Source organism: Microvirga lupini, assembly GCF_014191055.1.
In the GTDB taxonomy this organism is placed as follows: Bacteria; Pseudomonadota; Alphaproteobacteria; order Rhizobiales; family Beijerinckiaceae; genus Microvirga; species Microvirga lupini_A.
The window spans coordinates 284012-341682 of the sequence record NZ_JACHWB010000001.1; the positions used below are offsets into that span (position 1 = coordinate 284012).

Consider the following 57671-nt stretch of genomic DNA (forward strand, 5'->3'; position numbering starts at 1 on the left):
GGGAAGGGATCCACTTGCACGCTCAACGCTATGAATTCCCTTCCCCTCCGCTGCGCTCCGGACGGGAATGCCACTCTTACCTCTCAGCGTCTTGCCGTGGGTATGACTCTTCACGAATCCGACACGGCGGCCGCGATCCTCGGCGCCAATGCGCTGTTGAGAATGTCGGCCGGTCGACCTGAAGCAACGACCCTGCCGTCCGCGACGAACGCCATTTGATCCGCCACGTCGGCTGCATCCTCAGGGGTGTGGATCGTCATGAGGATGGTGACGGAACGCTTCCGTCGCATCTCGTCGACGAGGAGGATCATGTCACGCCGCAGGGTCGGGTCGAGGCTGCTGAAGGGCTCGTCGAGCAGGATCAGCGGGCGGCCCGAAACGAGAGCGCGTGCCAGCGCCACGCGCTGGCGCTGACCGCCCGACATCTCGCCGGGCCTGCGGGAGCCGAAGCCTTCAAGGCCCACGGCTTCCAGGGTTTCCTCGATGAGCCGCTTTTCATCATCGGTTAGGCGCAGCGAAGGCCGCAAGCCCAGCCCGACATTCTGTGCCACGTTCAAGTGTGGAAACAGGTTGTGATCCTGGAACACGATGGCGACGGGCCGCTTGGCCGGGGCGAGCGGCAGAAGATCCTGGCCTTGGAACGTCAGCGCGCCGCTCTGCGGCGTCTCGAACCCGGCGATCATGTGCAGCAGGGTGGTCTTGCCGCCCCCGGACGGACCGATGACGGCGCACAGGTTCCCCGCTTTCACCGACAGCGAGTAATCGGCCACGAAATCGGGCCAGGTCAGGCGGCAATTCTCAATGACCAGCATGGGACAGGCGACCTGAAGCATGAGCGAGAAGAAAGGCCACGAGAACGATGACGAGGCCGATGGCCGATGCCTCGTCCAGCCGGTAGGCGCCAAGACGCTCGTAGAGGAGATAGGGCAGCGTCACCAGTTCCGTGCCGCCGAACAGCGCGATGATGCCGAAATCGCCGAACGACAGGGCCATGGCCAGCGCAAAGCCTGCTGCAAGCGGGCGCCTGAGCACGGGCCAATCCATGATCGCCAGCTTCGCCCATCCGGTAACGCCCAGAGAGGCCGCCACCCGGCCATAGCGTTCCTCGACGGTGAGCAGATGCGGCGCGACGAACCGATAGGCGAACGGCACGGCAGCCAGCCCGTTGATGAGCGGCAGGAGGATGAGACCGGCGGACGATGGATCCCCGAAGCGTTGGATCAGCAGGAACAGGCCCGCCGTGAGGGCAAAGGGAGGAACAGCCAGGAGCGTATCCGGTAGAAAGTCATAGAAGGCTGCCATGCGCGGCGAACGCAGGACGAGACGCCTGCGCCGTGCCGCGGAGGCGAGCGCAAGAGCGAGCAGGCAGGCGATCACGGCCGCTGCGGCGGCGATGGTCAAGCTCGTGAGGAGGGCCTGGAGAAGGTCCGCTTCCAGAATATCGGGAATGTTGCGAAGGCCCGTCAGAACGCTGACTGCGAGCGGCGCGATGAACAGGGCCGCGATAGCGAGCACAAGGGCATCCAAGGATTTCAGGCGGCGATTGTCCGCATCGGGCCGGCGGACGAGGCTGCGAATGGTGTGCCCGACAGGCGGACGCGTGAAGGCCCAATGCAGGAGCGCCGTCATCGAGAGGCAGATCACGAGCTGAATCAACGCCAGCCAGGCGACACGGCCGAAATCGAGATCGATCTTGAGCGCCTCATAGATCGCCACTTCGAGCGTGGACCGGCTCGGTCCGCCGCCCAGCGCCAACACGATCGCAAAGCTCTTGAAGCACATGAGAAAGATCAGGCCCGCGATGCCGGGCAGCTCAGTGCGCAGCACGGGCCAGTCGAGGTGGCGGAAAATCTGTGCCGGCGTGAAACCGAAGGCGGTGGCGAGACGCCAGTGCTCGGCGGGGATCTGATTCAAGCCGTCCAGCGTAATGCGCGCCACGAACGGAGCATTCAGGAAGACGTGGGCGATGAGAATACCCGGGTAACCGAAGATGCTGAAGCCGTCATTCCAGCCGAGGAAAGCGAGCCCTTCGGCAAGCCATCCGCTCCGTCCATACACGGCAAAGACGGCGAAGACCGCCACAATGGTCGGCATCACCATCGTGGTGCTCAGGGCCGCCAGAACGATGCTTCGGCCCAGGAACGAGCGGCGCACAAGGGCCAGCGCCAGACCGATCCCGAGGGCGAGGGACAGAACGGTCGAGAGTGTAGCCTGGATGATCGAAAAGGCGAGCACGCGACCGAGATAGGGGCCGATGGAGAAAAGTGTCGGCGTTCCTCCATCGAAGGTGGCAAGCGCGATGAAGCCGCCCGCAACCAAAGCCAGAATGGCAAAGGCCACCAGGGTTCCGGGATGGGGCAGCCTCAAGGTCAGCATGAGCGATCAGCGCGCCGTGGCGTTGAGCCAGGCATCCGTGAAGGCACGGCGGTTCTGCTGCACCTCCTCCGGCGTGAAGAGGAGCGCTTGGCTCGGCTCGATCATGCCTTTGAGGGCTGCCGGGGTGCCGGAGGGCGGGTTCTTCGCCGGATACATCCAGTTGGTCTCCGGGATCGTCGTCTGAAACGGCTCGCTGAGCACGAAGGCCATGAACTGCTTGGCGAGTTCCGGCTGCTTCGTCGTGCGGGTCATGCCGGCGAGCTCCACGTGAAGGTAATGCCCCTCCGTGAAGGCGGCGGCCTTGTAGTTGTCCTTCTTCTCCGCGACGATGTGATAGGCAGGCGATGTGGTGTAGGACATCACCATGTCGGCTTCGCCCTTCATGAAAAGACCGTAGGCTTCCGACCAGCCCTTGGTGAAGGTGACGATGCGGGGCTTGAGCTTGCCCCAGGCCTCGCCGGCCTTCTCGCCGTAGACCTTCTGCATCCAGAGCAGGAGGCCGAGGCCCGGCGCGCTGGTGCGGGGATCCTGCAGCACCACCTTGGGGCCGTTGGGATTGTCGACCAGTTCCTTCAGGCTCTTCGGCGGGTTGGGCAGCTTGTTGGCGTCATACACGAACGCGTAGTAGCCCCAGTCGAAAGGAATGAAAGTGTCATCCTTCCATTCGATCGGGAGCGACAGATCCTTCACATCGGTGCCGTGTGGAGCGAAGAGGTTGAGAGTTTTCGCTTCCGCCATAAGGTTCATGTCAAGGCCTACGACGGCATCCGCCTTGGTGTTCTGGCCTTCGAGGCGCAACCGCCCGAGCAGGCTGCCAGCATCTTCGGCGGTGACCCAGGTGAGGTCGCAGTTGCATGTCGCCTCGAAGCGCTCCTCGATGGTCTTGGCCGGGCCGTATTTCCCAGCGAACGAGTTGTAGGTGTAGACGGTGAGCGTCGGCTTGGTCTGAGCCTGGGCGAGGCCCGTAGCGAGACCGAGCGAGGCGAGGGTGAGAAGCAGTCGGCGTAACATCTTAAGGGCGCTCCCATGCATGAGGCAGGCCGGACTGGCGGCGCAAATTGCACGGGGCATAGCTTTTCTGGCGATGTCGCATGCTCATTCCCTCCGCCGGCATGACCCGGATCAGGTTCGACGGGTCGGTGGCCTGGCCACCTCTCAGCCCTGAATGGGCTCCCCGTGAGACGCTTTGCTTCTAGAACAGATCAGAGGCGGCTACAAGTCGCCCCTGTTGACATCACTTCCGGCTGCCCTTGTCCTTGCCGCCGGCTATGGCCGCCCGGCGCAGGGCATCCGCCAGAGCGCCGCCCGAGGCGGGGGCCTGTGACGCGGGCTTCCTCTCGTTCTGCTGACGGTGCTTCTGGAAGGCCCCCCGGTTGTCGTCCTGCCGCCCCGGAGCCCGCTTCTCGGCCGGATCGCTCATCCGCATGGTGAGGGAGATGCGCTTGCGGGGAATGTCGACCTCGAGCACCTTCACCTTCACGATGTCGCCCGGCTTCACCACTGTGCGCGGATCCTTCACGAAGGTGTCGGCGAGCGCCGAGATGTGCACCAGCCCGTCCTGGTGCACGCCCACATCCACGAAGGCCCCGAAGGCCGCCACGTTGGTGACAACGCCTTCCAGCATCATGCCGGGTTTCAGGTCGCTGATCTTCTCCACACCTTCCATGAAGGTGGCGGTCTTGAACTCGGGGCGCGGATCGCGGCCGGGCTTTTCCAGCTCGCTCAGGATGTCCTTGACGGTCGGCACGCCGAACTTCTCGTCCGTGAAGTTCTGCGGGTTGAGCTTCTTCAGGACAGTGCCGTTGCCGATCACCACCTTGATATCGCTTTTTGTGGCTTCCAGGATGCGGCGCACTACCGGATAGGCTTCCGGATGAACGCCCGAGGCATCGAGCGGATCGTCCCCATTCGGGATGCGCAGGAAGCCCGCCGCCTGCTCGAAGGTCTTCGGACCAAGCCCCGAGACCTTGGTCAGCGCCTTGCGGGTCTTGAAAGGTCCGTTGGCATCGCGGTGAGAGACGATGTTCTGCGCCACCCAGTCGCCGAGGCCCGACACGCGGGCAAGCAGCGGGGCGGAGGCTGTGTTGAGATCGACACCGACGGCGTTCACGCAATCCTCCACCACCGCGTCGAGGGAGCGCGAGAGCTTGTACTCGGCGAGATCGTGCTGGTACTGGCCGACGCCGATGGATTTCGGGTCGATCTTGACGAGTTCGGCGAGCGGATCCTGCAGGCGGCGGGCGATGGAGACGGCGCCGCGCAGGGATACGTCGAGGTCCGGCAGCTCCTGGCTGGCAAAGGCCGAGGCGGAATAGACGGAGGCGCCTGCTTCCGAGACCATGATCTTGGTCAGCGTCAGATCCGGGTGCTTCGACACCAGTTCGGCCGCGAGCTTGTCGGTCTCCCGGGAGGCCGTGCCGTTACCGATGGCGATGAGCTCGACGCGGTGCACGCGGCAGAGCCGCGCCAGCGTTGCGACGGACTCATCCCATTGGCGCTTCGGCTCGTGCGGGTAGATGGTATCCGTTGCCACGACCTTGCCGGTTGAATCCACCACCGCGACCTTCACGCCGGTGCGATAGCCTGGATCGAGACCCAAGGTCGGACGCGCGCCGGCGGGGGCCGCGAGCAGCAGGTCGCGCAGGTTGCCGGCGAAGACCTTCACGGCCTCGTCCTCGGCGAGCTGCCAGAGCTTCATCTTCATGTCGAGCTCGATGGAGAAGCGCAGCTTCGTCCGCCAGGCCCAGCGCACCGTGTCGAGCAGCCACCTGTCGCCGGGGCGTCCCTGATCGGTGATGTTGAAGGCAAGCGCGACACGGCCCTCGTAGCGACTGACATAGCCCGGCTCGGCAGCGTCCTTATCCTCTTCCATGCGCAGGTCGAGGATCTCCTCCTTTTCGCCGCGGAAGAGCGCAAGGATGCGGTGGGAGGGCAGCTTGGGCAAAGGCTCGGCGAAGTCGAAATAATCGGAAAACTTCGCTCCGTCATTCTGCTTGCCGTCGCGCACCTTGGAGGTGAGGCTGCCGCGCTCCCAGTAGATGTCGCGCAGGGCACCCAGAAGTTCGGCGTTCTCGGCAAAGCGCTCGACCAGAATGGACCGCGCGCCTTCGAGCGCTGCCTCTGGAGTGGCAACCTCTTTTTCGGCATTCACGAAGTCGGCGGCAGCCTCCTTCGGATCGCGGGTCGGCTCGTTCAGGAGCAGGTCGGCCAGGGGCTCCAGGCCGGCTTCCTTGGCGATCTGAGCCTTGGTGCGGCGCTTCGGCTTGTAGGGAAGATAAAGATCTTCGAGCCGCGCCTTCGTGTCGGCGGTGTTGATCTGGAGCGCCAGCTCGTCGGTGAGCTTGCCCTGCTCGCGGATGCTGTCGAGGATCGTCTTGCGGCGGCTCTCCAGCTCGCGCAGGTAGCTCAGGCGCTCTTCCAGGGTGCGCAGCTGGGCATCATCCAGGGTGCCGGTGACTTCCTTGCGGTAGCGCGCGATGAAGGGCACGGTCGAACCGCCGTCGAGGAGATCGATGGCCGCCTTGACCTGCCATTCCTGAACATTCAGTTCGTCCGCAATGCGCTGACCGATGGATAGCATGAAAGTCTCCGAAAGGTTGAGGCGCGGCTTCTACGGTGCAGCCCCCCTCCGGGTCAACGGCCCGTCCCCAGCACCGGGGTCGCAGTGCCGGAAGGGAAAGCGCTTTTTCCGCAATTTTGCTTGGCTCCGAAAGCCTTGGCGTATAGACCGTCCGGCCCTCTCGCGCGCTCCCGAGGTCTCCATGCCCCCATCCCATGATTTTTCCATCGGCATCGATTTCGGCACCAGCAACACGGTCGTGGCCATCGCGGGGCCGGATGGGCAGGTGGAGGCGCTGACCTTCGAGCATGGGGGCGAGAGCCTCAAGGTCTTTGTGACGGCGCTCTGCTTCTGGGACGAGCGCCACGGCAACGGCCTGCGCACCGAGGTCGAGGGCGGCCCCTGGGCCATCGAGCAGTTCCTAGAGGGTCTCCATGCCCATCGTTTCATTCAGTCCTTCAAGACCTTCGCGGCGAGCGCCACCTTCAAGGAGACCCGCATCTTCCGGGAGCGCTACGGCTTCGAGGACCTGCTCAGCGCCTTCCTGCGCACGCTTGCGCGCCATGGCGGCTCCCGGCTGGATTGGGGCGCGCGCAATGTGATCATCGGTCGGCCAGTCCAGTTCGCCGGCTACAACCCGGATGACGATCTCGCCATGCAGCGCTACCGGGCTGCCTTCGGCCGGCTCGGGACGGAGCATGCCCGCTATGTCTATGAGCCCGTGGGAGCCGCCTTCTTCTATGCGAAGCAGCTTGACCACGATGCGACCGTGCTCGTGGCCGATTTCGGCGGTGGCACCAGCGACTTTTCCGTCATGCGGTTCTCTAGAAAAGGCGGGGTGCTGCGGGCCGAACCTCTGGGCCATGCGGGCATCGGGCTTGCGGGCGATGCCTTTGACTACCGGATCGTCGACCGGGTGGTCTCGCCTCGTCTCGGCAAGGGCGGGCTCTATCGCTCGATGGATAAAGTTCTCTCAATCCCGAACCACTACTATGCCAACTTCGCCCGCTGGAACCAGCTGGCGATGATGAAGGGCAGCGGGGATCTGAGGGAGCTGCGCGAACTGGCGAAGGTCGCACTCGAACCCGAGCCGCTCGAGAAGTTCATCGACATCGTCGAGTACGACCTGGGCTTTGCCCTTTATCGCGCCGTGTCCGCCGCGAAGGTGGATCTGTCGAACCGGGACGAGACGGAGTTCCGGTTTGAGGGCGAGGGCGTCGACATCCAGGCGCGGATCACCCGCGCCGAGTTCGAGGGCTGGATCGCCGAGGATGTCCAGCGAATCGCCGGCACGATCGATGAGGCGCTCGCCAAGGCCGGCGTGGAGCCGGAGCAGATCGAGCGCGTCTTCCTCACAGGCGGCACGTCCTTCGTGCCCGCCATCCGGCGCCTGTTCGTGGAGCGCTTCGGCGAGAGTCGCCTGACCTCCGCCGATCAGTTCGAATCAATTGCCTACGGCCTTGCCCTTATTGGCCAGACGGAGGAGCCAGGCCGCTGGGCTGTTGCCAATTAGAGCGGAACTTAAAATAGAATTACGCTTGCGGGCTTGAGATAAGAGTTTTATTTCGCAGTGCAGCAAGCGCGCTGAAGCGAGAGCCTCCCATGTCCCTGATCAATCCCGATGTCACGCCCGAGAAGGATTTCCCGCTTCGTGATGACATCCGCCTCCTGGGGCGCCTTTTGGGCGATACGATCCGGGAGCAGGAGGGGGAGGCGGCTTACGAGATCGTGGAGCGCATTCGTCAGACTTCGATCCGCTTTCATCGTGATGAGGACGACGCAGCTCGCCGTGAGCTTGAGACGATCCTGAACAGTCTGTCCCGCGGGCGTACGAATCAGATCATCCGCGCCTACAGCTACTTCTCGCATCTGGCGAATATCGCCGAGGACCAGCACCACGTCCGGCGCTCGCGCGCCCATGCCATGGCCGGTGCCCATGCCATGACGGCCCCGGCTCCGCGGGAGGGCACGCTGGCGCGGGCTCTCAAGCTCGTGCAGGAGACCGGCATCAGCCAGGCGGCCCTGCAGGCCTTCTTCTCATCGGCCCTGGTCTGTCCCGTTCTGACGGCCCATCCAACCGAGGTGCGCCGCAAGAGCACCATCGATCGGGAGATGGAGATCTCGCAGATCCTGGCGCAGAGAGATCGTCAGGATCTGACGCCGGAAGAGGAGGCCGTCTGCCAGGAGGCTTTACGTCGCGCAATCCTGACCCTGTGGCAGACGAGCATCCTGCGCCGCAACCGGCTGAAGGTGATCGATGAGGTCAATAACGGCCTGTCCTATTACGACTACACCTTCTTCAAGGAGTTGCCGCGGGTCTACGCCTCGTTGGAGGATCAGCTTGCGGCGATCGATCCTGTTTGGGAAACCACCGAACTTCCTTCTTTCCTGCGCATGGGCAGCTGGATCGGCGGTGACCGGGACGGCAATCCTTTTGTAACAGCGGATGCCCTGCGTCAGGCCCTGCTGCTTCAAAGCAAGCATGCGCTCGCCTTCTACCTGGAGGAACTGCATTGCCTCGGGGCCGAGCTGTCGCTGGACGGCCGCTACGTGAATGTGTCCGATGAGGTGCAGGAGCTCGCCAAGACATCACCGGATGCGTCGCCCCACCGTCAGGACGAGCCCTATCGCCGCGCGATTTCGGGCATGTATGCACGCCTTGCCGCCACGGCCGCCGCGCTCGGCCATGGCGACATCGCCCGTCATGCGGTTGGCGATGCACCGGCTTATTCAGGTGTCGCGGAATTTGCAGGGGACCTGTCGATTCTTCATCGCTCGCTGCTGTCGAACGGATCGGGATCCCTGTCGCGCGGGCGCCTGCGCAAATTGCGCCGGGCTGTCGACGTGTTCGGCTTTCATCTCGCAAGCCTCGACATGCGACAGAATTCCGACGTGCACCAGCGTGTCGTGGCAGAGCTGTTCGAAAAAGCGATGCCTGGCACGGGTTATGAAGCCCTGTCGGAGGAGAAGCGTGTCGCGTTGCTCCTGGAAGAGCTCAGGACGCCAAGGCCTTTGACCTCACCCTATCTCGACTATTCGGCCGAGACGTCATCGGAGCTTGCCATCGTTCATGAAGCCGCCGAGGCGCATCGCCGCTACGGTCGCGCGGCTGTGCCGAATTACGTGATCTCGAAGGCGAGCGATCCGTCCGATATCCTGGAGGTGGCCCTGCTCCTCAAGGAGGCAGGCCTGCTGCGCCCGCGCGAAGGCGAGATGCATGTCAACATCATTCCGCTTTTCGAGACGATTGGCGACCTGCGCCATTGCAGCCATGTCATGGACGCCCTCTTCGCGCTGCCCGAGTACATGCGATTGCTGCGCAGCCGCGGGCAGGCGCAAGAGGTGATGCTCGGCTATTCCGACAGCAATAAGGATGGCGGGTTTCTCACCTCCGGCTGGGAACTCTACAAGGCCGAGATCGAGCTGGTCGATGTCTTCAAGCGCCATGGCGTGGCCCTTCGCCTGTTCCATGGCCGCGGCGGATCGGTCGGCCGCGGCGGAGGCCCGAGCTATCAGGCGATCCTCGCGCAGCCTGGTGGGGCCGTGCAGGGCGCTATTCGCATCACGGAACAGGGCGAGGTGATCGCGGGCAAATACTCGAACCCCGACCTCGGGCGTCGCAATCTCGAGATTCTTGCGGCCGCAACCTTAGAGGCCTCCCTGCTGCATTCCGGCCAGCCTGCGCCGCGCGATGAATATATGAAGGCCATGGAGGAGCTCTCCAACAGCGCCTTCACGGCCTATCGCGCGCTCGTCTACGAGACTGAGGGGTTCGAGCGCTATTTCTGGGAATCCACCGTCATTGGAGAGATCGCCAATTTGAACATCGGCAGCCGGCCGGCCTCGCGCACGAATTCCCGGCGTATCGAGGATCTGCGGGCCATTCCCTGGGTGTTCGGCTGGGCGCAGTGCCGCCTGATGCTGCCGGGCTGGTACGGGTTCGGCTCGGCCGTGAATGCCTGGCTGGAGAAGAACCCTGATACCGGTCTCGCCCTGTTGCAGGAAATGTATCGCGAATGGCCTTTCTTCCAGGCGCTGCTCTCGAACATGGACATGGTGCTGGCCAAGAGCAACATCGCCATCGCGTCCCGTTATGCGAACCTTGTCGAGGACGAGGCCCTGCGCAACGCCATCTTCCCGCGCCTGCGGCACGAATGGGAGGATTCGATCAAACAATTGCTGGCCATCATGCAGCAGCAATCGCTGCTCGACAGCAACCCGCTGCTCGCGCGCTCTATCCGCAACCGCTTCCCCTATCTCGATCCGCTGAACCACCTGCAGATCGAACTCCTGAAGCGCCACCGTTCCGGTGATGCGGATGAGCAGGTGGTGCAGGGCATTCACCTGTCCATCAACGGCATCGCGGCAGGCCTGCGCAATAGCGGCTAAATGCCCGCAACAGAATTGCGGAACTTGACCTCTCCGGTTTGGTTGAACGTCAAGTGGATGCATCCCCATAGCATCCGTTTAGAAGGAGAGCACCATGTCGCGCGGTGACAAATCTGCCTATACGGACAAGCAAAAGCGCAAGGCCGAGCATATCGAGGAGGGCTACGAGAGCCGTGGCGTCTCTGAGAAGGAGGCAGAGCGGCGTGCCTGGGCCACTGTCAACAAGCAGGACGGCGGCGGCAAGAAAGGTGGGCACAAATAAAGATCGTGTGGCGGCCGCAGCTAAGGTAGTGCGCCGGGCAGCAAGCAGGTGTATGAGGGTCCCCTGACCTTTTGCCAAGCTCTGCCATGGAGGAAGCCTTGCTCACGAGTTCTGCCGCCGGCGTCTATGTCATCTGTCCCACGCCCTTCGAGGGCGATGGGCGAGTGGACGTTGCCTCGACCGACCGGATGGTCGAGGCCTATCTGAAGGCCGGGGCCACCGGGCTGACCATCCTCGGCATCATGGGCGAGGCCCCTAAGCTGGCGGCCGACGAAGCGCTGGCCTTCGCACGCCAAGTCATCAAGACGGTAGCGGGCCGGGTGCCCGTAGTCGTCGGCGTGTCCGCGGCAGGTTTTGCAGCCATGTCGGGCCTGTCCTCCAAGGTGATGGATGCGGGCGCCGCCGGCGTCATGATCGCCCCGCCTTCGACCCTCAAGACCGATGGCCAGATCGTGTCCTATTACGCTGATGCGGTGGAGGCCATCGGGGCGGATGTGCCTTGGGTGATTCAGGATTATCCGCTCACGACGAACGTAGTCATGACGCCGAAGGTGATCATGCGCATCATCGAGCAGAGTCCCTCCTGCGTGATGCTCAAGCACGAGGATTGGCCGGGTCTCGACAAGATCACCGCCCTGCGCCGCGCAAGCGATGCCGGGCAGACGCGCCGCGTGTCGATTCTGTGTGGCAATGGCGGAATGTTCCTGCCCTTCGAGATGGAGCGCGGCGCCGACGGCGCCATGACGGGTTATGCCTACCCCGAGATGCTGGTGGACGTGGTCAACCTCATCAACCAGGGCAAGCGGACGGAGGCGCACGATCTCTTCGACCGGCACCTGCCGCTGGTGCGCTACGAGACTCAGCCCGGCGTCGGTCTGGCCGTGCGCAAGTACGTGCTGAAGCGGCGCGGCATCATCGCGACCGACACGCTGCGCAAGCCCGGGCCGAAGCTGAGCCCGGAGACGATCGCCGAAATCGAGTGGCTGATGGAGCGCATCGAGCGCGCGTAAGAACAGGGGAATTTCAGATGAAAACGGGATTGGAAGGCAAGCGCGCGCTCGTTCTCGGCGCAAGCAAGGGGCTGGGCTTCGGCATCGCCCAGGGTCTGGCCGAGGAAGGCGCCCGCGTCGCCATCGCGAGCCGCACAATGGAGGGTTCGAAGGCCGCTGCCGACAAGATCGGCAAGGGCGTTCTGCCCTTCGTCTGTGACACCGGCAAGGTCGATCAGGTTGACGCTCTGGTCAAGGATGTGACGGAGGCCCTCGGTGGCATCGACATTCTCGTGCTCAACAGCGGCGGCCCGCCGCCCGGCAAGGCTCAAGGGGTGTCGTCCGATCAGTGGCGTCAATCGTTTGACGCCATGTTCGTCAACCTCGTGCGCATCGCCGATCAATTGCTGCCGGGCATGATCGAGCGCAAGTTCGGCCGCATCATTTCGGTGATCTCGTCCGGCGTGATCCAGCCGATCCCGAACCTTGCCATCTCCAACGCCATCCGTCCCGCGCTCGTGGGCTGGGGCAAGACACTGGCGAGCGAGGTCGCGTCCTCGGGTGTGACCGTGAATGCCATTGCGCCGGGCCGCATCGCGACGGACCGCCTGAAGCAGCTCGACGCCGCCAATGCCGAGCGTACCGGCCGCTCCGTGGAGGATGTGGCCGCAGCCGCTCGTGCCGGCATTCCGGCGGGGCGCTACGGCGAGATCGAGGAGTTCGCGGCAGCCGCCGTGTTCCTCGCGAGCGAGAAGGCCTCGTTCATGACGGGCTCGATCCTGCGCGTGGATGGCGGACAGATCTCGTCCGTGACCTGATCGAAAACGGGTGAGGCAGACATTGCCTCACCCCACTCTCACGTGATGAGGCCCGCTGCGTAGAGAACAATCCCCGCGGCCGACGTCGCGGCCAGGGTTGGTAGCATTCCGACGTGCAAGCGGAACATGGCGATGATGGCCGCCGCCGACAGCAGCAGCGCCCAGAAGTTCACGCTCCCCCACACGGGCGCGTCGAAGTTGAGGATTCCCCATTCCACAGGGTGAACATCCCTGAAGATCGTGTGGATGCCGAACCAGATGGCGAGGTTCAGGATCACGCCCACGACGGCAGCCGTGATCGCCTTCAATGCGTCGCTTAAAGAGCGATTGCCGCGCAAGACCTCGATGTAAGGCGCTCCCAGGAAGATCCAAAGGAAGCAGGGCGCGAAGGTCACCCATGTGGCGAGAAGGCCGCCCAGCGTACCGGCCAGAAGCGGATGAAGGGCGCCAGCATCCCGGAAGGCCGCCATGAAGCCCACGAATTGCAGCACCATGATGAGCGGACCCGGGGTTGTCTCGGCCATGCCGAGCCCGTCCAGCATCTCGCCGGGCTGCAGCCAGCCATAGGTATCGACCGCCTGCTGCGCCACATAGACTAGAGCCGCATAGGCGCCGCCGAACGTGACCATCGCCATCTTGGAGAAAAAGATCGCGATTTGAGTGAAAACATTGCCGTCGCCGAGAAGCAGCAGGAGGGCCACGACAGGCACGAGCCAGAGCGCCAGGCACACAGCGGCGATGCGCAGGCTTCGTCTTGTGTTGGGTCTTGCGTGATCCGGCAGATGCTCGCCGAGCAAGTTGTCAGCTTCGGCCTCGCTTTGGCTACCATGCCCGCCGACTTGAAACTCCGGCAGGTTTGCTCTTGCGCCAAGATAGCCGATCAGACCGGCGACAAGGATGATCAGCGGGAAGGGGGCGTCGAAAAAGAAGATCGCTACGAAGGCTGCTGCCGCAATTCCGACCAAAACCGGGTTCTTGAGTGCGCGCCTGCCGATCCGCACCACCGCCTCAAGCACAATGGCGAGCACGGCCGCCTTCAGGCCGAAGAAGAGCGCCGCCACAAAGCCGACTTTTCCGTAGAGGGCATAGATCCAGCTCAGCCCCATGATGGCGATGATGCCCGGCAGGATGAACAAGCCGCCGGCCATGAGGCCGCCGAGAGTGCGGTGCATGAGCCAGCCCACATAGGTGGCAAGCTGCTGCGCCTCCGGCCCCGGCAGGAGCATGCAGTAGTTGAGCGCATGGAGGAACCGGCTCTCCGAAATCCAGCGCTTTTCCTCGACCAGGATGCGATGCATCACGGCGATCTGGCCTGCGGGACCGCCGAAGCTCAAGGCCGCGACCCGCAGCCAGATGCGAAAGGCTTCACCGTAGGATACGCCGTGATAGGGCTGATCTTCGGGGCTGGCGCTCCTCGAATCTTGCATGAATCCGGTCATTGCAAAGCAAAGTCTCTGAAAAGTCGAGCGTCCAAAGGCGTCAGAAATCCTGCTCCGAGCCTCTCTCCAGAGTCTGCACCACGAGACCGTTCTCGATCAATGCGGTCCACACGTCTTCCGCCGTGTCGGCGAAGTTCACCAGTTCACGATCCTTCTCGCTCACCATGCCGTGTTCCAGGAGCGCATCGAACTTGATCACGGATTGCCAGTAGGCCTTGTCGAAGAGCACGATGGGCAAGGGCGGCGCCTTGCCGGTCTGCCGAAGGGTCAGGATTTCGAAGAGTTCGTCCAAGGTTCCGAAGCCTCCGGGAAACACCACCAGGGCATTGGCCCGCATCGCCAGATGCATCTTGCGCATGGCGAAGTAATGAAAGCGGAAGGTCAGGTCCGGGGTCGAAAAGGCATTGGGCTCCTGCTCGTGCGGCAGGGTGATGTTGAAGCCGATCGACGGCGCGCCCACGTCGGACGCTCCCCGATTGGCAGCCTCCATGATGCCCGGCCCGCCGCCCGTGGCGATGACGTTGTCCCGGGTCCCGCTGGTGACGGTCAGGGCACCGCCGCGTTGCGAAGCAATGGCGCCGAAGGATCGCGCCTCCTGGTACCAGAAGGCGTGACGCCCCGGCCCATCCTCTCGGATGCGGGCACTGCCGAACACCACAATGGTGGATCGCACGCCCCAGGTCCGCAGGCTCTCCTCGGCCTTCGCGTATTCCAGCAGGAACCGCACGCCCCGCGTGGAGTCGCCGAGCAAAAAGTCCTGGTCAAGCGCGGCCAGACGGTAGGAGGCCGAGGCCATATTGGCCGCGTTCGAACGCTTGCTGTCATCCATGGGGCGAGGCTCCTTCGATCCGGCCCTGCACAAAGCACAGATTCGGCGTGGGGTTAATTCCCCATCGGGCCGATGGGAAGCTCCTGAGGCCCTGAGGGAGGTATACCCACCGGTTCGGCCGGGCTTGGAGCCTCACTGGGCGTGACAGGGGGAACACCGACTGGCTCCTGGGAATCCGGAAGGCCTGCGGGACCCGGATCGGGGTGCACAGGCTGGGGCATCGGATTGGGAACAGCAGGCTTTGGATTGGGAGATGGTGTGTCGGACAATTCTCGCATCCTTCCTTGCTGATGCCGGCGGACTTTCACGGCGTCGCAATCCCGTAACTACGCTGCGAACGGAGCATGAACCGGGTTTGTTCCGAGCTTTCCCCGCAGAGCAAAGCTGCAATGAATTTTCCCTATAGCCGCATGCGTTGCGCTCGTTATATCAAAGGTCCACAAGGGAAGAGGGTGAAGCACAGCCCTCAAGGAAAGCGAGCGCCAGCTGATGGACCACCTGTCTTCAACCAACATTGCCCGTATTCTGCCCGTGGACGGGTTCCAGGGGACGCTCGTCGGGCGTGTCTGGCGTCCGGGCCTCGGACCCTCTGTCGTGGCCGTCAGGCAGGATGGTCTCTTCGATATCTCCTCCACATGCTCCACCGTGAGCGATCTTGCCGCCATGGATGACCCTGAGCGTCTTGTGAAGGCTGCACAGGGCGAGAGGATCGGTTCGCTGGAAGACATCGCCGCCAATACTGCGCCCGACCGCCGTGATTCATCCAAGCCCTGGCTCCTGGCGCCGATCGACCTTCAGGTCGTCAAGGCTGCCGGTGTTACATTCGCGGTCTCCATGCTGGAGCGTGTCATCGAGGAGCGCGCGCGGGGGGACGCCAGCGCGGCAGCGGCGATCCGCGCCGAGGTGCTTCGTCTCGTGGGCGATGATCTCAGCCGCCTCAAGCCGGGATCCGCCGAGGCCATGGCGCTGAAAGAGGTTCTCATGGCCCAGGGTGCCTGGAGCCAGTATCTCGAGGTCGGCATCGGACCGGACGCGGAGGTATTCACCAAGGCGCCAACTCTGTCCGCCGTCGGCGCCTTCATGGATGCGGGCCTGCATCCCAAATCCACCTGGAACAATCCTGAGCCGGAAGTGGTGGTGATCGTCACCGCTGATGGAAAGATCGTCGGCGCGACCCTCGGCAACGACGTGAACCTGCGCGACTTCGAAGGGCGCTCGGCTCTGCTGCTCTCGAAGGCGAAGGACAACAATGCGTCTTGCTCGGTCGGCCCCTTCGTCCGGTTCTTCGACGCGACCTTCTCCCTCGATGACGTACGCCAGACGACGGTGACGCTGACGGTCGAGGGGGAGGACGGGTTCAGGCTCGAAGGCTCGTCCTCGATCACGAAGATCAGCCGCGATCCCGAGGATCTGGTTGCCCAGACTGTCGGGCCGCACCATCAATATCCAGACGGTTTTGCGCTTTTCTTAGGAACGATGTTCGCTCCCACGCAGGACCGGGGAGAGCCCGGCATGGGCTTCACTCACAAGCATGGCGACATCGTCACCATCGCGGCTCCCAAGCTCGGAGCGCTCATCAACCGCATGAAGCCTAGCTCCGAATGTGAGCCCTGGACCTTTGGTATCCGGGCGCTCATGTCCAACTTGGCCCAGCGTGGCCTCATCAACACCAGACAGGCAGGTTAACGATGACGAAGAACTATATTGCGGGCGAGTGGCTTGCCGCGTCGGAGGCCTCGCCGAACATCAACCCGTCGAACACGCAGGATGTGGTGGGTGAATTCGCCCGTGCTTCGGCCGCGGAAGCCGAGCGCGCCATTGCGGCGGCGTATGACGCCTTCCCGGCTTGGTCACGTTCCTCGATCCAGCAGCGCCACGACATCCTGAAGGCTGTGGGCGACGAGATCCTGGCCCGCAAGGAGGAGCTCGGCCGCCTGCTCTCCCGCGAGGAGGGCAAGACCCTGCCCGAGGGCATCGGCGAGGTTACCCGCGCGGCTCAGATCTTCCACTTCTTCGCCGGCGAGTGCCTGCGGCTGGCGGGCGAGAAGCTACCTTCCGTGCGCCCGCTCATCGACGTTGAGATCACGCGCGAGCCTGTTGGCGTCATCGGCCTGATCACGCCTTGGAACTTCCCCATCGCCATTCCGGCCTGGAAGATCGCCCCGGCACTGGCCTACGGCAATACCGTGGTATTCAAGCCCGCCGAGCTCGTGCCCGGCTCCGCCCATGCGCTGTCCGAAATCATCATCCGGGCCGGCGTGCCGGCGGGCGTGTTCAACCTGGTCATGGGCAAGGGCTCGGTGGTCGGCGAGGCGATGCTGCAGAGCCCCAAGGTGGCGGCGATCTCGTTCACCGGTTCGGTGCCCACGGGCCGGCGCGTGGCCCAGACATGCATCACGGCTGACCCGATGAAGAAGCTGCAGCTCGAGATGGGCGGCAAGAACCCGATGGTCGTACTCGACGATGCCGACCTGAAGGTGGCGGTGGATTGCGCCGTCAACTCGGCCTTCTTCTCCACGGGCCAGCGCTGCACCGCCTCCTCGCGGCTGATCGTGACGGAAGGCATTCACGACCGGTTCGTGGCCGCCATGCAGGAACGCATGGCCGGTCTGGTGGTGGACGATGCCCTGAAGGCCGGCACTCATATCGGTCCGGTGGTAGACCAGGGCCAGCTCGACCAGGACCTGAAATACATCCGCATCGGCCAAGATGAGGGCGCGAAGCTGGTGGCGGGCGGCGAGCTGTTGAAGCGCGATGCACCGGGCTTCTATCTGCAGCCTGCCCTGTTCACTGAAGTGGACAACCGGATGCGGGTTGCGCGCGAGGAGATCTTCGGGCCTGTGGCCACGGTGATCCGGGCAAAGGACTATGACGAGGCGCTGGAGATTGCCAACGACACACCGTTTGGTCTCTCATCCGGTATCTGCACCACGAGCCTGAAATATGCCTCGCACTTCAAGCGCAATGCAGAGGCCGGCATGGTGATGGTGAACCTGCCGACAGCCGGCGTGGACTACCACGTGCCGTTCGGCGGCCGGAAGGGTTCGTCCTACGGTCCGCGCGAGCAGGGCCGTTACGCTGCCGAGTTCTACACCACGGTGAAAACCGCCTATACCTTCGACGGAAACTCACCCTACGTGCCGAAGACCACGGCAAGCGAGTAGAGGCTGCTTTTCCGAGGTGCAGACCATCTCAGCCCGGCATGAAAGTGCCGGGTTTTTAACTTATGTAATAGATGGATCATCTGTGGACTGAGCTGTCCGAGCTCGATAGGTGCCATTCTGCACGTGATGGGTCGAGCATGTTAACTTTATCGACAAAACTCGGGCAGCTTTTTGCCACATCCATTGAACTTTGCCACGCGAACGCCATCATAGGCTTCCAAGAGAATTCCGCTTGAACGCTCGAAGTTCCGCATATCAAACGTTGTTGCATGTCGAATCCAGGTGAATTGCCTTTGGAGCACGAAGTGTAACTTCGTTGTTTTGAGGCAGTATGCTGAGAATTCTTCGAGCTGATACGCGACACTCGGTTAATAGTAGAGAACTTAATATGGTTACTTCCCGGCGTTACCTCATTGCCTCTTCTCTTGCGCGACTCATCCGCAAGGAGCGGGGAGGCAATCGTGTCACGGAAGGCCACTTCCCCAATCAGGCCGATCGCAGTTCCTTCGTGGTCGTGGAGGGTGACAAGGGGAGCCTCGTTCTGGTTCACGCGAGCGCCAATGGGCCCATCGAGGAGCGTACCGAGGTTCCACGGGCCCATGCCGAGGCGCTGCTCGACGTCACGCCTGGCAAGCTCGATTACCTGCTCACGCATCTGACCGTTGGCACCCGCGATATCCAGATCCTGCGCTTCGTGACGCCGGGTCCCCTGGACCTGATCTCCGTGTCCTTCGAAAGCGAGGATGAGGCCCGGGATTTCCGGCCCCTGTCCTGGTTCGGCGCGGACGTCACGACGGAAGTCGCCTATCAGAACCGCTCCATTGCGCTGGAGGGCGCCCCCCAGGCGCCGGATGTGCCGATGTCGAACGCGGCTCTCAACAGCCTGCTCGACGCCCTGGAAAACCGCTACGTGGCGCCTCGGGGCTATACGCCTCACGCACCGGCCCGCAACCCTGTGGAGCAGGGTGGGGGGCAGCGAAACGCGCCTCCGCCGCCCCCTGCGGCTCAGGCCAGCGAGAGGCCGCAGGCCCCGCAGCGCGGTGTGCTGTCCAGGCCCGCCGCTCCGGCCGATGCCGACATGCATGACGACGACAATAACGATGACAATGATCTGAACCTCAACATCGAGGACAATGTCATCCGCGAACTGGCTCGCTCGCTCAGGCCTCAGCGCCGCTGATCGACATCATTCAAGAAAGCCCCGATGTCTCCCATTAGGGCTTTTTCTTTAGCTCGGCAGCACGATGCAGCTGCCTCCCGCCGAGCGGATGTTGCGGCACAGCTGCTCCGCAGCCTGCCGCGTCTCGGCCGGCGCCCGCACGCGGTAGAAAGTTCTGGTTCCGCGGTAGCGCAAACGCGTGCCAATGATCATGGGCCGCTTATCCTGGATGAGGGAAGCATAAGCCTGGCTTGCACGCCTGAAGCTGGCCAGCGCTCTCTCCTTTGAGAAATTACCGGCAAGCTGAACGCCCCAGGGGGCGAAGGGAGCCTCGAACGTGTCGCCACGGCCGGGCACTCTCAGAGCGGCGACGATCTGCAGGCATGTCTGCGGTTCGGCGCCGGATGCCTCTTGGCTCGCACCCTTCCTGTCCCTTGCATCCGAGGCCCATTCCTCCGCCGAGCGGCCCGTCACGGCGACAACATAGTTCTGAGTCTCCGCCGGTAATCCGCCGCGCCCAGCCAGCCATGAGGCAACCCGAGCCGGGCCGCCATTATAGGCAGCGGTCGCGAGACCCAAATTGCCGAACTGCTCTGCGAGATGGGCCACAAATTCTGCAGCCTTCGGGATCGCCTGCTCGGGGTCGAAGGGATCGGTCAGCCCGCGTTCCTTGGCCGTGCCGGGCATGAACTGCGCGATGCCTTGCGCCCCCGCCGGGCTGACCACATGCGGGCGGAACGAGCTTTCCTGCCAGATCAGCCGGGTGAGCAGATCGCGCGGGATCTTCTGGACCCGTGCAGCGCCTTCGATCAGCCGGCACAGGGCCTGCTCAACGGTTTCACTGGACGATTGGGAACTCGCCGAGACTGCGCTGCAGCAAAGAAGGATTCCGCAAAGCGCCAGCTGCAAGCGCATGAATACCTCAGTGGTGAATAGGTTTTCGTGACAACGGGTCGTGCCAAGCTAGAGATAGGCGATCATGCGTCCTGCCAAGAGTGTGACGACCCATGCAAGAAGCGATACGAGGGCATAAGCACGGGCTTCAGGCGGCAGGGCTCCGCCACGCAGGGCCGACCCAAAGCGAATATGGAGAATCGTGACATTGATGAGCCCTAAAGCAATAAAGGCGAGCTTCGCGTAGAAGGCAGGGTTGGTTCCGAGCGCGCGCGCCTCCACGGCGAGGAGAAGCATACCTGTCGGGAGTTGGATGAGGACGCCGGCCGCCGCGAGGGGAATGGCATAGCGTCCCACCTGCCAGGCATGTTTGCCATGCTCTGCCAGTACCTTCAGGTCGAAGACGGCAATGCCACCGACCACGAAGGCAGCTCCAAGCACATGCAACAGGTTCGCGGCCGTATAGAGCCAGGCTGAGTGGCGCCCCGCATGGCCGAGCCAGGAGCCTTCCAGGGCTGCGAGCAGGTCCAAGTACATGGGGCTCTTAGCGCAGTTCGTATGTCTTGCCGCCCAGGATGATGCGCTCGGCTCTCATTTCGGTGTCCGTGCGGGTGGAGGGGTAGCCCTCAAGCCGCACGGATGTTCCAGGCTTGATCATGTCGGGGTTCAGGCCCCGCGCGCTCATGCGGAAGGGGGGCGCCAGCACTGCATCCCAGTTCCTGTTCTCGTGGGTCACCACCACGGTCACATGGGGATTCTCCCAGTTGGCCCGTTGGATGTTGCTCGTGACCGAAACAAGCCGGCTCGCGTCGTAGCTCCCCCAGCCATGATGGGCAACGGCAATGCCGCCGGTCAGGAGGGTCCCAGAGAAGAACAGACCGAACAGAGGATATTTCATGATCGTGGCCTCCTGCATTCCGCAGACAACAAATCCCTGCCAGAGTTGGTTGTGGGACGATGGCCGTCAAGGCGCTGATGGTGAATGGTCAAGCCTGATCATGGGATCTTGATGGGATGAGATGAGTGAGAGTCGCACCTCTGCTGAGGCCCGATTATGCTTCAGTCTCACGAATCAATACAGCTCGAGTTCAGCCATGCCGTCGATCCTGAAAGACCTCTGGAACCGCTTTGCAGGGGGAGGCGGTGCGAGCGGCCGCGAGGAGCCTGCCGCCGAACCCGTTGAATACAAGGGCTTTCGGATCCGTCCCGCGCCCTACTCCGCCAAGGGTGGATACCAGACTGCAGGAATCATCGAGAAGGATTCCGGGACCGGAACCAAGGAGCACCGCTTCGTGCGGGCCGAGACCCATCCGAGCAAGGACGATGCGACCGCCTTTGCGATCGTGAAAGGCAAGCAGATCATCGACGAGCAGGGCGACCGCATCTTCGGCTGAGCGATCAAGCTTTTCCAGTGCCCCATCTGCGTCTGCGGCGAAACCAATGCCGATTCCGGCTGTTGCCTCCGCAAGCAGGCGGCAGCGCCTTGGAAAGCCAATTAGATAATCTGATCGGGATTCATAGAAATATCGATTGGTATTGATCACTGCGGGCCTTTTAAGGTCCCTCAGGGGGCGCGTCGAAATCAACGGTTCATTCAAGGGAGAGAGCCATGGATAAAAGCCCTAAAGCACCATCGGGAACGCCGGACCAGGTCCTGACGAACCGGCAGGGCCATCCGATCACCAACAACCAGTCCCAGCGTACCGTTGGAAGCCGCGGTCCGGCCACGCTGGAGAACTATCAATTCCTTGAGAAGATCACCCATTTCGACCGCGAGCGGATCCCTGAGCGCGTGGTCCATGCTCGCGGCTTCGTCTGCTACGGCGAGCTTGAGGTAACCGGCAAGATCGGCGACGAGCCTGCCTCCAAGTACACCCGGGCCAAGCTGTTCCAGGAGGCCGGGAAGAAGACACCGCTTGCCATCCGTTTCTCGACCGTGATCGGCGGCCGCGACTCCTCAGAGGTCGCCCGCGACCCGCGCGGCTTTGCCGTGAAATTCTACACCGAGGATGGCAATTGGGATCTGGTTGGCAACAATCTGGCAGTTTTCTTCATTCGCGATGCCATCAAGTTCCCGGATGTCATTCACTCCCTGAAGCCCGATCCGATCACGTTCCGGCAGGAGCCGAACCGCATCTTCGACTTCATGAGCCAGACGCCCGAATCCATGCATATGCTGACGCACCTGTTCAGCCCGCGCGGCATTCCGGCGAGCTACCGGCACATGGAAGGGTTCGGGGTCAACACCTACAAGATGGTCAACGCCCAGGGCGACACGGTGCTGGTGAAGTACCACTTCCATCCGCGTTGCGGCCTGGCCAGCCTGACGGCCGAAGAGGCCGCCAAGGTGCAGGGCCAGGATCTCGGCTCCGCCTCCAAGGATCTCTATGAGGCGATCGAACGGGGCGAGCATCCGCAATGGGACATGTACGTCCAGATCATGGAGGATCACGACCATCCCGAGCTGGACTGGGATCCGCTCGACGACACCAAAATCTGGCCGGAGAAGGACTTCCCGCTGCGCCATGTGGGCGTGATGACGCTCAACCGCAACGTCCAGGATCATTTCAACGAGAACGAGCAGATCGCCATGGGCACGGGCGTGCTCGTGGACGGGCTCGACTTCTCCGACGACAAGATGCTGGTGGGGCGGACCTTCTCCTATTCCGACACCCAGCGCTACCGTGTCGGCACGAACTACCTGCAACTGCCGGTAAACCAGGCCAAGAACGCCAGGGTTTTCACCAATCTGAACGGCGGGCAGATGTCCTATCGCCGCGATCTGGCGCCTGGGCAGAACCCGCACATCAACTTCGAGCCGTCGATCCACAACGGCCTGCACGAGTCGCCGCGCGAGGAGCCGAACAATCCGCCGGAGATCCGCGGTCGGCTGACCCGCAGCGTCCTCGAGCGCCGCAACGACTATGTTCAGGCGCGGGGCCGCTACTGCACCATGATGGACTGGGAGCGCGACGATCTCGTCCTCAATATGGGCACGCTGCTCGGCCAGTGCGAGCGCGATGTGCAGGAACGGATGATCTGGCACTTCCTGCTGGTCCACGACGATTACGGCACCCGTGTGGGCGAGATGATCGGCATCACGGCGGACGATGTCTGCAACCTGCAGCCGTTGCCGAAGCAGGTTCTGACCGACGAGGACAAAAGCCGGCTTCAGAAGCTGGGCAAGAATGGCGACACAATCGATCCGGCCGTCTGGGGCCAGTGGACGAGTTCCGTGAAGAACTACAAGGCCTCGGCCGAGGAGGTCCTGAGCGGCATGCGCGATGTCCCGACGGAGCCCGCCACGAAAGAGGCTGCCGAGTAGTTCCTACGGACGTTAAACATCGAATGGGTCAGGAAGCCTGGCCCATTCTTTTTGTGGTTCCGCCGCTTTGCGGTCCTGCCGACTTCCGCGGTTCTCGGCATAGGCTTTGGTGAACTCCGCGCCGAAAAGCAGAATCAGGGACGAATAGTAGATCCAGAGCAGGATCGTGATGATCGAGGCGGCGGCTCCGTAGCTTGAGGCCACGTTGCTCTTGCCGAGATAATAGCCAATCAGAAACTTGCCCAGGGTGAACAGGAGGGCGGTCACGAGGGATCCGGTCCAGACGTCGCTCCATTGGAGATCGACGGACGGCAGCAGCTTGAAGATCATCGCGAACAGGAGCGTGGCGACCGCGAAGGCCACGAGGCTGTTGAGGAAGCGCAGAATGATCGTCGCGCCTGAAAAATTCGCCTCGAGGTAGGAGCCGATGGCCGTGAGGCCCGTATCGATGATCAGGGAGACGAGAAGCAGGAAGCCGATGCCCAGCACCAGCGCGAGGCTCACCAATCTCGTGCGGATGAAGCTCATGACTCCATAGCTGGCAGGCAGTTTCGCCTTCCAGATGATGTTCAGGTTGTCCTGAAGTTCGACCACGGCTCCAGTCACCAGAAGCAGAAAGGTGACGATCCCGATTGTCATGCCGATGATGCCGGAGCCGACATTGCTGGCACTGGCAATCATCGCCTCGAGGGCCGACGCTTCGTTGTTGCCGATCATCCCGCCGAGTTCCGCCACGATGGCGCCCTGCGCGGCCTCCCGGCCGAAGGCAAGCCCAGCGACCGCGATGGCGGCAAGCAGCATCGGGGCCAGGGAGAACACGGTGAAGAAGGCGATGGAGGCGCCAAGGCTCATGGCGCGGTCATTCCACCAGCCTGCGAATGCCACCTTCAAGAGCCGCCATGTTTCGGAAAGCATGCAAGAACCGATCCGGCCGGACGGATCGGTCCGGCCCCGCAAGTGGATTGCCTTGGCGTTTAACTGGCCGATGCTTCTTCTTGTTCCTGCAAAGGTTCAGGTGCTCCTGACTGGTTCAGGCGATCACAGAGGAGGCCTCCATAGCGACTGGCAGCTTGGCGCAGACGGGTGGTTTCCGGCCCTTCGCCTAGGGCTCCCGCGGCCATGAGGTGGGCGCCCAGCTGGAATGCGAGATAGCAGGGAAGCATGAAGGCGAGCAGGGCCTGATCGACCGGTGTCCCGCTCTCCTGTTGGACGATCTGGCAGAGACGTGAGGCTTCCTCCTCCGAGAGGTCTAGTTCGACGATTGCGCCGGCAACGTCCCAGCTCACGTCCTGATGGCCGACGAGGTCATGGGCGGCGCTGTGATCGAGGGCATCCGTCTTGACCAGCTTGCTGCCCGAAACCAGCCATTCCCAGTCATGGAGGCGATTGTCCGTGCAGATCCGATGCACGCGGCTTGCGAGGGCGTTTGCGGCCGCAAGAGATTGCTCCAGGGCTGCAGACTTGGCTTCCCCGAGAGCTTGGCCTGCATTGTAGATCGCCATCCGGCGCAGCGCGTCCAGGGAGGCACCCTCATGCTCGCCTGCCGGGAAATGCCGGGCGCGGAAGCCCAGATAGGCGCCAACCTGCTCGACGAGGCTCCCGGGGCTGATCTGGGCCCGATCGAGGCTTTCCAGTTTATCGTGCCAGCGCTCCACCAGGAAACCGTGGCGGTAGCCCGCCGGCTCCGGCGAGAAACCCGCTTCATGAAGCTTCTCGGCCATCCGAAGCTTCTGGGCGCCCGTCTCGCCCAGACCCGCAAATTTGACCAGCCATGCCGTGCCGTTCGTCCGCGCCAGGAACTTGCGCCGTTCCTGCTGGATGTTGGCTGGTGGCCACGAACTTTCGTCCCCGTAGCGCCGGGATCGCCAGACACCTCCCGAGATTTCTTCCAGAGGAGCATCCAGCAGGCCGAGGATGCTCTCCAACCAACTCTCGATGCGGTGGGTAGGTGCCCCGCGCAGCAGGAGGTCGTCCATGGTGACGAGGTGGCGTGCAGCCGAGCTCCACCGTGCCCTGTGCCTGTCGCTGGCCTGCGGACCAAGCGCGCCGCCGTGGCTGGGGAAGAAGTGGATCCGGTCTCGCGGAACCCCGGCTTCCTCCAGCCAGTCGACCACCGCCCCGAACGAGCTGCCCGACAGGCCCGGACCCTCGTCGACGACGGCAAAGGTTTTTCGGCCGTCGGCTACAAGGCTCTTGGTAAGCTCCGGATCGACCCTTACCTCCCGCCCGAAGGGATGACCCACCGGGCGCAGGGTAACAGGAGCAGGGGCACCGAGCTCTGCCGCCACGAGGGCGCTCAGGCCCGCGCCGATGCTGCGGATGCCGATGACCTGGGTGTTCGATCCCAGGCCTGAAGCCCTGGCTGCTTCCAGGTAGCTTTCCGGGTAGAGGGCATAAAAGGCATAGCCTTCCGCGTGCTTGATACGGACGGCTCGCGACGGATCGAACCCGTTCAGCTTTTCGAAGAAGGTCTGGGGCAGGGGTGAAAGCTGCCTGAAGCCGCTGCGCCAGGATTCCCCGACGGCTCGGGCGAGGACAGAAAGGCATTCCATCCCTGCCTCGTGGTCCTTGGTCCAGGCGTCGAAGCCGTGCTCATGAAATTCAGCGTCGATGATGCCCTGGACAAGTTCGCTCGCGCTGATGAAGGCCGTCACGAAAGCTCCATGCCGCTCGATGCCGGGCGGCATGGAAAGGGCTTCAGAGAGCAGGCCCGTGACGGCCGCCTGCTTGGCGCCAACCGTCTCGTCCCGTTCGATGTCGCCGTAGACCAGCATCCGAGGCTGCTCGCCGGGCTTTAAGCAGCTGCCTCCTGCTTCAGCGAGGCCATGTCGATCACGAAGCGGTACTTCACGTCGCTCTTGAGCATCCGCTCATAGGCCTCGTTGATCTTCTGGATCGGGATCATCTCGATCTCGGCGGTGATCCCGTGCTGAGCGCAGAAGTCGAGCATCTCCTGCGTCTCCGCGATGCCGCCGATCAGGGAGCCGGCGAGCTGACGCCGCTTCATGATCAGGTTGAACACGGTGGTGGCCGGGTGCGGCTCAGCCGGCGCGCCGACAAGCACCATGGCGCCGTCACGGGCGAGCAGCACGAGGTAGCTGTCGAGGTCGTGCGGAGCGGCGACCGTGTCGAGGATGAAGTCGAAGCTGTTGCGGTGCGCCTTCATGGCCTCCTGGTCCTTGGAGACGACCACTTCGTGAGCGCCCAGCTTCAGGGCATCCTCGCGCTTGTTGGGAGACGTGGTGAAGAGCACCACGTGCGCGCCCATGGCACGGGCGAGCTTCACGGCCATGTGACCGAGGCCGCCGAGTCCCACGACCCCCACCTTCTGGCCGGGCTGAACACGCCAGCGGCGCAGGGGCGAATAGGTGGTGATGCCGGCGCACAGGAGAGGCGCCGCAGCGGCTGGATCGAGACCGTCCGGTACCCGCAGGACGAAGCTCTCATCGACCACGACGGTGTCGGAGTAGCCGCCATAGGTGTTGGCGCCCGTGCCCTGCTCCGGTCCGTTATAGGTGCCGGTGAATCCGACCTCGCAGTATTGCTCCAAACCGTCGCGGCACGACCGGCAGGTGCGGCAGGAATCGACCATGCAGCCGACGCCGACGACATCACCTGCCTTGAACTTCTGCACACCTTGGCCAACCTGGATGACGCGGCCGACAATTTCATGTCCTGGTACGCAAGGGTAGAGCGTGCCGCCCCATTCTTCCCGCACCGTATGCAGGTCGGAATGGCAGACGCCGCAATAGAGGATCTCGATCTGAACGTCGCGCTCACCTGGCTCCCGGCGCTCGAAGCGGAAAGGCGAAAGCGGTGTGGTTGCATCCTGGGCGGCATAGCCGAAAGCTTTGATCACAGGAAAGTTCTCCGGATAGAGCGGACTGAAGGGGTAAGTCCCGCTAGGTATTCAGGCGCTACAGACGATAGGTTTGATCGAACAACCGTCAATGGATGCGGACAGGGTTTGTTCATTGAGGGTGACACGCTTTTGCTGTGTTGCGGCAGAGGGCAGCTTTTCCACACGGTCACGGGCAAGTGAATCAGCAAAGGTTGGCTTCCTTGCCGGTCATCCCCACATCTTAGGTAAGGGTTTGTACTCGCTTGAGGAAACGGCGACTCATGATTGACCAGGTGGCAATGCGGCACACCGAAACGGGCGGCTCGTGAGAAACTTTAACTTGCCGTCCCGCCCGCAATCCGCGACGCTGGTTGTGAGGGCTGGCAAACTTCCAGGTCGCACGGACGGAGCCGAGATGAGCCGGATCTGTTGCGATCTGTTCATCAGCCGCCACAACGAAAGGGTTATGCCGCACCAATTGGCCGCATCATCGTATCGCATGGTCTGAGCAACCTTAGCGGTGCACAATAGTTATCTCTGAGAGGGATTGGATTTCGGTGGCGCCATGCTTCATTCCGACGACCTGTTCTCGAGTTTCTTGAAGGCCTACGAGACCCGCCGCGAGGCGGAGATGTCCCTGGCGGAATACCTGGAAGGGTGCCGCACCGATCCCATGATGTATGCAAGCGCTCCGGAGCGCATCCTGGCGGCCATCGGCGAGCCTCAACTCGTCGATACCTCGAAGGACGCGCGGCTTGGCCGCATCTTCATGAACCGCACGATCCGGGTTTATCCCGCCTTCTCCGAATTTTACGGCATGGAAGAGACGATCGAGATGATCGTGAGCTTCTTCCGTCACGCAGCCCAGGGACTGGAGGAGCGCAAGCAGATCCTCTACCTGCTGGGCCCTGTGGGCGGCGGCAAATCCTCCCTTGCCGAGCGTCTGAAGGCTCTGATGGAGGTCAACCCTATCTATGTCCTGAAGGCAGGCGACGAGATCAGCCCGGTGTTTGAAAGCCCGCTCGGGCTTTTCGATCCGGAGCAGATGGGAGCCGTGCTGGAGGAGCGCTATGGTATCCCCCAGCGGCGATTGACCAATCTGCTCAGCCCCTGGGCGATCAAACGCCTCGATGAGTTCAAGGGCGACATCTCCAAGTTCCGGGTGGTCAAGATCAATCCGTCCCGCATGCGGCAGATTGCGGTTGCCAAGACGGAACCGGGCGACGAGAACAATCAGGACATCTCGTCCCTTGTCGGCAAGGTCGACATCCGAAAGCTCGAGACGCTCTCCCAGAACGATCCCGACGCCTACAGCTATTCCGGCGGCCTCAACCGGGCAAACCAGGGCATCCTCGAATTCGTCGAGATGTTCAAGGCGCCGATCAAGATGCTCCACCCCCTGCTCACGGCCACGCAGGAAGGGAATTATGTCGGGACGGAGAATATCGGCTCCATCCCGTTCACGGGCATCATTCTGGCCCACTCGAACGAAGCGGAATGGCAGACTTTCCGCACCAACAAGAACAACGAGGCGTTCATCGACCGCATCTACGTGATCAAGGTGCCCTATTGCCTGCGGGTCACGGAGGAGCAGAAGATCTACGAGAAGCTGATCAGGGGTTCGGAACTGGCAGGTGCTCCCTGCGCTCCGGCCACGCTCGAGATGCTGGCCCGGTTCTCGGTTCTGTCGCGCCTGCGCGCGCACGAGAACTCCAACTTCTACTCGAAGATGCGGGTTTATGACGGCGAAAGCCTGCGCGAGGTCGACCCGCGTGCGCGTAGCCTGCAGGAATACAAGGACTCGGCCGGGGTCGACGAGGGCATGGACGGGATCTCGACCCGGTTCGCCTTCAAGGTTCTGTCCGCCACCTTCAACCACGACACGATCGAGGTTGCGGCGGATCCGGTACACCTGATGTACGTACTCGAACAGTCGCTCCGGCGGGAGCAACTGCCGCAGGACGTGGAGCGGCGCTATCTGGAGTTCATCAAGGCGGAGCTTGCCCCGCGCTATGCCGACTTCATCGGCCACGAGATCCAGAAAGCCTATCTCGAATCCTATCACGATTACGGTCAGAACCTGTTCGACCGCTATGTGGCCTATGCGGATGCATGGATCGAGGATCAGGACTTCAAGGATCCCGATACCGGCCAGCTTCTCAACCGGGAGCTTTTGAACCAGGAGCTGACCAAGATCGAGAAGCCGGCAGGCATTGCCAACCCGAAGGACTTCCGCAACGAGGTGGTGAAGTTCTCGCTGAGGGCGCGGGCCGGCAACAATGGCCGCAACCCGTCCTGGACGAGCTATGAGAAGATCCGCGATGTGATCGAACGCCGGATGTTCTCCCAGGTGGAGGAACTCCTGCCCGTGATTAGCTTCGGGTCCAAGAAGGACAGCGAGACGGAGAAGAAGCACGGCGAGTTCGTGGCAAGGATGATGGAGCGTGGCTACACCGAGCGCCAAGTCCGGCGTCTCGTGGAGTGGTACATGCGCGTGAAGCAGGCGGGCTGACAGAAGACGGAGGCAGATCAGGCGTTCCTATGTACATCATCGACCGGCGCCTCAACCCAGGAGGCAAGAGTCTGGCGAACCGCCAACGCTTCCTTCGCCGCGCCAAGGCGCAGATTCAGAGGGCCGTGCGCCAGACCGCAGGAGATCGGGACATCACCGATCTCGAACGGGGCGGGGAGGTCACGATCCCAGCCGATGGTGTTCGCGAGCCCAGCTTCCGGCGCTCGAACGAAGGCGGAGTGCATGATCACATCCTGCCCGGGAACAAGCGCTTCATCGAAGGCGATACGATCGACCGGCCGCCCGGCGGCGGGGGCGGCAGCTCGGCCGGCGGCGATAATGGCGAGGGTGAGGATGATTTCCGCTTCGCCCTGACGCGCGACGAGTTCCTCGATCTCTTTCTTGATGACCTCGAACTCCCCGACCTCGCCAAGCGAAGGGTCGCAACGGTCGAGACGCAAGGGCTGCGGCGGGCAGGCTACACGGTCACGGGTTCTCCGGTGAACCTGGCGCTGCTGCGCTCCATGCGCAACGCCCTGTCGCGCCGCATCGCTATGCGACGCCCCAAGCCCCAGGAGCTCCTGCGCCTCGAGGAGGAGATCGAACGGCTCGAGAAGCAGGAGGGCTCGTCGGAGCATCTCACGGCCCTGCGGCAGGAGCTTGAGCAACTGAGGCTGCGAACCAAGCGCTTTCCCTATATCGATCCTCTCGACCTTCGCTATCGTCGCTTCGAGCCGATCTCGCGGCCGGTCGCCCAGGCGGTTATGTTCTGCCTGATGGACGTGTCGGGCTCCATGACGGAGCACATGAAGGATCTGGCCAAACGGTTCTACATGCTGCTCTACATCTTCCTGACGCGGCGCTACAAGCACGTGGAGATCGTCTTCATCCGTCACACTCACGAGGCGAAGGAGGTGGACGAGGAGACCTTCTTCAACAGCCCCGAGACGGGCGGCACGGTAGTGTCCTCGGCCTTGCGCGAGATGCAGCGCATCGTGGAGGAGCGCTATTCCCCGGATGCCTGGAACATCTATGCGGCTCAGGCCTCCGATGGCGACAACTCCCCCAACGACGGCAGCACCAGCGCAGCCCTGCTCAGGGACGTGATCCTGCCCGTCTGCCAGTACTACGCCTATCTGGAGGTCGGCAGCGACAGCGACCGGATGCAGACCGGTTTCATCAACCACAAGACGTCCCTGTGGCAGACGTACGAGACGCTGCAGGAACAGGGCGCCCATCTCGCCATGCGCAAGGTGAACCACCGCCGCGAGATCTATCCCGTTTTCCGTGAACTCTTCCGCCGGCGCGATGCGGAGGCAGGAGCCAGGGTGCCATGAGTGTGATGGAACACGAGAAACTTCTGTTCCAGGGTGCCGATTGGGATTTCGGCCTTATCCAGCGCATCCACGATGCCATCGAAAAGATCGGCGTCGGGGAAATGGGACTCGACGTTTACCCGAACCAGATCGAAGTCATCACCGCCGAGCAGATGCTCGATGCCTATGCGTCGATCGGCATGCCTCTGTTCTACAAGCACTGGTCCTTCGGCAAGCGCTTCGCGCTCCATGAAGCGAGTTACCGCCAGGGGTTTATGGGTTTGGCCTACGAGATCGTGATCAACTCGAACCCGTGCATCTCCTACATCATGGAGGAGAACACGGCGACGATGCAGACGCTGGTGATCGCCCACGCGGCTTTCGGGCACAACCATTTCTTCAAGAACAACTATCTCTTCCAGGAGTGGACGGACGCTGACGGGATCCTGGACTATCTCGAATTCGCTAAGGGCTACATTACGCGCTGCGAGGAGCGCTACGGCCACGCCGCCGTGGAGCGCGTGCTCGATGCCGCCCATGCGCTGATGTCCCACGGCGTCCACCGCTATCCGCGCAAGAAACGCCCGGACCTGCGTTCCGAGGAGCGCCGGGAGAAGGAGCGCCATCTCCATCAGGAGCAGACCTTCAACGATCTCTGGCGCACGGTGCCTACGAAAGGGGCCGCCGCGAAGCCCCAGTTGAGTGACGAGCGCCGGCGCGCCCTCCTGGAACTTCCGCAGGAGAACCTCTTGTACTTCCTTGAGAAGTCAGCGCCGCGCCTTCAGCCCTGGCAGCGGGAGATCCTGCGCATCGTCCGCCAGATCGCTCAGTACTTTTATCCGCAACGGCAGACCAAGGTGATGAACGAGGGTTGCGCCACCTACTGCCATTACCACATCATGACCCGCCTGCACGAGACCGGGCAGATCAGCGATGGCTCCTTCCTGGAATTCCTGCAGTCGCACACGAACGTGACGCGCCAGCCCGAGTTCGACGATCCGCATTATGGTGGGATCAATCCCTATGCCCTTGGCTTCGACATGATGCAGGACATCGAGCGCATCTGCACGAAGCCGACGGCCGAAGACCGGGAGTGGTTCCCCGAGATCGCCGGCACCGGTGACGCCATGGCGGTCTTGCGCGATGTCTGGGCCAACTACCGGGACGAGAGCTTCATCTCGCAGTATTTAAGCCCGCATTTGATGCGCCAGTGGCGCATGTTCCATCTCGTGGACGATCCTGACCGGCCAGATCTCAGGATCGAAGCCATCCATGACGAGCGCGGCTATCGCCGCTTGAGGCGCTCCCTGTCGCGTCACTACGATGTCGGCTGGAGCGATCCCGACATCCAAGTGATCGATGTCGATCTTGCCGGCGACCGGCGCCTGATTCTCCACCATCATGTGCTCAATCGGACCCTCCTCCACAAGGATGATGCCCAGAGGGTGCTGCAGATGGTGGCTAACCTCTGGGGCTATGCGGTCGTGCTCAAGGAGGTCGAGCCCGCCACCGGGGCAATCTTCCAGGAGCATGTGGCTCATCCGCACGAAACTCTCTTCTGATCGCCGCATCCACCATTTCGGATGAGCCCCTCGTTTGCCGCGGAAAACCGGGGCCACTTTTCCGCACAGTAGGGTCGTTTGACGCAAAAAAGCCCGGGACTCAGGCGATCATAGGTTTCCCTGGGCTCGGCCCCGGATGTCAGGGTCGGCTCCGTTGCAGGAGAATACCTATGGAACACAAGCCTGTAGAGAAGCTGCGTAGCGTCGCTGAGGTGCATGAGTTCAACCAAGGTTTCCTGTCCCGCCACGAGCGCCTGGAGCGTTGGGCGGAGGTGCTGGAGCGCCAGCCGAAGCGGCGTTTGAGGTCTCTGGGTGAGATCGAGTTCGTCCCGAAAGACAAGCGCCCGCAATTGCGATCAGACGAGTCGCCGATCACGGTTGCCTTTGAGGATCCGGTCCTGCGGGCAGCTGGCCTGAAGGGCGACACGCTCGGGGATGCCATGGAGTTCTTCGAATTGTCCGAGGGAGCCTCTCACCGCCTTCTCTGCTCCTGCATGAACGGCTGGAGCATGGAGGCCGGAACGACCGCACGAAAAGTTCATCGTATCGCGAACCCTGATCATCGGCTCACGTTATTGACGGCAGCCGGGTTGCTCACTGCGGCACCCGCTGTGCTCTATCTGCTGAGCTGAAGAGACGCTGCAGCATCGAGCCTTCCTACGATAAGAGGGCTCGATGCTGATCGATATGGGGGCTAACGAGAATGACGAATGAGTCGGCACGTCGGATCGGACTGCCATGGTACCGACGTGAGGATTACCAGCGCATCCGCGAGATGATGGCCGACCGGCACAATCTGGCCCCTGCCTACGAGACTTGGCTTGCGGCCGCCGAGAACAACGAATCCGTCGGCAGGGAAGCTGGCCTTCACGTCAATCGCATTCTGATTGAGCCTGAGGCTTTCGCCCGCTGGTGCACCGAGAAAGGCGTGGAACCCGACAGCGTAGCACGCAGGGACTACGTCGCGGAGAAAACCGCAGAAAGTGCTTCTTGAGCGCGGCATACAGCCAAGCCTTGAAGTCTCCTCCCTGGTTCCTACTTGCTCGGGCATCATGGTGGAGGGCCACACTTGCTGAACGAAAACGGCACGAGCAGCGATATTTCCAATCCCGAGCACAAGGCTAGTCGAACCAGGGCGGCTCAAGCTATGCGGGCTGCTATCCTCACAGGACCTGGACAGATCGAAGTGCGCCAAGTGGCGCGACCGGAGCCCGGTCCCGGTCAGGTACGGCTGCGTCTGGAAGGTTGTGGCGTTTGCGCCTCGAATTTGACCCCCTGGGCCGGGCCGGAATGGATGCAATATCCAACCGAGCCGGGCGCGCTTGGGCATGAAGCCTGGGGCTTTGTGGACGCGCTTGGCGAGGGTGTCCAGGATCTGGCGATTGGTGACCGCGTTGCGGCGCTCTCCTACAAGTCCTACGCCGAATACGACCTTGCCGATGCGGAGGCCGTGGTGCGGCTGCCGAAAGTGCTTGCAGGTCAGCCTTTCCCCGGTGAGCCGCTCGGCTGCGCCATGAACATCTTTCATCGCAGCGAGATTGAGGCCGGTCAGACTGTAGCCATCATCGGCATCGGTTTTCTCGGCGCGATCCTGACGAAGCTTGCAACGGATGCCGGCGCACGCGTGATCGCGATCTCGCGGCGGCCCTTCTCACTCGATCTCGCGCGCCGTATGGGCGCAGCCGAGACGATCCCCATGGAGGATCATCACGCGATCATCGAACAGGTGAAGGACCTGACCGGCGGCACTTTCTGCGATCGTGTGATCGAAGCCGTGGGCAAGCAATGGCCGCTGGACCTCGCCGCCGAGCTCACCCGCGAGCGCGGCAAGCTGATCGTTGCCGGATACCATCAGGATGGCCCCCGCCAAGTCAACATGTGGCTGTGGAACTGGCGCGGCATCGACGTGATCAACGCCCATGAGCGTGACCCGAAGATCTACATGCAGGGTCTTCGCGAAGCGGTGGATGCCATTGCATCGTGCAGGCTCGATCCGAGCTCTCTCTACACCCATACCTATCCGTTGGAGCGGCTGGACGAGGCGCTCAACGCCACCCGCGACCGGCCGGATGGATTCCTCAAAGCTCTGGTAACCTACTAATGGTGCAGCAGGCCCTTTTCGAAGAACAATCAGCAACGTCGCTTGCCCGTCCTCGCCTTGGCTTTCTCGGCGTCGGCTGGATCGGCCGGCATCGCATGCAGGCGATCCTCGGAACGGGAGCCGCCGATGTTGCGGTCATTGCCGATGCTTCGCCGGAAATGGCCTCGGAGGCGAGCAAGCTGGCGCCGGATGCGAAACTGGTCTCGACCCTCGACGATATCCTCGACCTCGGTATCGACGGTGTCGTGATCGCAACGCCCAGCGCCATGCATGCGGAGCAGTCGATCCGCGCGCTGGAGCGTGGGGTGGCCGTGTTCTGCCAGAAGCCGCTCGGCCGCACGACCGCTGAAGTGCAGGCGGTAGTCGATGCCGCGCGCAGGGCCGATCGGCTTCTCTGCGTCGATCTTTCCTATCGCTATACGGAGGGTATGCGCCGCATCCGCGAGATCATCGGCTCTGGAGAACTGGGGCACATCTATGCCGTGGACCTGGTGTTCCACAATGCCTATGGTCCGGATAAGCCGTGGTTCTACGATCCGGCTCTCTCCGGCGGCGGTTGCGTGATGGATCTCGGCGTTCACCTCGTCGATCTGGCGCTGTGGAGCCTGAACAACCCCGGCATTGCCAGCGTCACGGGCAAGCTCTTCGCCGGCGGTGCTCCGCTCAAGGATACGGCCACTCAGGTGGAGGATTACGCAGTTGCGACCGTGGAGCTGGAAACCGGCGCCGTGGTACAGCTCGCCTGCTCCTGGCGGTTGCAGGCAGGACGTGAGGCCGTGATTTCCGCCACCTTCTACGGAACCCAGGGCGGCGTATCGCTGCACAACGTGAACGGCTCGTTCTACGATTTCACAGCGGAGCGCTATTGGGGCACGTCCAGCGAGATTCTCACGACGCCACCGGACGAATGGGGCGGACGTGCGGCTGCAGACTGGGCCTCGCGGCTTGCGGCGGGTGAGCGGTTCGATCCTGCTGCGGAACAACTGGTGGACGCGGCTCGTGTGTTGGACCGAATCTACGGGAGATAGGGTCAGCTTCGACAGAGTTGAAATTGAAAGGGGCGGCCGAACAAAGTTCGGCCGCCCCTTTCTCTGACTAAAGCATCGGACGTGAATTCGAAATCACGTCCGATGCTTTAAGTTTTTGGCTTGACGCATCTTTTCACGCAAAACCGGTGTCCACTTTTGCGTTCGATGCTCTATTCAACGATTGGGTTCAGAGCGCTTCGAGAACTTTATTCGCCTGCGCTGGCTGGCTTGAGGGCGCATAGCGCCGGATCATGGTGGCGCAGAACTCGGCGAACTCTTCCTTCACCTGTGGGGCGCTGGTGTGATGCGGCGCGATCCCGCGATGCTCGGGCGTGAAGCAGAAGGTCACCGTCACGTCGAAATCGGCAAGCGCTTCCATCTGTCGGTCGAACCAGTCCATCGCGTTGGGACGAAAGCTGTCGGCCCAGGACAGGCCGGTGCGCAGATACTTCACGCCCAGCCGCTTCATCCATGCCACAGCATCGTCGAGGCGGTGATCCTCATAATGGAACCACTGGCACAGGCCCATCTGAGAAGCGTATTTCGCATATTCCTCAAGAGCCGGCTTAGGCGTGCCGTCCTCGCGCAGAAGGCCCATGTAGAAGTGTCGGTAATAGGACGAGCCCTCCGCCTCCCGGTGACGCGTGGTTGCCTCCCAGGCGCGGGGCAGGTCGTAGAGGCTGTACCAGTGGATCTTCGGGACTTTGCCGATCAGAAGCTCCGCAGTCCTGTTCAAGCCCCAAACCTGCACCTCCTCGGCCCCGAAGGTCGAGATGCCGACTTCGCTGACCCAAATGGGCTTGTCCGTCACTGCCCGGATCTCATCGATCTTCGCCGGCCAATCATGGATCTGCCACAGGTTCCAGTCGAGCGGGAAGCCGTGAACGGCCACGACATCGAGATGATCCAGGGCGCCGTGATCCTCCAGCTTCTTGATGAAGCCGGGGTCGATGGGGGAGATGCCTCCGAGCACGCGCGGAAGGTTAGGATTCTCCGCCTTGATCGCCTGACCGGCGGCGATCACCATGTCGGAAAAGAGCTTCCAATCCGGATCGATCTCCGGATCCCAGTGGGACTTGTTATTCGGCTCATTCCAGATCATTGCGGCTTCGATCATGCGGTTCTCCCTTGGGCCGGGTAGACGGCGCCCGCGCCGGGCGGGGCATCGACACGGCGACAGATGTAAACTTCGGTTTCCGGATGCTGAACAATCTCGAATCCGGCGCTGCGGAGCATGGCTTCCACGCAGGCCGCGTTCGGCGCCCACCAGTTCGTCGGATCATCGGCATAGCGATGCTCGATGAAGTGCATCTTCGGATAGCGCGGATCGTCGAAATGGTTCGTCTGCCAGAAGGTGTAGTTCTCATCGACCGGCATGGTCTCTGACGAACCGCGCTGCATCGACTGAAACACGAGGAGATCCTTGGCGACGTGCTCGTGAATGAGGTCGAGGGCGAGAACCGGATGCCGCAGGTGGTACAGGACGCCCATGAAGAGCACTACGTCGAATGTCTCGCCGAGCTGCCCAAGGTCGTAGACCGAGAGCTTGCGGAATTCGATGTCGTGGCCCATCGTCTGTGCAGCGAACCGCGCCTGGGCGAGATAGGCATCATCGAAATCGACGCCAAGCACGCGCTCCGCGCCGCGCTTCTTCATCTCCATGGAGTAGAAGCCGCCGTTGCAGCCGATATCGAGCACGCTCTTGCCGGTGAGATCCTGCGGGATCGCCTCTGAAAATTGCTGCCACTTCACGGCAGGGTAATTGCCCAGGAAGTGATTGGGCGCAGTCCAGACGCCGCCCTTCAGCTCGATGTTATGAAACCAGGGGCCAAGTGCCTCAGCTTTCCGGCGGATTTCTTCCGGCGGCATTGGGTCGATCGCATTCATCGTGGAGTTTACTCCCTGTTCAAATCGTGGAGGCCGCGCGGCAGCCGGCCGGCAGGCCAGCCCAGGGCGACCCGCGCGCCCGTGACATTCTCCTGCTGGGCCGCCTCGCTCAGCAAACCGATGGCGGACCGGTAGCCGTGCAGCGTTCCGACATCGACATAGGACACCCCGGCCTTGATCCCTACGGCCTCGCCTCCCTGTGCGAGATAGGCGTTCACCAGAGTGCCGAAATATTCATCCTCGCGACTGCGTGAGAGCCAGAGCCGGCGCAGGCCCTCAAGGACATGGCCCGGCATTTTGAAGGCGCCCCAGATCCACCGGGAGGACGCATCCTCCCGCTTCACTTGAATCTCCTGGACATGCATCGTCTCGTCCAAGACGACAGCGTCGAAGACCTGAGGGTTGTCGACCGGAAAGAGCAGAAATGAGAGTATTCCTTCCGGGAGTTCCGCGAGCGCCTTCTCGGGAAACCAGACGGTGTCCGGTAGGCCGACGATCACGCTCTCATCGGCTGGGATCAGAGGGGCAGCCTGGAAGATGGCGTCACACAGCCCGCTCGCCTGCGGCTGGACTACATAGGCGATGGAGGCGGTGCCATAGCTTGCGCCGTAATATTCCATGATGTCGGATTTGCCGGGCGATATCACGAAGCAGATCTTGTCCGCGCCGCCATGAATCATGCGCTCTACGAGGTACTCGCTGACCGCGCAGGGGCGCTCGATGCCATCGTCGAGGCGGCTGCCTACCGGGAGAAGCTCCTTCGAGAAAGCCAGCGGCTGAATGCGGCTGCCGATCCCTGCTGCGGGTATGATCCCCCACATGGTCAGGCCTCCATCATGGCGGCAGAGCCGCCGTTCGAGGACGAAATGGAACTGGCGCTCTCCAGCAGGATCTCAAGCTCCCGCGCCCGATGCTCCGAGGTATGCTCCGCGAGCACCCGCTCGCGGCCAGCGCTGGCGATGCGTTTCAGCTCTGCATCGGTGAGATCGAGCGCGCTGACTGCATCGTCGCTGCTCTCTGCAATGAGGATTTCCTGGCCGGGTTCGAAGAAGCTGTCGAGACCCTCCCAGTTGTCCGATAGGATCGGCGTGCCGCAGGCTGCCGCCTCGAACAGGCGTCCCGAGGGGCACCAGCCCATGTCGGCCATGGCCTGTCGGGTGATGTTGAGTGTCAGGCGCGAGGAGGAGAAGAAGGCGGGGTGCTCCTGCGGCGGTAGATGCCGGACGAAAGAAATATTGGGCTGCCAGGGGAAGTCGGCAGGGTATTGCGCACCCCCAATCAGGAAGCGTTGCTGCGGGCGCAAGCCCGCAGGATCAATGAATAGGCGCTGCAGGGCTGCCTGACGATCCGCCGCATAGGTTCCGAGATAGGAGAGATCCGACACGTAATGGTCTGCCGGTTGCACCGGATGATGCACGCTCGGATCCACATGCCCGTAAAGCGGCGCGACGCGGCAGGCTCCGAGTTCTGATTGAAGCCTATCGAGAGCGTAGCCGCCTGTGTAGCTGAGCGCCAGATCGAAATCGCGCAGACCTCGCGGCCCGATATAGTTGATGGGCTCACCTGCCTCCAAGCGCGAGAAGGTGACCGGCGTGTCGAGATCGTAGAACACATGGAGTGGATGTGGCGCATCGAGCAGGAGTTCGCTTGCCACGATACCATCCGGGCAATAGGACGTTGCCATAGCCACATCCGCATCAGCGAGTTCGGTCGCGGCCTGTTGGCGGATGTCCGCCCAATCTTGATAGAGGACGAGGTCCCCGCCCGGAATCTCGAAGAAGTCCCGGTTCGATGCATAATAGGGCACGTCCTTCTCGAAAAACACGACCCTGTGTCCGCGTCGTGCAAGCGCACGGATCAGGCCGCGCCAGAGAGTTGCGTGACCATTGCCCCAGGACGAGGAGATCGTGAGCCCAAAAATGACGATCTTCATGCGCCCACCATCTCGTTCAAACGCAAGACCTTAGAACCCCAGTCACCGACCACGAGAGTGCTGATGGAGGCGGGGTCGATGTCGAAGCGCCCATAGGCATCAATCGACAGGCCCAGATAGTAGAGCAGGGCGGCCTTGATAACGTCGCTGTGGCTGACCAGGATGACGGACTGATCCGAATGGCGGCGGCGCAGCTGCTCCATGGCTCCAACGATGCGCGTCTGTGCTTCGAGCATCGTCTCACCCTCCGGCGGGCGGCTTGTGCTGCGGGACTTGTTCCATGCCGACCAGCCAGGATCCTGCGCCAGGGCTTCGAAGCTCCTGCCGGACCAGGTTCCGAAATCGATCTCGCTGATCGCGCCGCAGATGTCGAGGGACTGCCTGAGTTTGAGAGCAATGGGCTCGGCCGTCTCCACGGCTCGCTCCAGGGGGCTTGTGCGGATGCAGGCTATGGTTTCGCTGGCAAAGCGCACCGCCAGACGCTCGGCCTGATCTTTTCCGAAAGCTCCAAGATGCACTCCGGGCATGCGGCCGCACAAGATGGTTCCGACCCTGTCATGAGCCGCGTGGCGGACGAGGAAGAACGTGGTGGTCACGTCCTCGCTCTCTTACTCTTCATCGCCGTCGATGAAGCGGATGGTTCTTTCACGGGCCTCATGGTCGGTGAACTGCTGCGGAGGCGACTTCATGAAATAGCTGGATGGACCAGTCAGCGCGCCACCGATCTTGCGGTCCATTGCGAGCTTTGCACACCGCACGGCGTCGATCACGATGCCGGCGGAATTGGGCGAATCCCAGACTTCGAGCTTCACCTCCATGTTCAGCGGCACGCCGCCGAAAGTGGTGCCTTCGAGACGGATATAGGCCCATTTGCGGTCCGTGAGCCACGGCACGTGATCGCTCGGGCCCACATGGATGTCCCTGGCGGGCAGAGGGATGTCGAGCTGGCTGGATACGGCCTGAGTCTTCGAGATCTTCTTGGATTCGAGCCGCTCCCGTTCCAGCATGTTCTGGAAATCGGTGTTGCCGCCGAAATTGAGCTGATAGGTCCGGTCGAGCCGCACGCCGCGCTCGCGGAAGAGATTGGCCAGCACGCGATGGACGATGGTGGCACCGACTTGGCTCTTGATGTCATCGCCGATGATAGGGAGGCCGCGCTCCTCGAAGCGCTTGCGCCACTCCGGGTTTGAGGCAATGAACACCGGAATGCAGTTGACGAAGGCGCAGCCCGCCTCCAGGGCCCGTTCGGCATACCATTCTGTCGCTTTCTGGGATCCTACGGGCAGATAGGAGACCAACACATCTGTCTTGGACTGACGCAGGATCTCCGTAACGTCGGCCTCGTTCTGGTCCGATTCCTCGATCTCCTCGCGCAGGTACTTGCCCAGCCCGTCGAGGGTCTTGCCACGATGGACGATAATTCCGCTTTCAGGAACTACCGCGAAGCGCTGCGTGTTGTTGGGCTCGGCGAAGATGGCCTCCGAAATGTCCCGACCCACTTTCGAGGCGTTCACGTCAAAGGCCGACGAGACCTCGACATCGCTGATGTGATATCCGCCGATCTCCACATTCATCAGGCCTGGCACGGGCTCATTGCCCTTGGCGTCCTTGTAGTAGGAGAGGCCCTGCACGAAGGACGAGGCACAATTGCCGACGCCCACGATCCCGACGCGGACCTTTCCGATACTCATGATCTAATCTCCCTTGTGCGAGCGGAAGAATGCTTCTTTACAGGCAAGCACGTGCCGGTTGGCCGCAGACATCAAGCCTCGGCTCTCTCCTAAGCTTGGCTTCCAACGATTGATGAACGTTTGTTGTTCCGCTCGGTTCGCAATCCTTGTGACTCTTGTCTTCCTCATTCAGTGCCCAAAGTAATAAAGCAGCTCAGGAACAAAGATGATGTTGGTTAGTTTCCTAAGAGTAACCTTAAGCTTGAGATGGGCTTCGCAGGGCGGATAATATCCGAAGCTTGCGCGATATATTCTCAAATAGGAATGCATGCATTCCCTGCATCACATTTCCAAAGCGGAAATGGGATGATGCTTCTTGCTTTATCCATCGGTGCTTAGACCAGAAACCAATCTGGAGATACCTCGTGACGGACACCATCCTCATTACCGGCGGTGCGGGTTTTATCGGACGCTACGTTGCTCGGGCCTGCCTGGAGCGCGGCCATCGGGTTCGCGTGCTCGACAGCTTGATCGAGCAGGTTCACGGCGACAAGACGCAGGCCGATGGGCTTGATCCCGAGGTCGAGGTGGTTGTGGGAGATGTGCGCGACGAGACGGCTGTCCTGAGAGCGTTGAAGGGCGCTACCAAGGTGGTGCACCTCGCGGCGGAGGTCGGTGTCGGTCAGAGCATGTACGCCGTTGACCGCTATGTCTCCGTGAACGATTACGGCACCGCAGTGCTGTTCCAGCAGCTGATCGACAATCCAGTCAAGCGGGTGGTCGTCGCCTCCTCCATGAGCATCTATGGCGAGGGTCTCTACAAAGATGCGGAGGGGCATGTCCGTGAGGATGTCGTGCGCACGCCGCGCGCGACCGAGAATGATCCTTGGGATCCTCTCGACGAGCAGGGGCGCTCCCTCATTCCAGTACCGACACCGGAATGGAAGAAGCCGGCATTGGCTTCCGTTTATGCTCTGTCGAAATATGTTCAGGAGCGGCTGACTCTCACTCTCTGCCCGGCCTACGGCATGGAGGGTGTTGCGCTCAGGCTCTGGAATGCTTACGGCCCGGGGCAGGCCTTGTCCAATCCCTATACCGGCGTTCTCGCAATCTTTGCCTCGCGGCTCCATAACGGCCAGCCGCCAATGATCTTCGAAGATGGTCAGCAGCGCCGCGACTTCGTTCACGTTGAGGACGTGGCCCAGGCCTTCGTCCTCGCCCTTGATCATGAGGAAGCAGCGGGCGGCGTCTACAATGTCGGCTGCGGTCAGGATCGCAGTGTTTCCGAAGTGGCGGAGCTGCTGTCCCAGGCCATGAACCGGCCCATGGCACCGGAGATCGCCGGCAAGGCACGCATCGGAGACATCCGCCACTGCATTGCCGACATCACGAAGATCCAGCAGGAGTTGGGCTACGCCCCGAAGAAAGACTTCTCGAAGGGATTGGCGGAGCTTGCCGAATGGGTCGCCAAGCAGGAAGCCAAGGATCTCGTGCAGGAAGCTCGTAAGGAGCTTGAGGCGAGAGGCCTAGTCGCATGAAGACAACCGACGCTCAGGCCGGTGCTCCTGCTGTCCTTCGCCGGAGACCAGTTCTGGTCACCGGCGGTGCAGGCTTCATCGGCTCCAATCTCGCTGACCGCTTCGCAAGCGAGGGACATGATGTTCTGATCTACGACGTTCTGGCACGCCCAGGCGTCGACCGTAACCTGGAGTGGCTGAAGAAGCGCCATCCAAGTAAGATTTCAGCTGTCATCGGTGATATTCGGGACGAAACGGCTGTGGCCGACGCCGCAAGCGAAGCTCAGGCCGTGTTCCATATGGCTGCGCAGGTTGCTGTCACCACAAGCCTCGTCGATCCACGCGAGGATTTTGAGATCAACATCCGCGGCACCTTGAACCTGCTCGATGCTCTCCGGCAACGCAACGAGCGGGTGCCGCTGATCTTCGCTTCTACCAACAAGGTTTATGGTGATCTTGCGGATGTGGAGCTTGAAAAGACGAACGATGCCTACAAACCCCGTGACCCCGCTATCCGGGATGCAGGAATCGGCGAGACGCGCCCGCTCGATTTTCATACGCCCTACGGCTGCTCCAAGGGAGCAGCCGATCAGTATGTTCTGGACTACGCCCGCTCCTTCGGCGCTCCTACCTGCGTGATGCGGATGAGCTGCATCTATGGCCAGCGGCAGATGGGCACTGAGGACCAGGGCTGGGTGGCTCATTTCCTGATCCGAGCTCTCGAAGGTGAGCCTATCACGATTTATGGTGATGGCTGCCAGGTTCGCGATGTGCTTGATATATCCGACGCGGTCGATGCCTATGCGGCTGCGTGGAAGCAGATCGATTCGGTTCAAGGCCGGGCTTTCAATCTCGGCGGAGGACCAAAGAACGCCATCAGCCTGCGCCAGCTTATCACTCACATCGAGGATGTGATCGGCCGTCCGGTCGAGACGATCTATTCCGATTGGCGGGCCGGCGATCAGCGCTATTACGTCTCGGATACGCGTCTCGTGACACGGAAACTCGGCCTGAAGCAACCGACCTCCTGGCTCAAGGGCGTGGCTGCTCTGGCAAGCTGGCTCCAGGCGGAGAGGGGGCTCGCGTCGTTGGGATCGACCCCCCTCCCGCAGGCCGCTGAGGCCCTGTCATGAGATTGTTCCTCGGGATCGGGTTGCTCATCGTCGAGAATTGCAATGTCTGTGCCTGAAGCTGCAAAGAGCCTCCATGTTCTCATGACGGCCGATGCGGTCGGCGGCGTCTGGCAATATGCTCTCGACCTTGCCCGCGGCCTGCGGACGCATGATGTGCGAACGACCATTGCGGTTCTAGGCCCTTGGCCCTCGGTGGATCAGCAGACGATGGCCGAAGCGGCTGGTGCGGAGCTTGTCGTAACAGGTCTACCGCTCGACTGGACCGCATCTCACCAAGGCGAGCTGAAAGAGGCGGGGCAGGCGATTGCTCGTCTTGCAGCGCAGATCCGTCCGGATCTCATTCATCTCAATACCCCGGCGCTGGCAGCCGATGCGTGTTTCAATGTTCCGGTTGTGGCAGCCTGCCATTCCTGCGTCGCCACTTGGTGGCAGGCAGTCAAAGGTGGGACGCTGCCGGAGGATTTCATCTGGCGCACGGACCTTGTGCGACGGGGCTATGCTTCTGCTGGCAAACTTCTTGCACCCACCCTCGCATTCGCTCAGGCAACATCTGAAGCCTATGATCTCACGCATCCTCCAGTCGTCGTGAGAAACGGAAGACGCGGCTCGCAGGGCAAGACGCATGCTCGCTCTGACGATTTCGTCTTCACAGCAGGGCGCCTCTGGGATGAGGGGAAGAATTTCGCCACCATCGATCGCATGGCAGAGCTTTTGCCGATTCAGGTTCTCGCCGCGGGCCCCTTGCAGGGACCAAATAGTGCCCAGATCGAAGCCCACCATGCCAAGTCCCTCGGCCGCTTGAGTGATGAGGATGTCGCCCGGCATCTCAGCAGGCAGCCAATCTTCGTATCGACTGCGTTCTATGAGCCGTTCGGGCTCGCCATACTTGAGGCAGCCCAAGCCGGTTGCGCCCTTGTCCTTTCCGATATTCCGACCTTCCGTGAACTATGGGAAGGCGCTGCTCTGTTCGTGAATCCAAGGGATGAGAATGAGGCTGCCGATGCAGTCAAACGCCTAGTACAGGACATGGATGCCCGAGGGGTTCTAGGACGTGCCGCTAGGAAGCGGGCTGAAACCTATACCGTCGAGGCCATGAGTGAAGGCGTTCTGAGAGTCTATCAATCCGTGCTCGCAGGGGCATCCCGTCAATCTTCTCTTGAGGGCGCTGCCGCATGAAGTTTGTCTATTTCACCCATTCCCTTGCCTCATGCTGGAATCACGGCAACGCGCATTTCCTGCGCGGGGTCCTGCGCGATCTCGTCCATCGAGGGCATGAGGTGAGAGCCTATGAGCCCAAAGGCGCCTGGAGCCTTGAGAGCCTGTTGAAGGATCATGGTGAGGCAGGGCTCGATGCCTATCGCAGTCTTTATCCCGAGCTATCATCGACTGTCTTCGATCCTGATCTCAATCTTGAGGAGGCTCTCTCCGATGCTGATGTGGTGATCGTCCACGAATGGAACGACCCTTGGCTTGTTGCCGCCATTGGAAAGGTGCGCAGGCACGGCGGCCGCTTCACGCTCCTCTTCCATGACACGCACCACCGGGCCGTGAGCGATCCGGAGGCGATCTGCCAGTTCGATCTGGACGATTATGATGGTGTTCTGGCCTTCGGCGAAACGCTGGCGGAGGTCTATCGCCGCTGGGGCTGGGGTGAGCGCGTCTATGTCTGGCATGAGGCCGCAGATACTCGCCTCTTTCATCCTCCCGCCGTAGAGGCCGAGCGGAAGGGTCTTGTCTGGATCGGTAACTGGGGTGATGACGAGCGCAGCGCCGAGTTGGAGGGCTTCCTGTTTCGCCCGGCGCGGACCGTTGGTCTGCCGCTGGAAATCTATGGCGTGCGCTATCCCGAGCACGCGCTTGAGACGCTCGCCCGCTATGGCGTGACCTATCGCGGCTGGCTGCCAAACGCCCGCGCGCCCGAAGTCTTCGCGCGGCATCTCGCGACCGTGCATGTGCCGCGCCGCTTCTATGTCGACCTTCTGCCAGGCATCCCCACCATCCGCGTGTTCGAAGCTCTGGCTTGCGGCATCCCGCTGATCTCCGCTCCGTGGAGTGACTCGGAGGGTCTGTTCGATTCGGGAGCGGATTATCTCGTCGCGCGGGACGAAACCGAGATGGAGCACCATCTCAAGGCCGTCTGCAATGATGCCGACCTGCGCCGCTCACTGGTCGATAATGGCCTCAACGCCATTCGTAACCGCCATTCCTGCGCCCATCGTGTCGACCAGCTTCTTGGCATCCTCGCCACTCACGGCGCCGGAGCGCCGATGGAGATGTCTGCATGAAAATCGCCTTCTATGGCTCAAGCCTTCTCTCCTCCTACTGGAACGGCGCCGCCACCTATTATCGCGGTCTCTTGAGCGACCTCGCCCGTCGCGGCTACAGCATTACTTTCTACGAGCCGGACGCTTTCGATCGCCAGAAGCATCGCGACATCGATCCGCCGGAATGGGCTCAGGTGAACGTCTATCCGGCGACCGAGGAGGCCATGCGCGGCGTCGTGGCAGAAGCGGCAAGGGCCGACGTGGTTGTGAAAGCCTCCGGCGTCGGCGTGTTCGACAATGAACTCCTCGAAGGCATTGTGGCGGCATCCCGTCCGGACGCTATCCGCATCTTCTGGGATGTGGATGCCCCGGCAACCCTGGCTGAACTGCGGGAAGGCCCGGATCATCCGCTCCACCGCACGATGCCGGCGCTCGACTTGGTGCTCACCTATGGCGGAGGTCCGCCGGTCGTCGCGGCCTATGAGGGCTTCGGCGCCCGCCGCTGTATCCCAGTTTACAATGCCTGCGATCCGTCGACTCATCATCCGGTGCCGGCAGACGAGCGTTTCAAAGCGGATCTGTCCTTCCTCGGCAACCGCCTGCCGGACCGCGAGGCCCGCGTGGAGCAGTTTTTCCTGGAGCCCGCCGCCCGCTTGCCGAGCCGCAGCTTTCTCATCGGCGGCAATGGCTGGGAAACAAAAGGCATGCCGTCGAACGTGCGCCATATCGGCCATGTGTATACACGCGATCACAACGCCTTCAACACCAGCCCACTGGCAGTTCTCAATATCGCCCGCGACTCGATGGCCACGACCGGATACTCGCCCGCGACCCGTGTCTTCGAGGCGGCCGGGGCTGGCGCGTGCCTGATCACCGACGCGTGGGTCGGACTTGAGCTCTTTTTGAAGGAGGGTGAGGAAGTGCTCGTGGCCCGCGACGGCAAGGATGTGGCCGATCATGTCGAGGCTCTGACGCCAGAACGTGCCCGTGCCATCGGCGACGCCGCCCGAGCGCGGATCATGGCAGAGCACACCTATACCCGTCGCGGTGCGGAGGTGGATGCGATCCTGCGGGAGGAGGCATCCCTGAAGCGTGAAAGGAGCGTGGCGTGAGCAAGCTTCGCGTCGTCGTTCTGGGCTTGAGCCTGTCCTCATCATGGGGGAACGGTCATGCGACGACCTTCCGCGCGCTGCTGAAAGCCTTTGCGGCACGGGGGCATGACATCATGTTCCTTGAGCGGGACGTGCCATGGTATGCTGCCCATCGCGATCTGCAGAGCCCGGACTTCTGCCGTCTTGAGTTTTATGCCAGCCTGGAGGATCTCAGACGCTATCGCGACGTGATTGCGAATGCCGATGCGGTGATCGTCGGCTCCTACGTGCCTGAGGGCGTCGCCGTTGGGCAATGGGTGCAGCAGACGACAAATGGCGTGGTTGCGTTCTACGACATCGATACGCCTGTGACGCTCGCAAAGCTCGAACGAGGCGATTACGAATATCTCACACCCGCTCTCATCCGCGATTACGACATCTATTTCTCCTTCACGGGCGGCCCCACCCTCGACTACCTCATGGAGCATTATGGCTCGCCGGCGGCGCGGGCGCTCTATTGTTCTGTCGATCCGAAGGCATACCCTGCGCTTGATCGCGAGAAGCGGTGGGACCTCAGCTATCTCGGGACCTACAGCCCTGACCGGCAGCCGACCCTTGAGCGGCTGCTGATCGAGCCGGCACGTCGTGCGCCGCATCTGCGCTTCGTCGTGGCGGGACCCCAATACCCTGCCGACATCGAGTGGCCGTTCAATGTGGAGCGCATTGATCACGTTCCTCCAGGCGATCATCCAGCGTTCTACGCGCAGAGCCGCTATACGCTCAATGTGACCCGGGCCGACATGATCCGCGCCGGCTACAGCCCGAGCGTCCGCCTGTTTGAGGCAGCTGCCTGCGGAACGCCGATCATATCCGATGTCTGGGACGGCATCGAGACTTTGCTCAAGCCGTGCCAGGATATCATTCTCGCGAAGAAACCGGATGATGTTCTCGACGTGGTCGGTACTTGGACCGAAGCCCGCCGAAAAGCCCTGGGTGTATCGGCGCAGGACCGGATTCTAGCCGAGCATACGGCGGCTCACCGGGCGGCTTCTTTAGAACGAGACCTTCTTGAAGCGATGGACCGTCCGCGCAGGGATTCCTCTCTCGCGTTGGAAGTCGAAGCCTGATTGTGTGAATTGATTCTGAGGCCGGCGTTGAACCAACGCCAAGCTTCAACGTTGGACCAGACAATGTTTGTACCTCGGGACCCTCTTGTCGGTCTGAGAAGGAGCGTTCGCATGAAGAATGGCAAAGACAAGCACGTCCTTGTTGCGGGCGGTGCTGGATTTCTAGGATCCCACCTCTGCGATGCTCTTCTCAGCGAAGGCGCTCACGTGGTTGCTCTCGACAATTTCCAAACAGGACGGAAGCAAAATCTGCGCCATTTGGAGCGGGAGCCCCGCTTTGATCTTGTCGACAGCGATATCATCAAGCCATTGCCGGCTCGCCTGCGCTCCAAGCGATTCAAGTTCGATGAGGTTTATAATCTCGCTTGTGCGGCCTCGCCGCCCCATTACCAAGCCGATCCCGAGCACACGATGCTGACGAGCGTCATCGGAACGCACAACCTTCTGACATTTGCAGAGAGCATCGAAGCGCGATTCTTCCTCGCATCAACGAGCGAGATCTATGGCGATCCCGAAGTTCATCCGCAGACCGAGAGCTATTGGGGAAATGTCAATCCCACAGGGCCTAGGGCTTGCTACGATGAAGGCAAACGCGCCGCCGAAACCCTGACCTTCGACTTCGACCGCTCCGGCCGCGCCGACGTCCGGGTTGCGCGGATCTTCAACACCTACGGACCTCGCATGCGCGCCGACGACGGTCGCGTCGTATCCAATGTGATCTGCCAGGCCCTGGCTGGCGAGGACATTACAATCTATGGGGATGGAAGCCAGACGCGCTCCTTCTGCTACGTGTCGGACCTTGTCGACGGCTTCCTTCGTCTCATGGCCTATCAGGGTCTTTTTCCGGGCGCGGTCAATCTGGGCAATCCAGTTGAACTGACGGTTGGCGATCTTGCCGAAAGGGTCCTGGCGATGACGGGGTCTTCGTCCCGCATTGTTGCTCGGCCTCTTCCGGTCGACGATCCACGTCGCCGCCGTCCAGATATCACGCGCGCCAAGCAGCTCCTCGGCTGGTCCCCTCGGACGTCGCTTGAGGCCGGTTTAAAGGCCACAATCGCGTGGTTCTCCGATGAGAGGGCTCACGACGGCAAGTCCAGCCGCATATCGCCTGCACAGGAGGGTGCGGTCACGATGGGGCAGGCCTAGTCTCATCATTCTCTGTTAGAGATCTCTACGAGTGCGCTGGTGACAGTCAGCGCATTTTTTTTGCTGCTCCGATGGTCTTTGGCTCACGGAGGAAGCTGGGCAACCGGGCTTCCTGATCAGGCATCTAAGGGGCTGGACGTTGTTCAAACCAACTGGGCACAAAGAAAGGGGCGCTTCAGAAGAGCGCCCTTTCGACTACATTCCGGCCGGATCAACTCTTCGCAACACCGATTGTATCGGCCATCTGGGCGCCGCGGACGCCCATAGGTTGATGGGTACCCTCCGTCGTATCCTTAGCTGTCTGGTGCTCCATCTCCGCGTTGATCTCGGCCCCGAGCAGCACAACGACACTTGAGATCCAGATCCAGGTCATAAAGCCGATCACCGCACCGAGCGAACCATAGGTCTCATTGTAGCTGCCGAAATTCGCCACGTACCATGAGAACAGCATTGATACGGCAAGCCAAAGCACTGCAGCGATGATGCCGCCTGGGGTGACCCATTTCCATTCAGCCTTGTCCCGGCTCGGACCGTAGCGATAGATCAACGACAATCCGAATACGACGACAAGCAACAGGATCGGCCAGCGCGCCAGCGACAGCAGCCATTCGAGGCTGCTGCCCAAGCCGATGAAATCCAGAACGATCGGAAGAACGATGATTCCGGTAACGGAGAGGATAATGAAGACGATTGCTCCCAGGGTGAACGATAGAGACATCGCATTCAGTTTGATGAAGCTTCTTTTCTCTTCCTCGTCATAGACGATGTTGAGGGCGTCGAAGACGGCCTTCATGCCGGCATTGGCGCTCCAGAGGGAAATGACCAAGCCGATGATGAAGCTGAGGCCCAAGGCTCCTCCACCTTGCGAGGCGATCCGCGTAACCTGTTCGCGGATGATGTCGAGGGCACCGCCGGGAAGGACGCCCGACAGAGTATTGAGATTATCCTGCAAGGACACAGGATCGGCGAAGAGCCCATAGAGCGAGACCAGAGCGGCAATAGCCGGGAAGATGGCAAGGAGGGCATAGTAGGTGACGCCGGCGGCAACGGACATGACTCGGTCCTTGCCGAACTCCTCATAGGTGCGCCACAGGATATCCTTCCAGCCTTTCGAAGGAATCTCGGTGGGTGTGTCCGCGCTGCGCCCACGGCCTTTCTCATTGGCTGCATGAGGCGGCGCATGCTGCTTCTCTGAAAAACCCGTATCATGATCCCGATCTTGCCTCGCGCCCTGTCGAGCGCGTTGCGCCGGGCGTCGTCCTGCAGCCGCAACAGGGCGCCGCTCTCCGGAAGCAACGAGCCTCACCAGGGCCCAGCCGAGAACCACAGCCCACATGGTCGTGGCGGCCGAGGAAGATTGCTGCGTTCCAGGTTGCTGGGCAGCCGGATTATTCGCCATAGTCAGACACAGCCTCACTTGTCGGTTGCCAGCCGGAACGGCTTTGGCTCAACCGTAAACCTCCCAAATAAGACAGCGGTTCCAATTGGTTGCCCAAGCCATTGCAAGCCTTGACTGCAGAATTCGGGAGGGCGGCCTTACAGGGGTGGGTTTCGAACAGGGGTGCACTACAACCAGACGATCCCTTCCAGCCTTGATCATGAGGAGCAGCAATGGCGGCAGCGGCGCGCTGGATCACAGGCATCCTCATCGTCGTAGCGGCTCTGCTTGCGATCCACGCAGAGTTTTTCCGCATCATCCATGAGCCCGGCTTGTGGGACTTTGGGTCTTTTGTGGCGTCCGGACGCGCAGCGAGCGAAGGGCTCAATCCCTATGGGATCTACCCGCTGACCCTTCGCGTGGAACTGCCAGGGTTCGAGGCGTGGAACCCAAATCTCAACCCGCCGATCTCGGCGCTGCTGTTCCAGGCCTTCGATGTGGCCGATCCCTATGTGACATACCAGGTCTGGCGTTGGATCTCGGTGGTTGTCTATGCGGCGGCGATCCTCCTGCTCGTCAGCCGTCTCGGAAATCGTGCTGAGTCACTGGTCATCGCCGTGTGGGCTTTCGCGCTCGCGGGATTCTGGGACACGCTCTTTCTTGGGCAGATCTATCTGCCGCTGGTCCTTGCCGGCATTGCGGCATGGCTGCTGCTTGAGCGCGGAGCAGGAATCCGGGCAGGCCTTCTCATCGGCTTGGTCGTGGCCATGAAGCCGAACTTTCTGGTCTGGCCTGTGCTTCTCCTGCTGTCCGGGCATCATCGCTCTGCGCTTGTCGCCTTCGTCACAGCCGGCGCCATCGGCCTGATCCCGCTGCTGATCTATGGGCCTGATGTTTACCGGCAATGGTTTGAACTCGTCGCCTCTGACGGAAACCGGGCTCTTTTTCTTACAAATGGTTCCTTCGCCGGGATCGCAGCGCGGGCTGGTGTCCCGTCTTTCGGCCTAGTGCTCGGCTTGATTCTCTTGGCAGCGCTGACGGCTTGGGCTTTGTGGCGGCGGCCCGATGTTCTCACAGTCAGCGCCATGGCGCTTCTGGCCTCAATCCTGGCTTCGCCGCTCGGCTGGATCCACTACACGCTGTTCCTGCTTCCCGTGATCGTGCGACACTGGAAGAACCCAGCCATGCGGGTTGTCGCCCTGCTGCTCATCGTGCCGGTACCCTTCATCATCGATCAGCTGGGCAAGCCGGCTTGGGTCCAGCTGACGATAGGGTCGGTCTATGGCTGGGCACTGGTGCTGTGTCTCGCCATTCTCATGATTGATGAGTGGGGGCGTATCCGGCAGGGTGGGCAGCGGAAACCAACTGCAATATCAATGCCTGAGCGCCAATACAGGCCAAGCGCTTCCTAAGGATGTGAGCGTTCAACCGCCACTCGAAGGAAAAATCTCCGGCTCTTCCTGCTGGGATTCTGGCGAACGGCTGACGGTTTCCGCAGGTTCGCGAAGGACATAGACTTTCCAGTCTTTCGTTTCCTCCGCAAGGTCATAATGGTCGGACAGATAGGCTGCATAGATCTGACGAAGGCCTTCAGCCGTTGTGAATTCAACCGGCCATTTCGGTGCCATCACGACGCGGACATCCTGAAAGAGCGTTTCAGGAGGGAGATGGTGATGCTCGTTGATCGTGCGTCCCCAATGGTGCCACGTAGTGTCACCCCGCGGCGGCGCAAGACCGAGGCCGGCCGAGAACGGGCCTACGAAGTCGAGAACGTGGACCCGCCCCGCTTTTTCGCCGAGCGCTGAAAGGGCACGGGCGCCATCACCGAGACTCTCGAGATAGCGGGAGAAGACGGGGTAATTGTCCTCGGTCCACAACTGCACGAGCCTGACCCGATCAAACTTCGGCAAGGGCACCGCTTGGCCCTGGCTCGTGCTGGCCAGAGCGGCATGGAGGCCAAGGGTTGCGGCATGATGGATGCTGCCGGGCAGAACGAAGGCGAAAAACAGCAGCTGAGTGCCTGCGGCCAGAGCCGGAGCCCTTCTGCTTGCCCATGAAGGCGCTGACCTGGCCAGGAGTTCTGCCGCCACGGCCGCTCCACCGACAAGGGTCACAATGCCGGAGACCTGGAAGTTCTGCATGATCAGCATGAAGCCGGAGCCGGCGCAGAACCCATAAAACAGAAAATCGCGGATGCTGCGCGTGCGCCAGAGCGCGAGAGCAGCAAACAGAATGAAAATGGTATAGTCGGCCAGATTCCTGAGAATCAAGGAGATGAGTTCATCAAGAGACTTGAAGCTGCCACTGACACCGCCTGCGACAAGAAGGTCGTTGATGTGGGCTTCAGTGGCGCCCCAAAAGGATTCGACCAGCAGCCCTCCTGACAGGATCATGCCGAGCGCCGCCAAGGCCCATCGCCGCTGCTGCAAATCGAGCAGCATCAGGATGAGGAAGCCCAATGCCACCAACCCGTAGCTGAGCTTCATGTACAGCATGAGCAGGGTCAGCGAGGCGGCGCAGACGGCATCGAGCGCGCTTTGAAAAGAGCGGCGGTGGATCGGTCGGAGATAGAGGACCAGAAGGAAGCCTAGAGCCGCCCAGCCGACCCGGTTGTAGAACATGCCGAATGAGAGGCCGGCGATGCTCTCACCGAGATTGATGGGAACGGCTGCAACCAGGATCAGGAAGATGGAAAGAGGCAGGGCAATGGCGGGTCTCAGGCGCGAGCTGACAATGTGGGCGGCAGCCAAGGCCATCATCATGACCAGAAGGGCCATACCCACGGGCATGGCTCCCCCCATATGGCCAGAGATCCAGTAGCCCAAGGCTGGCACGTAATAGACGAGGGGCCCGAGCGCCGTGTGGAAGTCACGGTTCGGGACCTGTCCTTCGCTCACACGATGGACGCCATCAAGGAAGATAAACAGGTCATTCACGTAGCGCGTCGTGACCGTCTGGCCTGGCAGCGCAAGCAACAGGGCGCAGATTGCCGCCACAGCAATCACGAGGGCCACCACGGATGGCGGACGTATCTTCGAAACATTCATGGTGACAATCCATCCCCGGCTCCAACACGGGATGGTTGTGCATGTTCCAAAGGCTGTCCAAGGCCGCTGAGCATTCCTGTTTCGCGGCGCTTATAGACGGTCCAGAGTCCGGTATGACGGATGGGATCATATGCCTTTTGGATGTAAGCTCCGTAGAGCTCGCGAAGCGGGATACCGTTGACGCCGGCCTTTGGTACCATCAGCACGTCGACACCCCCAAACAGTTGCTCAGGAGGCGGGTGGTGGACATCATTGATGTTGCGCCCCCAGTGAAGCCATGCGTAGTCCCCGCGAGATGGCGGCAGGCCCAGGCCTGCAGTAAAAGGATTGGCAAAGTCCAGAACCGAGACGTTCTTGGGCTTCACCGGAAGTTCGCTCAGGAGGCGCGCGCCTTCACGGATGCTCATGAGATAATCGTCCATGAAGCTGCGGTCGCCTGGCACCCAAAGCTTAGTCAGTCTCAGCTCTCCGTAGCGAGGCAAGCCGAACGGCTCACCCACGCGTGCGGCGGCAACGACGGTATGAACGCCAAGCGCTATGAAGCATTGGACGGTTGTCGGCAGAAGAAGCGCGATCAGCAGAAGTGGAGCCCCTCGGGCCAGGAGTCCATTCCCTTTTGGATCCGCGATCTGTGGGGAGCGCAGCAGGATTTCCGTTGCGACGGCTGCTCCCGCGAACAGTGTGATGATTCCCCAGGGCTGCGAGTTCTGGCTCTGGATGATCAGGCCGGGACCTGCGCAAATTCCGAAGAATAGAAGATCGCGCAAGCTGCGACTTTGCCAAAGCACCAGAACCGCGAAGATGGCGAGAAGCACGTAGTCGGCGAGATGGCGGAGGAAGGCCAGCGACAGATCGACGATGCCGCGGGTTCCGCTCACCCGGCCTGCGAGCGCGAGATCCTCAAGATGGGCGATCGTGGATTGCCAGACGGCTTCGATAAGAATGGCTGAGAGGACAAGAAGTCCGAGAGCCCACAGCACCCACCGACGCTGGCGGGCGTCGAACAGCATGAAGCCGAGAAAGGCGAGGGCAACAAGCCCATAGGTCGCCTTGGTATAGATCATCACCAGACTCAGAGAAGCGGCGCAGAGAGCATCAAGCAGGTTCTGGCCGCTACGGGACTGCTCGGGCTGGAGATACATCACGACAAGCAGGCTGAGGGCTGCCCATCCGATCCGGTTGTAGAACATTGCGAAAGACAATGACGCGATGCTTTCGCCCAGATTCGTTGGTACGGCGACGATCAGGAGCAGGAACAAGCCATAGGGGATCCCTACCATTGGCCGGAGGCGTGAACCGAGGATGTGGATCATCGGCAGGGCAAGCCCGATCGTCACGGCCGCCATGGCTGTGGGCATGGCACCACCCATGCTGCCGGAGATCCAATATCCAAGAGCCGGCACATAGAAAGACAGTGGGCCCAAGGCTGTATGAAAATCACGGTTGGGAACCTGACCGAACACGATCCGGTGTGCGCCATCGAGGAAGATGAACAGATCGTTGAGATAGGCCGTTGTGACGGTCTGGCCCGGCAAGGCAAGCAGCAACCCGAAGATGGCCGCGGCACAGAGAAGTGTGCCGGCTATCCAGGGTATCTGTCGTCCCGGAGGAGCCATCATGAGCGGCCATCCCGCTGCAGGGCGGCTTCAGGGCGTGATGGAAGACGCCGCCGATACAATTTCCAATGCTGCGTCTCCTCGGCCATGGCGAAATGCGTTGCGATGTAGGGACCATAGATGGCTTGCAGCTGTGGCAGCCATCCCTTCGCAGCATCTAGACTATCTGCGGGTTTCGGCTCCATCACGAACTGCACATCGGCCAGCAGCGTCTCAGCCGGGATATAGCTCGTGTTGTTGAGGGTGCGATCCCATTGCAGCCATGACGCATCGCCCTTTGCCGGAGGAGCGTTGAGCGCTATCGAGAAAGCATTCCCTAAATCGAGCACAAAGATCCGGTCCGGCTTTGGATCGAGCCTGGATAAAGCGTCGATCCCGTCATGGAGAACCTCTTGATAGGCTGTGGCTGCGTCGTAGTCGTTCCATGTCCAGAGGTTTGCTACCCGAACCTGCTGCAATCCAGGGAGAGGGACGGCATTGCCTGCCCTGACACTCGCTGCCGCCGTGTGAAGGCTAAGTGCTATAAGGCAATGGATGCTGGTGGGCAGAACGACGGCCAAGAAAAGCAGTTTCGCGCCTGCAGCCGTCGACCAGCCTCCTGGATCGATAGTTCGTTCCGGTCGGTGGCTCTCAAATCTAAGGATCGTCTCGGCGGCAACAGCTGCCGCACCATGAAGCATGATGATGCCCCACGCCTGGAAGTTCTGATTGATGATCAGAAACCCTGCTATGGCGCAGAAGGCATAGAAAAGAAGATCCCGAACGCTGCGGGTGCGGTACATGGCCATTCCGGCAAACAGACCAAGCAGAACATAATCGGTAAGGTTGACGAGGATGTGATCCGCGATCTGCCCCCAGGTGCCGCGCAACCCGCCTCCCACATCAAAGGCCAGGCGCAGATCGGCCAGATAGGCGAGGGAGGATTGCCAAATGAGCTCGATGATCAGCACAGCGAGGATCGTGATACCCAGTGCGCTGGCAGACCAACGGCGCTGCTCCCGGTCCGAGAGCATGAACAGAAGGAAGGCAAGGGCCACAACACCGTAGCTGAGCTTGGTGTAGAGCATCAGCAGTGTCAGAGCTGTTGCGCAGGCCGTGTCCAGAATCGTTTGGCGACGGCCAATGCTCAATGGGCGGAGATACATGATAAGGAGCATGCCCAGGGCAGCCCAGCCGATCCGGTTGTAGAACTTGGCAAAAGACAGGGAAGTGACGCCCTCACCGAGATTGACGGGCACCGCCAGGATCAGGAGCAGGAACAGGCCGTAGGGAAGAGCAATGAATGGATGCAGCCGCGAGCCGAGGATGTGCGTCATCGGCATGGCGAGCAGAAGCGTGATCAGGGCCATGGCGGTGGGCATGGTTCCGCCGAGACTTCCCGACAGAGCATAACCTGCAGCCGAGAGATAATAGGCAAAGGGACCTAACGGCGTGTGAAAGTCCTGGTTCGGCACTTGGCCTGCGGCGATCCGGTAAGCACCGTCCAGAATGACGAAGAGGTCATTCAGATATCGGGTCGTAACGGTTTGTCCTGGAAGAGCAAGCAGCAGGGCGAGGAGGAATGCGGCAGCCAGCAGGATCGGCCCCACCTTCATGGGGCGCTCAGTCCAGAGCCGCATGACTTCTTCCTCCGTGGGTCAGGGGTTAGAGGCGCAAGCGCTTGAAAAACCGTTCGGGAATGCTGCCGACGGCCATCATGACGGGACGCCAGATCGGGCGCACATAGATCACGTCGCGGCCGCTCCTCTCGGCCGCTGTGAAGATGGCGCGCCCGACCTCGCTGGGCTCTGCGGTGAGGATGGGAGGCAGCTTCATGCCGGCGGTCATCTGCGTGCGCACGAAACCGGGTTTGACCGTCACCACCCGCAGCCCCTTGGGAGCCAAGCGGTTGCGCAGGCCCGACAGGAACGCCGTGAAACCGGCCTTGGCCGCGCCGTAGAGGTAGTTCGATCCGCGGCCGCGATCGCCTGCCACGGAACTTACGCCGACGAGAGTGCCGGATCCACGCGCCAGGAAACGCTCCGCGAAATACCCGAGCAGGAGCGCCGGGCCCTCGAAATTCGTACGCAGCACGAGAGATGCATGGGCCATATCGGTCTGCCCCTTCGCCTGATCGCCCAGTTCGCCAACAACACACACCACTGTATCCGGCAGCGTGGACAGGCTGTTGGCAAAGCTCTCGAAGGCGCCGCTCTCAAGAATGTCGAGCCGGTGCACCGTCACCTCGGCGCCGGTCCGGGCACGGATGTCGTCGGCGTTGCGACGGGCTTCCTCATCATTCCGGGCGGCGAGCTGCACC

48 protein-coding genes and 1 riboswitch (1 of these 49 cut by a window edge) are annotated in these 57671 nt (G+C 61.7%); of the genes, 25 read left to right on the top strand and 23 right to left on the bottom strand.

Annotated features, from left to right (window positions below; all coding sequences use genetic code 11):
- Positions 1-110: 110 nt before the first annotated feature.
- The 4 genes from FHR70_RS01305 to FHR70_RS01320 form a co-directional block, all read right to left on the bottom strand.
- A complete protein-coding gene (locus FHR70_RS01305; RefSeq protein WP_183446324.1) occupies positions 111-812 on the bottom strand; it encodes a thiamine ABC transporter ATP-binding protein in 702 nt (233 codons plus the stop codon).
- Entirely contained in the window at positions 799-2376 is a 1578-nt protein-coding gene (locus FHR70_RS01310; protein WP_183446326.1) for an ABC transporter permease subunit, read from the bottom strand. The genes FHR70_RS01305 and FHR70_RS01310 overlap by 14 nt, the downstream gene beginning before the upstream one ends.
- 6 nt (positions 2377-2382) lie before the next feature.
- Complete coding sequence (gene thiB, locus FHR70_RS01315) at positions 2383-3387, bottom strand: thiamine ABC transporter substrate binding subunit (protein WP_183446328.1); 1005 nt, start codon at positions 3385-3387, stop codon at positions 2383-2385.
- 70 nt (positions 3388-3457) lie between these two features.
- A riboswitch (TPP riboswitch) is annotated at positions 3458-3563 on the bottom strand.
- A 47-nt stretch (positions 3564-3610) separates the two neighbouring features.
- Positions 3611-5956, bottom strand: coding sequence for a Tex family protein (locus FHR70_RS01320; RefSeq protein WP_183446330.1), 2346 nt, complete (start codon positions 5954-5956; stop codon positions 3611-3613).
- A gap of 181 nt (positions 5957-6137) precedes the next feature.
- On the opposite strand from FHR70_RS01320, the gene FHR70_RS01325 reads away from it, so the two are divergent.
- The 5 genes from FHR70_RS01325 to FHR70_RS01345 all read left to right on the top strand — a co-directional run bounded on the left by FHR70_RS01325 (position 6138) and on the right by FHR70_RS01345 (position 12393).
- On the top strand, positions 6138-7448 hold the full coding sequence (locus tag FHR70_RS01325; RefSeq protein WP_183446332.1) for an Hsp70 family protein: 1311 nt from the start codon (positions 6138-6140) through the stop codon (positions 7446-7448).
- 89 nt (positions 7449-7537) lie between these two features.
- Positions 7538-10324: a phosphoenolpyruvate carboxylase gene (gene ppc / locus FHR70_RS01330; protein ID WP_183446334.1), complete on the top strand. Its 2787-nt coding sequence runs from the start codon at positions 7538-7540 to the stop codon at positions 10322-10324.
- Positions 10325-10418: 94 nt separating this feature from the next.
- Positions 10419-10586: a hypothetical protein gene (locus FHR70_RS01335; protein ID WP_183446336.1), complete on the top strand. Its 168-nt coding sequence runs from the start codon at positions 10419-10421 to the stop codon at positions 10584-10586.
- Positions 10587-10684: 98 nt separating this feature from the next.
- Positions 10685-11596: a dihydrodipicolinate synthase family protein gene (locus tag FHR70_RS01340; protein ID WP_425487832.1), complete on the top strand. Its 912-nt coding sequence runs from the start codon at positions 10685-10687 to the stop codon at positions 11594-11596.
- A gap of 17 nt (positions 11597-11613) precedes the next feature.
- Positions 11614-12393 carry an SDR family oxidoreductase gene (locus FHR70_RS01345; RefSeq protein WP_183446340.1) on the top strand — a complete coding sequence of 260 codons (780 nt, stop codon included), beginning with the start codon at positions 11614-11616 and terminating at the stop codon, positions 12391-12393.
- Between the two features lie 38 nt (positions 12394-12431).
- Here the strand turns inward: FHR70_RS01345 and chrA are convergent, their stop codons facing one another.
- Positions 12432-13820, bottom strand: coding sequence for a chromate efflux transporter (chrA, locus tag FHR70_RS01350; RefSeq protein ID WP_183446342.1), 1389 nt, complete (start codon positions 13818-13820; stop codon positions 12432-12434).
- Positions 13821-13872: 52 nt separating this feature from the next.
- Positions 13873-14661: an LOG family protein gene (locus tag FHR70_RS01355; protein ID WP_183446344.1), complete on the bottom strand. Its 789-nt coding sequence runs from the start codon at positions 14659-14661 to the stop codon at positions 13873-13875.
- Between the two features lie 489 nt (positions 14662-15150).
- On the opposite strand from FHR70_RS01355, the gene FHR70_RS01360 reads away from it, so the two are divergent.
- The 3 genes from FHR70_RS01360 (at position 15151) to FHR70_RS01370 (ending at position 19005) form a co-directional block, all read left to right on the top strand.
- Positions 15151-16347 carry a fumarylacetoacetate hydrolase family protein gene (locus FHR70_RS01360; protein ID WP_183446346.1) on the top strand — a complete coding sequence of 399 codons (1197 nt, stop codon included), beginning with the start codon at positions 15151-15153 and terminating at the stop codon, positions 16345-16347.
- Positions 16348-16349: 2 nt separating this feature from the next.
- Positions 16350-17825 carry an aldehyde dehydrogenase family protein gene (locus tag FHR70_RS01365; RefSeq protein WP_183446348.1) on the top strand — a complete coding sequence of 492 codons (1476 nt, stop codon included), beginning with the start codon at positions 16350-16352 and terminating at the stop codon, positions 17823-17825.
- A gap of 388 nt (positions 17826-18213) precedes the next feature.
- The gene (locus tag FHR70_RS01370; RefSeq protein WP_183446350.1) at positions 18214-19005 is read left to right on the top strand and encodes a CYTH domain-containing protein; all 792 of its coding nucleotides are present in this window, start codon (positions 18214-18216) and stop codon (positions 19003-19005) included.
- A gap of 48 nt (positions 19006-19053) precedes the next feature.
- Here FHR70_RS01370 and FHR70_RS01375 read toward each other — a convergent pair whose 3' ends face one another.
- Genes FHR70_RS01375 through FHR70_RS01385 form a run of 3 tightly spaced genes read right to left on the bottom strand, consistent with a single transcriptional unit; the run spans position 19054 to position 20776 of the window.
- The gene (locus FHR70_RS01375) at positions 19054-19899 is read right to left on the bottom strand and encodes a lytic transglycosylase domain-containing protein (protein WP_183446352.1); all 846 of its coding nucleotides are present in this window, start codon (positions 19897-19899) and stop codon (positions 19054-19056) included.
- 48 nt (positions 19900-19947) lie between these two features.
- Positions 19948-20415 (bottom strand): hypothetical protein, encoded by a 468-nt coding sequence (locus FHR70_RS01380; RefSeq protein ID WP_183446354.1) that lies wholly within the window; start codon positions 20413-20415, stop codon positions 19948-19950.
- Positions 20416-20422: 7 nt separating this feature from the next.
- Positions 20423-20776 carry a DUF6152 family protein gene (locus FHR70_RS01385; protein WP_183446356.1) on the bottom strand — a complete coding sequence of 118 codons (354 nt, stop codon included), beginning with the start codon at positions 20774-20776 and terminating at the stop codon, positions 20423-20425.
- 196 nt (positions 20777-20972) lie between these two features.
- Between FHR70_RS01385 and FHR70_RS01390 the strand changes: the two genes are divergently transcribed.
- Positions 20973-21272, top strand: coding sequence for an HlyU family transcriptional regulator (locus FHR70_RS01390; RefSeq protein WP_183446358.1), 300 nt, complete (start codon positions 20973-20975; stop codon positions 21270-21272).
- Between the two features lie 215 nt (positions 21273-21487).
- Positions 21488-23203, top strand: a complete 1716-nt coding sequence (locus tag FHR70_RS01395) for a catalase (RefSeq protein WP_183446361.1) — start codon at positions 21488-21490, stop codon at positions 23201-23203.
- Between the two features lie 12 nt (positions 23204-23215).
- Here FHR70_RS01395 and FHR70_RS01400 read toward each other — a convergent pair whose 3' ends face one another.
- Genes FHR70_RS01400 through FHR70_RS01410 form a run of 3 tightly spaced genes read right to left on the bottom strand, consistent with a single transcriptional unit; the run spans position 23216 to position 27062 of the window.
- The gene (locus tag FHR70_RS01400) at positions 23216-24118 is read right to left on the bottom strand and encodes a YihY/virulence factor BrkB family protein (RefSeq protein ID WP_183446363.1); all 903 of its coding nucleotides are present in this window, start codon (positions 24116-24118) and stop codon (positions 23216-23218) included.
- Positions 24119-24177: 59 nt separating this feature from the next.
- On the bottom strand, positions 24178-25977 hold the full coding sequence (locus tag FHR70_RS01405) for a hypothetical protein (protein ID WP_183446365.1): 1800 nt from the start codon (positions 25975-25977) through the stop codon (positions 24178-24180).
- A 20-nt stretch (positions 25978-25997) separates the two neighbouring features.
- Positions 25998-27062: an NAD(P)-dependent alcohol dehydrogenase gene (locus tag FHR70_RS01410; RefSeq protein ID WP_183446367.1), complete on the bottom strand. Its 1065-nt coding sequence runs from the start codon at positions 27060-27062 to the stop codon at positions 25998-26000.
- A 547-nt stretch (positions 27063-27609) separates the two neighbouring features.
- Here FHR70_RS01410 and FHR70_RS01415 point away from each other — a divergent pair.
- The 7 genes from FHR70_RS01415 to FHR70_RS01445 all read left to right on the top strand — a co-directional run bounded on the left by FHR70_RS01415 (position 27610) and on the right by FHR70_RS01445 (position 35563).
- Entirely contained in the window at positions 27610-29556 is a 1947-nt protein-coding gene (locus tag FHR70_RS01415) for a PrkA family serine protein kinase (RefSeq protein ID WP_183446368.1), read from the top strand.
- 29 nt (positions 29557-29585) lie between these two features.
- Positions 29586-30893 carry a YeaH/YhbH family protein gene (locus FHR70_RS01420; RefSeq protein ID WP_183446370.1) on the top strand — a complete coding sequence of 436 codons (1308 nt, stop codon included), beginning with the start codon at positions 29586-29588 and terminating at the stop codon, positions 30891-30893.
- The gene (locus FHR70_RS01425; protein WP_183446372.1) at positions 30890-32434 is read left to right on the top strand and encodes a SpoVR family protein; all 1545 of its coding nucleotides are present in this window, start codon (positions 30890-30892) and stop codon (positions 32432-32434) included. The genes FHR70_RS01420 and FHR70_RS01425 overlap by 4 nt, the downstream gene beginning before the upstream one ends.
- 170 nt (positions 32435-32604) lie before the next feature.
- Positions 32605-33066, top strand: a complete 462-nt coding sequence (locus tag FHR70_RS01430) for a hypothetical protein (RefSeq protein WP_183446374.1) — start codon at positions 32605-32607, stop codon at positions 33064-33066.
- A 71-nt stretch (positions 33067-33137) separates the two neighbouring features.
- On the top strand, positions 33138-33428 hold the full coding sequence (locus FHR70_RS01435) for a hypothetical protein (protein ID WP_183446376.1): 291 nt from the start codon (positions 33138-33140) through the stop codon (positions 33426-33428).
- A gap of 153 nt (positions 33429-33581) precedes the next feature.
- Entirely contained in the window at positions 33582-34535 is a 954-nt protein-coding gene (locus tag FHR70_RS01440; RefSeq protein ID WP_183448432.1) for an MDR/zinc-dependent alcohol dehydrogenase-like family protein, read from the top strand.
- Positions 34535-35563 carry a Gfo/Idh/MocA family protein gene (locus tag FHR70_RS01445; RefSeq protein ID WP_183446378.1) on the top strand — a complete coding sequence of 343 codons (1029 nt, stop codon included), beginning with the start codon at positions 34535-34537 and terminating at the stop codon, positions 35561-35563. The genes FHR70_RS01440 and FHR70_RS01445 overlap by 1 nt, the downstream gene beginning before the upstream one ends.
- 187 nt (positions 35564-35750) lie before the next feature.
- On the opposite strand, the gene FHR70_RS01450 is transcribed toward FHR70_RS01445, so the two are convergent.
- Genes FHR70_RS01450 through FHR70_RS01475 form a run of 6 tightly spaced genes read right to left on the bottom strand, consistent with a single transcriptional unit; the run spans position 35751 to position 41074 of the window.
- On the bottom strand, positions 35751-36680 hold the full coding sequence (locus FHR70_RS01450) for a glycoside hydrolase 5 family protein (RefSeq protein WP_183446380.1): 930 nt from the start codon (positions 36678-36680) through the stop codon (positions 35751-35753).
- On the bottom strand, positions 36677-37450 hold the full coding sequence (locus FHR70_RS01455) for a TIGR04290 family methyltransferase (RefSeq protein ID WP_183446382.1): 774 nt from the start codon (positions 37448-37450) through the stop codon (positions 36677-36679). Before FHR70_RS01455 ends, FHR70_RS01450 begins: the two co-directional genes overlap by 4 nt.
- A gap of 8 nt (positions 37451-37458) precedes the next feature.
- Positions 37459-38271 (bottom strand): sugar phosphate nucleotidyltransferase, encoded by an 813-nt coding sequence (locus FHR70_RS01460; protein ID WP_183446384.1) that lies wholly within the window; start codon positions 38269-38271, stop codon positions 37459-37461.
- A 2-nt stretch (positions 38272-38273) separates the two neighbouring features.
- On the bottom strand, positions 38274-39383 hold the full coding sequence (locus tag FHR70_RS01465) for a CgeB family protein (RefSeq protein WP_183446386.1): 1110 nt from the start codon (positions 39381-39383) through the stop codon (positions 38274-38276).
- Positions 39380-39979, bottom strand: a complete 600-nt coding sequence (locus tag FHR70_RS01470) for a histidine phosphatase family protein (protein WP_183446388.1) — start codon at positions 39977-39979, stop codon at positions 39380-39382. The genes FHR70_RS01465 and FHR70_RS01470 overlap by 4 nt, the downstream gene beginning before the upstream one ends.
- A gap of 12 nt (positions 39980-39991) precedes the next feature.
- A complete protein-coding gene (locus tag FHR70_RS01475; RefSeq protein ID WP_183446390.1) occupies positions 39992-41074 on the bottom strand; it encodes an inositol-3-phosphate synthase in 1083 nt (360 codons plus the stop codon).
- 404 nt (positions 41075-41478) lie between these two features.
- On the opposite strand from FHR70_RS01475, the gene FHR70_RS01480 reads away from it, so the two are divergent.
- The 7 genes from FHR70_RS01480 to FHR70_RS01510 all read left to right on the top strand — a co-directional run bounded on the left by FHR70_RS01480 (position 41479) and on the right by FHR70_RS01510 (position 49331).
- Positions 41479-42591 carry an SDR family NAD(P)-dependent oxidoreductase gene (locus tag FHR70_RS01480; RefSeq protein WP_183446392.1) on the top strand — a complete coding sequence of 371 codons (1113 nt, stop codon included), beginning with the start codon at positions 41479-41481 and terminating at the stop codon, positions 42589-42591.
- Entirely contained in the window at positions 42588-43703 is a 1116-nt protein-coding gene (locus FHR70_RS01485; protein WP_183446394.1) for an SDR family NAD(P)-dependent oxidoreductase, read from the top strand. The genes FHR70_RS01480 and FHR70_RS01485 overlap by 4 nt, the downstream gene beginning before the upstream one ends.
- A gap of 42 nt (positions 43704-43745) precedes the next feature.
- A complete protein-coding gene (locus FHR70_RS01490; RefSeq protein ID WP_210277444.1) occupies positions 43746-44879 on the top strand; it encodes a glycosyltransferase family 4 protein in 1134 nt (377 codons plus the stop codon).
- A complete protein-coding gene (locus FHR70_RS01495) occupies positions 44876-45988 on the top strand; it encodes a CgeB family protein (RefSeq protein WP_183446396.1) in 1113 nt (370 codons plus the stop codon). Before FHR70_RS01490 ends, FHR70_RS01495 begins: the two co-directional genes overlap by 4 nt.
- Entirely contained in the window at positions 45985-47079 is a 1095-nt protein-coding gene (locus FHR70_RS01500) for a CgeB family protein (RefSeq protein ID WP_183446398.1), read from the top strand. The genes FHR70_RS01495 and FHR70_RS01500 overlap by 4 nt, the downstream gene beginning before the upstream one ends.
- Entirely contained in the window at positions 47076-48185 is a 1110-nt protein-coding gene (locus tag FHR70_RS01505; RefSeq protein ID WP_183446400.1) for a glycosyltransferase family protein, read from the top strand. Before FHR70_RS01500 ends, FHR70_RS01505 begins: the two co-directional genes overlap by 4 nt.
- Positions 48186-48296: 111 nt before the next feature.
- Positions 48297-49331 (top strand): UDP-glucuronic acid decarboxylase family protein, encoded by a 1035-nt coding sequence (locus FHR70_RS01510; protein WP_183446402.1) that lies wholly within the window; start codon positions 48297-48299, stop codon positions 49329-49331.
- A 211-nt stretch (positions 49332-49542) separates the two neighbouring features.
- Here the strand turns inward: FHR70_RS01510 and FHR70_RS01515 are convergent, their stop codons facing one another.
- The gene (locus FHR70_RS01515; RefSeq protein ID WP_183446404.1) at positions 49543-50730 is read right to left on the bottom strand and encodes a YihY/virulence factor BrkB family protein; all 1188 of its coding nucleotides are present in this window, start codon (positions 50728-50730) and stop codon (positions 49543-49545) included.
- 212 nt (positions 50731-50942) lie between these two features.
- On the opposite strand from FHR70_RS01515, the gene FHR70_RS01520 reads away from it, so the two are divergent.
- Positions 50943-52121 (top strand): glycosyltransferase family 87 protein, encoded by a 1179-nt coding sequence (locus FHR70_RS01520; RefSeq protein ID WP_183446406.1) that lies wholly within the window; start codon positions 50943-50945, stop codon positions 52119-52121.
- A 12-nt stretch (positions 52122-52133) separates the two neighbouring features.
- On the opposite strand, the gene FHR70_RS01525 is transcribed toward FHR70_RS01520, so the two are convergent.
- The 4 genes in view from FHR70_RS01525 to FHR70_RS01540 are tightly spaced (at most 25 nt apart) and all read right to left on the bottom strand, a layout consistent with a single transcriptional unit that may run on beyond the window.
- Positions 52134-53756: a hypothetical protein gene (locus FHR70_RS01525; RefSeq protein ID WP_183446408.1), complete on the bottom strand. Its 1623-nt coding sequence runs from the start codon at positions 53754-53756 to the stop codon at positions 52134-52136.
- On the bottom strand, positions 53753-55375 hold the full coding sequence (locus FHR70_RS01530; protein WP_183446410.1) for a hypothetical protein: 1623 nt from the start codon (positions 55373-55375) through the stop codon (positions 53753-53755). The genes FHR70_RS01525 and FHR70_RS01530 overlap by 4 nt, the downstream gene beginning before the upstream one ends.
- Positions 55372-56991 carry a hypothetical protein gene (locus FHR70_RS01535; protein ID WP_183446412.1) on the bottom strand — a complete coding sequence of 540 codons (1620 nt, stop codon included), beginning with the start codon at positions 56989-56991 and terminating at the stop codon, positions 55372-55374. Before FHR70_RS01535 ends, FHR70_RS01530 begins: the two co-directional genes overlap by 4 nt.
- Before the next feature lie 25 nt (positions 56992-57016).
- A protein-coding gene (locus FHR70_RS01540; RefSeq protein ID WP_183446414.1) for an SDR family oxidoreductase crosses the window boundary here: on the bottom strand, positions 57017-57671 show its 3' portion. It continues 89 nt past the right edge of the window; 655 of the gene's 744 nt are visible here — the last part of the coding sequence; the start codon falls outside the window, past its right edge; the stop codon is at positions 57017-57019.

Bases quoted from the DNA above. Each gene is read 5' to 3' on its own strand.
- FHR70_RS01305 (WP_183446324.1), bottom strand. From the start codon at position 812: ATGCTGGTCATTGAGAATTGCCGCCTGACCTGGCCCGATTTCGTGGCC.
- FHR70_RS01310 (WP_183446326.1), bottom strand. From the start codon at position 2,376: ATGCTGACCTTGAGGCTGCCCCATCCCGGAACCCTGGTGGCCTTTGCC.
- thiB (WP_183446328.1), bottom strand. From the start codon at position 3,387: ATGTTACGCCGACTGCTTCTCACCCTCGCCTCGCTCGGTCTCGCTACG.
- FHR70_RS01320 (WP_183446330.1), bottom strand. From the start codon at position 5,956: ATGCTATCCATCGGTCAGCGCATTGCGGACGAACTGAATGTTCAGGAA.
- FHR70_RS01325 (WP_183446332.1), top strand. From the start codon at position 6,138: ATGCCCCCATCCCATGATTTTTCCATCGGCATCGATTTCGGCACCAGC.
- ppc (WP_183446334.1), top strand. From the start codon at position 7,538: ATGTCCCTGATCAATCCCGATGTCACGCCCGAGAAGGATTTCCCGCTT.
- FHR70_RS01335 (WP_183446336.1), top strand. From the start codon at position 10,419: ATGTCGCGCGGTGACAAATCTGCCTATACGGACAAGCAAAAGCGCAAG.
- FHR70_RS01345 (WP_183446340.1), top strand. From the start codon at position 11,614: ATGAAAACGGGATTGGAAGGCAAGCGCGCGCTCGTTCTCGGCGCAAGC.
- chrA (WP_183446342.1), bottom strand. From the start codon at position 13,820: ATGCAAGATTCGAGGAGCGCCAGCCCCGAAGATCAGCCCTATCACGGC.
- FHR70_RS01355 (WP_183446344.1), bottom strand. From the start codon at position 14,661: ATGGATGACAGCAAGCGTTCGAACGCGGCCAATATGGCCTCGGCCTCC.
- FHR70_RS01360 (WP_183446346.1), top strand. From the start codon at position 15,151: ATGGACCACCTGTCTTCAACCAACATTGCCCGTATTCTGCCCGTGGAC.
- FHR70_RS01365 (WP_183446348.1), top strand. From the start codon at position 16,350: ATGACGAAGAACTATATTGCGGGCGAGTGGCTTGCCGCGTCGGAGGCC.
- FHR70_RS01370 (WP_183446350.1), top strand. From the start codon at position 18,214: ATGGTTACTTCCCGGCGTTACCTCATTGCCTCTTCTCTTGCGCGACTC.
- FHR70_RS01375 (WP_183446352.1), bottom strand. From the start codon at position 19,899: ATGCGCTTGCAGCTGGCGCTTTGCGGAATCCTTCTTTGCTGCAGCGCA.
- FHR70_RS01380 (WP_183446354.1), bottom strand. From the start codon at position 20,415: ATGTACTTGGACCTGCTCGCAGCCCTGGAAGGCTCCTGGCTCGGCCAT.
- FHR70_RS01385 (WP_183446356.1), bottom strand. From the start codon at position 20,776: ATGAAATATCCTCTGTTCGGTCTGTTCTTCTCTGGGACCCTCCTGACC.
- FHR70_RS01390 (WP_183446358.1), top strand. From the start codon at position 20,973: ATGCCGTCGATCCTGAAAGACCTCTGGAACCGCTTTGCAGGGGGAGGC.
- FHR70_RS01395 (WP_183446361.1), top strand. From the start codon at position 21,488: ATGGATAAAAGCCCTAAAGCACCATCGGGAACGCCGGACCAGGTCCTG.
- FHR70_RS01400 (WP_183446363.1), bottom strand. From the start codon at position 24,118: ATGCTTTCCGAAACATGGCGGCTCTTGAAGGTGGCATTCGCAGGCTGG.
- FHR70_RS01405 (WP_183446365.1), bottom strand. From the start codon at position 25,977: ATGCTGGTCTACGGCGACATCGAACGGGACGAGACGGTTGGCGCCAAG.
- FHR70_RS01415 (WP_183446368.1), top strand. From the start codon at position 27,610: ATGCTTCATTCCGACGACCTGTTCTCGAGTTTCTTGAAGGCCTACGAG.
- FHR70_RS01420 (WP_183446370.1), top strand. From the start codon at position 29,586: ATGTACATCATCGACCGGCGCCTCAACCCAGGAGGCAAGAGTCTGGCG.
- FHR70_RS01425 (WP_183446372.1), top strand. From the start codon at position 30,890: ATGAGTGTGATGGAACACGAGAAACTTCTGTTCCAGGGTGCCGATTGG.
- FHR70_RS01430 (WP_183446374.1), top strand. From the start codon at position 32,605: ATGGAACACAAGCCTGTAGAGAAGCTGCGTAGCGTCGCTGAGGTGCAT.
- FHR70_RS01435 (WP_183446376.1), top strand. From the start codon at position 33,138: ATGACGAATGAGTCGGCACGTCGGATCGGACTGCCATGGTACCGACGT.
- FHR70_RS01440 (WP_183448432.1), top strand. From the start codon at position 33,582: ATGCGGGCTGCTATCCTCACAGGACCTGGACAGATCGAAGTGCGCCAA.
- FHR70_RS01445 (WP_183446378.1), top strand. From the start codon at position 34,535: ATGGTGCAGCAGGCCCTTTTCGAAGAACAATCAGCAACGTCGCTTGCC.
- FHR70_RS01450 (WP_183446380.1), bottom strand. From the start codon at position 36,680: ATGATCGAAGCCGCAATGATCTGGAATGAGCCGAATAACAAGTCCCAC.
- FHR70_RS01455 (WP_183446382.1), bottom strand. From the start codon at position 37,450: ATGAATGCGATCGACCCAATGCCGCCGGAAGAAATCCGCCGGAAAGCT.
- FHR70_RS01460 (WP_183446384.1), bottom strand. From the start codon at position 38,271: ATGTGGGGGATCATACCCGCAGCAGGGATCGGCAGCCGCATTCAGCCG.
- FHR70_RS01465 (WP_183446386.1), bottom strand. From the start codon at position 39,383: ATGAAGATCGTCATTTTTGGGCTCACGATCTCCTCGTCCTGGGGCAAT.
- FHR70_RS01475 (WP_183446390.1), bottom strand. From the start codon at position 41,074: ATGAGTATCGGAAAGGTCCGCGTCGGGATCGTGGGCGTCGGCAATTGT.
- FHR70_RS01485 (WP_183446394.1), top strand. From the start codon at position 42,588: ATGAAGACAACCGACGCTCAGGCCGGTGCTCCTGCTGTCCTTCGCCGG.
- FHR70_RS01490 (WP_210277444.1), top strand. From the start codon at position 43,746: ATGTCTGTGCCTGAAGCTGCAAAGAGCCTCCATGTTCTCATGACGGCC.
- FHR70_RS01495 (WP_183446396.1), top strand. From the start codon at position 44,876: ATGAAGTTTGTCTATTTCACCCATTCCCTTGCCTCATGCTGGAATCAC.
- FHR70_RS01500 (WP_183446398.1), top strand. From the start codon at position 45,985: ATGAAAATCGCCTTCTATGGCTCAAGCCTTCTCTCCTCCTACTGGAAC.
- FHR70_RS01510 (WP_183446402.1), top strand. From the start codon at position 48,297: ATGAAGAATGGCAAAGACAAGCACGTCCTTGTTGCGGGCGGTGCTGGA.
- FHR70_RS01515 (WP_183446404.1), bottom strand. From the start codon at position 50,730: ATGGCGAATAATCCGGCTGCCCAGCAACCTGGAACGCAGCAATCTTCC.
- FHR70_RS01520 (WP_183446406.1), top strand. From the start codon at position 50,943: ATGGCGGCAGCGGCGCGCTGGATCACAGGCATCCTCATCGTCGTAGCG.
- FHR70_RS01525 (WP_183446408.1), bottom strand. From the start codon at position 53,756: ATGAATGTTTCGAAGATACGTCCGCCATCCGTGGTGGCCCTCGTGATT.
- FHR70_RS01530 (WP_183446410.1), bottom strand. From the start codon at position 55,375: ATGATGGCTCCTCCGGGACGACAGATACCCTGGATAGCCGGCACACTT.
- FHR70_RS01535 (WP_183446412.1), bottom strand. From the start codon at position 56,991: ATGCGGCTCTGGACTGAGCGCCCCATGAAGGTGGGGCCGATCCTGCTG.